Raw genomic sequence first — 41,897 nt, forward strand, 5'->3', positions numbered from 1 at the left:
CTGATAATATAGACAAATTTGCTAACGAATCCCCCAAAACAGCAGTTAAGTAAGTGGATGTAAAATAACCAAAATGTGTAACGATATGTAAATTCACCTCAATGCGTTATTGTGGTTGAGTTTTAGCCATTTCACAAAACGAAATATATTTTGATTCTCCCCCGCCCACCTACTTAAAATTACCTTGGTAACAGCTTATCAGGTTTTACTCTGCGGGTGTATTTGAAAACCCTTACTCTGTCCATAAAATACAGTTTTAAACTGTACCTGATTTGTACCAGGATTGTAGAGAGTATAGGTTGCTTGTCCTGGTATCCGTCCCACATTTCCGACCCCAATCACTTGACGAGGGGTAACTGTGACTGTTTGTGGGGAAAATTGATGATCAAGAGTAATGATTTCACTGGTAATAGATCCTGCTTGTAACTGATACTGAAAAGTTAACCCAGAACGACCGCAAAATAGATTATTTGCTTGCATTCTTGATAATCTATCTAACATTTGAATAGGAGGAGTATCCGGGGTCAGTTCATCATTTACCCCCATTGTCGAACCATGTATTAATAAACAATCTAATTCAAAAAAACCAAAATCGAGCGATCGCAACCATTGTACAGTCTGACGGGAAACACAATCCCACAACATCTGCACCGTATCACCCCCATATTTTGCCAGCAATTCCGGTGCGTCTCCAGTCGGACCCAAACCATGTAAAATCAAACACTGTTCTTCCCACCATCCCTTGCAAATCATTGGTTCTAATTCACCCCGACGAGGTGATTTCACCCTTGCCACTAGCTGTTCACATTCTCGCCTTGGTCCAACTAAATCACCGATGATATACAATGCCTCTACATAACGATTTTTCAGCTTAATATCAGCTATCACAGCCTCATAAGCTGCTAAATTTCCTTCAATTCCACTTAAAATTGCCCACATAATCAATTTTAGATTTTAGATTTTAGATTTTGGATTAGTTATTAGGACTTACGCATTGAGGAAGTTCACCAAATATGAAATGTGGATTTTATCTGTTGTAGGGTGCGTCAGACCCGATAATTTCACAAAAAACAGATTTTCTCTATCTGACGCACCTACTCAATCAGTTATTCCCAAAACTGAAAACGACGCAATTTCGTTTATTCATATCATGGCAGGTTTTACATTGCCTAAATCCTAGTTATTTTATCTAGTACAAACATGAGTTGGATCATCTGCGCGTTCAGCATACTCCAAACCATGCGCTAAACGCCAAGCAAAGATTTCTGGTAATCCCTTCTCTATAATTGCTGCACAGGTTTTTTGATAATCATAGGTCACTTCTCGCAAAGTCACCCCTTGAGTATCAGTTTCATAAATTACATAAGTTGCATTTGGTCGTCCATGTCGAGGTTCTCCAACAGAACCAACATTAACAATCTTCTTCAGCGCAGATGAAAAGCTAATTTTCCGTGATGCTGCTTGATTATCAACCTGAACTTGTAACTCACCAGCATCAAGATTTCTTGTATAAGGAACATGAGTATGTCCGCAAAACAGCACATCTGCACCTGTGGAAAGTACCCGTTCTAAGGCCACAAAAGCATCGAGTTCAGGTAATAAATATTCATGATTACTATGGGGACTACCATGAACAAAAGCTAAATTTTGCCACTGGAGACTATAGGGTAAACTGGCTAAAAATTCGCGGTTTTCTGGATGAATTTCTTTATTAGTCCATTCATGAGCTTGAAAACCTCTTTTTTCTGCTAATAATGAAGGATAACTACAATCGCAAGCATTCAATCCTTCCACAATATCTTCATCCCAACAACCAGCACAGGTAGGAATATCTAAAGAGCGAATTTGGTTAATTACCGCATTAGGATGGGGTCCATATCCTACCAAATCACCAACACAAAATATCTTCTCGGCTTTTTGTTGGTTAATATCTAATAATACAGCATTTAAGGCTTCATAATTACCATGAATACATGACATGACAGCTATTTTCATACTTGTTGACCTTCTAATAAAATTTGTTGTACTTGTTGTTGATATTGAAAAATTAAGGATTCCGATAAACAGCAATCCGATAATGTTGCTTTTAAAGCTGTTTTATCTAAATTCTTGCCTACTATTTCTATGCCACTAAACCGCTGAGGTCTACCTTGTAAATGTCGTGGTAAGTCTAATTCTAAAAAATCTATTTGGGGAACACCAGAGACAAAATCACAGTAAAGAGAACGTCCATCATTAACATCGAAAATTGCCTTAGCACGGGTGACAATACCATAAGCACCGTGAGTTATTTCATACCAAAATTCATCTAAACTATTTTCATCAATTACTTGCCCCGTAGTTTCTACCCGCCATAAATTTTCTACAATTATAGTTGGAACTGGTGCGCCATAGATAATTTCATTTGCCCAACTATCATATTCAGAGTTTTTTAACTCCTCTGGAATAATTGCTATAGCCTGGTAAGTGAGATGATCTAATATTTTTGATATACTATTTAACTCTAGATAAGAACCTAATTCAACATAAACACTATCTGCTGTGGGGCTGTGGGGATGTGATATAGAAATTCAATTTCTTGACCATCACCAAATATTTTCAGATCAGGAAATTCAGTGGCTATTTTAGTTTGATCAATGGGAATATTCCCCGTTCCTGGAGAAAAATAAATTACTTTTTCAATAGATTTAATATCTCGAATTTGTTGACAGATCCAGGTAGTTTTTCCAGATCCAAATAATCCAGCGACAACGGTAATAATTGGTAAAGTCATAATCAATATAAATTATAATTTATGAGATAAAATTCCCACAGAATTAAAAAAACAACTTCTTGCTCCAGTATGACAGGCAATATCACCAACTTGCTCAATTTTGATGAGAATTGTATCACCATCACAATCATAAAAAAGCTCTTTTACCTTTTGAATATGTGTAGATGTTGCCCCCTTATGCCACAACTGAGAACGGGAACGACTCCAATAATAAACTTCACCTGTAGCCAGGGTTTTTTGAATTGATTCTGCATTCATCCAAGCCATCATTAGAACAGTACCATCAAGATAATCTTGAGCTATAGCCGGAATTAACCCCTGCTCATTAAATTTCAAATTTCCAATCATGATAACTTATCCCTTTTTATCTGCGTTTATCTGCGTTCAAATATCAATATAATGTAGAGATAAAAAATCTCTTATCCCTACATCACACAAAGCCTATTTAAAATTAGCACTGTGGCGAATCAAATTCATAAATTCTTCACGAGTCCGTGCGTCTTCAGAAAACACCCCACGCATGGCGCTGGTAACAGTCCAAGAACCTGGTTTTTGGACTCCTCTCATCACCATACACATATGAGTTGCTTCAATTACCACTGCAACTCCTTGAGGCTTGAGTAAACCTTGCAGTGCATTAGCAATTTGTAAAGTCAGCCTTTCTTGCACTTGTAAACGTCGAGCATACATTTCACAAATGCGGGCAATTTTTGATAAACCTATCACCTTACCATTAGGAATATAAGCAACATGAGCGCGACCAATGATTGGTAATATGTGGTGTTCGCAGGAACTAAAAATATCAATATCCCTGACTAACACCATTTCATTTGCATCTTCTGTAAATACTGCTCCATTTAGCAATTCATCTACAGATTGATCATATCCATTGGTCAGAAATTTTAAGGCTTTAACAACTCTTTTAGGAGTATCCTTTAATCCCTCACGGTCTGGATTTTCTCCTAATCCAATCAGTAAAGTGCGTACAGCTTGCATCATCTCTGCTTCTGTTACGGTTGGTTGTTGCTGATGAGATAAAGATGAAATTACATCAGCAGCAGTTAGTTCTGGACGAATGGATAAAGTCATTATTTGAATTTAATAGAATGAGTTATGACGGAAGTTAATAGTTAAATATCTATGAATAACTACTAACTAAAAAAAGAGAATTTATCAACACTTTTAGATTATAACAAACATTTGTTAAGTTTTGTGTAAATCTCATTATTATCTAGTTTTCTGCCAACAAAAACTACCTGGTTTTTAGGTTGATTAGGCCATTCGTCAGCGTTCAATGTGTAACGAGGTCCACTCAGTTGAAAAATATGACGTAAATCACTATCACTAAACCATAAAATACCCTTAGCTCGAAATACATTCTCTGGCATTTCTTCGGTTAAGAAATTCTCGAATTTATGGACATCAAATGGTCTATCGGTTTGGAAAGAAATGGAAACAAACCCATCATTTTCTAAATGATCGGAGTGATGATGGTGATGTTCATGTGCATGATGATGTTCATGTTCATGTTTATGGTGATCTTCATTATCAATGGCAATATACTGATCTTTTGGTGTTAAACCCACATCTAAAATTAGGGGTAAAGCAACTTCACCGTATTGAGTATGTAAAATTCTCGCTCCATGTTTAATATCATGGATGAAATTTTCTACTTCTTGTAGTTTTTCTGCGGTAACAAGGTCTGTTTTATTGAGGAGAATAATATCTCCATAGGTAATCTGTTTTAAAGCTGCTTCACTCTGAAAATGTTCTTCGTTAAAAGCTTCAGCATCTACTACTGTGAGAATTGAATCTATATTGGTTAGATCTCTGAGTTCTGTGCCAAAAAAAGTTAAGATAATCGGTAAGGGATCAGCTACACCTGTGGTTTCAATAACTAGATAATCAATCCGTTCTTCTCGTTCTAAAACTCGATAAACAGCATCAACTAAACCATCATTAATTGTACAACATATACAGCCATTACTAAGTTCTACCATATCTTGGTCTACAGAAATTAGTAATTGACTATCAATGTTAATATCGCCAAACTCATTAACGAGGACAGCGACTTTTAAATCTTGTTTGTTCTGAAGAATTTGATTTAAAAGTGTGGTTTTTCCACTTCCTAAAAATCCGGTAATAATAGTTACGGGCATTCCTTGTTTGGGAATTTCAGGAATGATGTTTGTTGTGTCGAGAGTGATGGTATTCATATCAAAATCTAGTGGTTTTATTTGTTGACTGTTTAAATCAGTGTTCTTAAAAGATTACTGACTTCTTTGATCTTAATGTTTTATCACTTGTAAATGATCTACAAGTTCACTTAAAGTCAAAACTCCTAAATCTCCAGCTTGTCTACTTCTGACACTCAAAGTTTTGCTTTCTACTTCTTTCTTACCAACAACGGCAACAACGGGAATTTTTTCCAATTGTGCTGTCCGAATTTGTTTCCCTAAACGTTCACCACTGCTATCTACTTCTACCCTAAATCCAACTTTTTTAAAATCTGCTGCTACTGATTTTGCATATTCTCGAAAGTCATCACTTACAGGTAACAACCGCAATTGTACAGGTGCTAACCACAAGGGGAAGTCTCCTGCATAATTCTCAATTAAAATCCCGAAAAAGCGTTCCAAAGAACCAAAAATAGCCCGATGAATCATAATTGGTCTTTGCCGACTACCATCAGCAGCAATATATTCCATATCAAACCTTTCTGGCAAATTAAAATCTACCTGAATAGTTGAACATTGCCACAAACGACCAATAGCATCTTTTATTTTAATGTCTATCTTTGGTCCATAGAAAGCTCCACCACCTGCATCAACAACATAATTCCAGCCTTTAGTATTTAAAGCTTGTTCTAGTGCTGTTGTGGCTAATTCCCAAACATCATCAGTTCCGACTGATTTATCAGGACGGGTAGAAAGATTGACCTCATATTGTTTAAAACCAAAATCTGATAAAATTTGCTCAGTGAGATTTAAAACTCCTAGTATTTCATCAGCAATTTGGTCAGGTAAACAAAAGATATGAGCATCATCTTGAGTAAATCCTCTGACTCGCATTAAACCATGTAATGCTCCAGATCGTTCGTAACGATAAACTGTTCCTAATTCTGCCCATCTTAATGGTAATTCTCGATAGGAATGAAGTTGATGTTTATAAGTTAGAACATGAAAAGGGCAATTCATGGGCTTAATTTGATAAGCCTGATTTTCCACATCCATCGAGTCAAACATACTTTCTTGATAAAAGTCAAAATGACCCGATGTTTTCCATAGGTTGAGATTGGCTATATGAGGTGTATACAGTAATTGATAACCAGATTCTAGATGAGCTTCGCGCCAATAATCTTCAATTATGTAGCGAATAATTGCGCCATTGGGATGCCAAAATACTAAACCACCACCGGCTTCTTCTTGAATACTAAATAAGTTAAGTTCTTGACCTAACTTGCGATGATCTCGACGGAGGGCTTCTTCTCTTAGTTGGAGGTAATTTTCTAATTCTGCTTTTGTTTGCCAAGCTGTCCCGTAAATCCTTTGTAGCTGAGGTTTAGTTTCATCACCTTGCCAATAAGCACCAGCAACATTTAATAATTTAAAGGCATGAGGATCAATTTCACCAGTAAAGTTAATGTGAGGACCTGCACACAAATCCCACCAATAGTTATTCGCTGGTTGAATATCTGTGACAAACAATGAAGTTTCTGAATTACCAGTTTCAGGAGTACCAATGAAGTAGCGGGTGATAATTTCTGATTTGGGTATACGTTCTAAGATTTCTAGCTTGTAAGGCTCGTTTAATTCGGCAATTTCGGCGCGAATTTCGGCTCGTTCCACCTCTTCCCGGATAATAGGTAGGTTAACTTTGATTATCCGTTGCATTTCGATTTCAATTTTGCCTAAGTCATCAGGGGTGATGCTGACTGGACAATCAAAATCGTAGTAGAATCCAATTTCTGTGACGGGGCCAATTGCTACCTTAGTCCCTGGAAATAGTCTTTGTACCGCCATTGCCATGATATGGGCGCTGGTGTGCCGAATTCGTGTAAGTTTGTCGTCTTCGTGCAGGTTCAAGGTGTCTTGAGACTGGGTTATTGAACTGACCATATCAAACAAAAATGAGAATCGTTATCATAATAACGCAAAAAGGTGTGAATGTTACTAATTTTGGGGAAAATATTTTGAAGTCTAATTTATTACTTGCCTTGGTGACTAGAAGTCGCGGCTATACAGACAAAACCCACCTGCGTGGGTTTCAAACCTTTGATTTTTCATTAGTCCACGCAGGTGGTCACTGAGCTTGCCGATAGCGTAGTGTGGCGTTAGCTATAGTGTGGACTTGGTTTGTGTAGGAGCTTATCTCTGACGGAAGCCGGAGGCATCTTTAATAATCCCATAATTGCCGGAAACTTTTCAAACATCCTCTTAGCTGGCTTTGACTTCCGTGATACTATGGGAAAAAGATACACTAGGATTAACGATCGCTGGGACAATTTTTTCACAAGCCATTCTTGCACCGGATAAATTTCTGGCGGTGGGTCCAACTTGTAAAGCTGCTAAACCACCCATGATAAATAATTCACAACTAGGCCAACGCAGATAGCTGTCTAAAACTGGCAAACCTTTAACAATTTGGATGGGATAAGCGGTTAAGATATCCTGCAATAATGGTTCAGTGGTGACATCGAATTTAGTACCTGTGGCTAACCAAATATAATCACACTCGAATATATTACCATCGCTACATTCTACCTGCCAATTATGACTTAACCATTCAGCTTTAACTATTTGACAGTTTTCATCAATTCTAATATTACCACGATGATGTTCTTTGCGTAATTGGGTGGCGATCGCTGGTGTCATAGAACCACCGTTTCTAGCTTGCTGGATCATCATCCACCGTTGTTCCCAATCTCCTTCAAAAAATCCTTTGAGATATTTTGGTCCTAACCAACCCGGTTCAGCATCAAATAGTTTTTCTGATAACTGTCTTCGGATCATCAAATTGACTTTTGCACCATGAGCGATCGCACCTACAGCCAAATGTCCACTTGTCAAACCACCACCAACAATTAAGACTCTTTGAGACTTTAACTGTAATTTACGTAAATCTACAGTTTGAGAATGGCAAAGTTTATGTTCTGGATAGGGTGAAGGAATCTGACTTACCCAATCAGGGATATGTATCTTACCACTACCAGTTGCCAACACAACTCGCCGGGCAGTTACCATTTGTCCATCTTCTAACCATAGCTGGAATTGAGGACGAAAATGATCAAATGACGGTTTAACACTACTTACAGCCAAAGGGATAACCTGCTCCTGCAACTGATAGGATGTAATCACATCCTCACAAAAATCTTCAAATAGGCGCGTTCCAGGTAAATCATAGGGGGGAAATAGTTCCTCAGACCGAGATTCAGAAAATTTCCTTAAAGCGAAGGGGTTGGGGTGGGGATGATGAACAGCAGGAGAGCGCAAATGAGGAATTTCCAAAGCCGCAAATTGCTGTTTCCAGTTACTTATCCATGTACCACTGGGATCAAACACTACAATTTTACCCTTCATTGTTTGCCGTTTTTGCAGCAAATGGGCAACTAAGGTAAGAGCATGAGGACCAGCACCAATAATTGCTAAGTCAATTTTTGCAGGAACTGTAGTCATAATAAATAATAGGGAGATAAGGACTGGCAACTATTACATCAACATCAGTGCCACTTCTTTAGCAAAATAAGTCAAGATTAAATCAGCACCAGCCCGCTTCATGCTGGTTAAAGTTTCTAAAATTACCTTTTTCTCATCAATCCAACCATGTTGAGCCGCAGCTTTAATCATTGCGTATTCGCCACTAACATTATAAGCGGCGACTGGTAAATTTGTCGCTGATTTCACTTGACATATTATGTCTAGATATGCTAAGGCTGGTTTCACCATAATGATATCTGCACCTTCCGCAATATCCAATTCAATTTCTTTTAAAGCTTCTTTGGCGTTAGCTGCGTCCATTTGATAGGTTTTTTTGTCGCCAAATTTGGGGGCTGAATCTAAAGCGTCCCGGAATGGTCCATAGTAGGCTGAGGCGTATTTTGCTGAGTATGCCAAAATCCCGACATTGATATAACCTTCAGCGTCTAAAGCTTGACGGATTGCGCCTATTCTACCATCCATCATATCCGAAGGAGCAACAAAATCCGCGCCGGCTTCTGCTTGGGAAAGTGCCATTTTTACTAACACTTCTATGGTTTGATCATTGAGAATTTTGCCATTTTCATCAACTAAACCATCATGTCCATGAGTTGTGAAGGGGTCTAGAGCAACATCAGTAATAATGATGATTTCTGGAACTGCGTTTTTAATGGCTTTGACGGTTTCCTGTACCAATCCCTCTGGGTTGTAGCTTTCTGTAGCTGTGTCGTCTTTTTGTTCTTCGGGAATAACTGGGAATAGTGCGATCGCATTAATACCCAATTGTGACACTGCGGCTATTTCTTCCAGGAGTAAATCTAAAGAATAACGATAACATCCTGGCATGGAAACAATTTCTATTTTTGTGCTTTCACCTTCCATGACAAACATCGGATAGATCAGATCATCTACAGTTAAAATCGTTTCCCGCACCATTTTTCGGAGGGTTGCAGTGCGACGGAGACGACGGGGACGTTGAGTCAGATGTAAGGCTTGATTGGTAGACGAGTTCTCAGACGACATAATAGCTCTGTAAAAATGATAATCATTATTATAGTCGTATTACATAAGTCCTAACAACAATACCTTCTCCATTTTTTGTAGGTTGGATTAAGCGACAGCGCAACCCAAGGTATTTGTTGGGTGAGCCTCCCGTCAGGGATACGTCCCTCAACCTCAATCCAACCTACAAATCAAGACTTTTTTCAATTGGAACGAGAATCTTGAGGTAAAATCATTTCCCGAATGGCTGTGGCTGTGGCTGGGGCGAGTAAAACCCCATTGCGGTAGTGTCCCGTAGCCAGGAGTATATTTGTAAAACCCGGTAGTTTATCAATTACTGGCGCTGGTCTGCCTTCGGGACGGGGGCGCAACCCTGACCAAGTGCGGAGAACCTTGGCTGCGGCTAACTCTGGGGCGAAGGCGATCGCCTGTTGTCTGACAATATCCAATAATTCCTGACTTGCAGATATTTGATTTTCATGATTGGGAAATTCTACGGTTGCTCCCACCCAATAATCACCATTTCCCATTGGTACAATATGCACATCATTACCAGTAATTACAGGTTGAAAATCGGGATTTCCTAAACTGCGTCCTAAGCTCAAATATAAAGCTTGTCCCAGCACTGGACGGATATTTACCATTTGATCTAATTGTGCAGTTAAGGCTGTTGAACCCAAACCCGCAGACATAATAAACCAATCAGCGGTAACTTTGCCCTCTGTAGTTTCAATAAAATTACATTTACGCGCTTCTCCCAATCCTTTTTTGATGTGTAAAGGTGTTGGGGGAGGAGGAGGAGGCGTTTCTGTGCCGGTCACAGACACACCAAACTTGAAATTTACGCCATTACGTTGGGCTGCATCTACTAAAGCTAAAGTTAAAGCTGTGGCATTTAGTTGTAAGTCTTGGGGAGAATAGACAGCACCAATAATTTGCGGATGACTGATTTGGGGACAATATTTTTGCAGTTGTTCTTGATCCCAAACTTGTAATTCCCAACCTTGGGATTGGCGAATTTCTCGCAGTTGTTCCCATTCGGAAAGGACTTCAACGCCACTTTCCAAGGGACGCTCTAAGTTTTCTGATAATAGCATCACGATTCCTTGCCGATTACAAGGGATTTTCCGCCCTGTAATTCCTTCCAATTCAGGAATCAATGTTCCATAGCGTTGGATGCTACTTTGTCGCATTCGCCAAGCAATACCCTTGGTTTTACTGCTAATTATGCCCATTAAAACACCGAGAGCAGCGCTGGTAGAACCTTGTGCGGGTTGTTTTTGCTCGAAAACGGTGATGTTTAAACCTTTAACTTGGCTGAGTTCATAGGCGATCGCCGCCCCAACCACGCCACAGCCGATAATTACTACATTCATGGTTTTTGCGCTTGAGTTAGGGGTGAAGCATGAAAAGTCTTCCTCTCCACCCTATCACTCCATTACCCTAGCATTTTGTGATTCAAGACTCGAAAGGAGGCAGAGGGGCAGGGGGCAGGGGAGCAGGGGAGCAGGGGGCAGGGGGCAGGGGAGAAATTTCATTCTCTATTCTTCAATTTCTTTCTTCTGAACTCCTGACTCCTGACTCGGTGACTCCTGACTCCTGACTCCTCTTTTAGCTACTCTTTTCGGGAACTAGTTCTAAGAATTTGTCAATATCCGCAAACACTTCTTGGTATTTACTCGCAGCTAGGCTAGTATTACCCGCAGCGGCAGCTTGATCAATTCTTACTAGGTCATTCAACAAATCTTTGCTAATTTGTCGAGCTTTAGCTTGGTTTTGCTTGGCTAGGTTGGGAATGATATAAGTCATATTTAATCTAGCTTCTGTCATCGGTCCGTGAATAAAATTACCCACTTTCACCCATTCACCTGCTTTAATCAGGTTTTGGAGTTCGGAAGAGCGATCGCGCACCATCTGAATTCCGGGAACATATTCCTGAATTTTCGCAACTTCCGCCGCCGTATAAGATGGTGGTACAGTAGCAACAGTAGGACTACCACAACTAATCAAAAATGTGGCTAATAGTACAAAAATCAGTGAAAAAATAGAACGTTGACGCACCATAAATGGAAATTAATTTTTTGTTTGTTTACAGATTAACAGTGTTATTTTAGATCGCTATGTAATGAACCGTTACAATTAACTCAGGTTTTTCTGTCTTGATCTTCCCCGCAGACCAACCGCATAGAGGAGTATTATTGAGTGAACGCAGCCGAACAAGCCACAAACCTAGAATTTGCCAGCAAAATTGCTACGGTAGTAAATTTATTTAAATATGAATTTCCTGATGTCAAATCCGATCTTAAACCCTGGCACAATGACCCAGAAACCAGAGAACTAGTAGATCCAGATTCTATAGACATTGGTTTTCACTTTCCTGGCATTAGCAAATCTTGGCGCTGTCGCAGTATTTTAATTCAAATCCGATTTTATCAAGATCCGATTAATAATCACCGTCGCGCCATTGGTGTCGAAGCCGCTGGATTTGATCACAGTGGGGAAGTTTGGCGACTTTCCACTATTGAAACCTGGAGTTTTGTCGGTGACTCCACACCCTCTGCTGAAGTTCGGGAAAAACTGAAACAGGTTTGTCGGCAAATTTTAGAGGTGTTTAATCAGCCGAGTCTGTAAAAATGAGAGTATTGAAAAAATAGTAGAAAAAGCTCTTGAAGATGGTCACTTATACTCCGCAAGGGAATAAATTGAGCTTTTGCTTCAAGGTAATATATGGATGTAAAAACCCAAGTTAAGTAGTGAGACAGAATTAATTACACAGTGTTATTGCGTAAGCGTTGCGTGGCGTTAGCCATATGGAACGAAGTGAAATGAAGCAATTCCAAGGGTTGTGATTGCTTCCCTTCCCTCGCAATGACTGGTATAACACCGACAATGGAGGCAGGAGTTGGGCATACAGTAAGAGACTTCCAAATAAAAAAATGTCCCAAAACTGATGCAGAAATTCTCTCTCTGTGTACTCTGTGCCTCTGTGGTTCGTTTCTTAGGATAATTTATTTCTTGGAAGTCTCTAAAAGACTTTTATTCCTTAATTCTTACTGCTTTCATATTTTTATTCACGTACTAATACTTGTGTACCTATACTTACTTGGCTATACAACATTCTGACATCAGAATTACGCATTCTTAGACAACCGTGAGAAACAGCCGCCCCTAGTAAATCAACATCTGGTGTGCCATGAAAGCCGAGTTGATTCCGACCATCAGACCAAAAACCAATCCATCTATCCCCTAAAGGACTGTCAGAACCGCCCTCGAAAACAGCATTTGTAATGGGATGTCGCCAAATGGGGTCGTGTTCCTTGTGGATGATTTTAAAATTGCCTGTTGGTGTTTCCCAGCCTTTTTTACCGATAGCAATGGGATAACTAGCTATTATTTCATTATATTGAGAAACATAGACACGGCGATCGCTCAAATCCACCACTACTTGAGTTGTATTTGATACTGGCATTGATCCCTGAGAACTCTTGACCGGATCTGTAACTTGATCCTGACTTGACCTTTGTGTTCTCCAAACAGCAGCTTTTTGGGGAGAGTTAGGCACAGAAGCCGCAATTGCACTGTTGCCAATTTCCACTGATGAACCCTGTGGATAAATCTCTGTGGATATAGACTGATTTAATTGTCCTTTTGTTGTCATATTGTGCCAATGGACAGCCAGAGATAAAATTGCTGTACCAAAACAGAGAAACATGACCATACTCGCTACAGATTCATTTCTTGCCATTGCCATCGCCTATTCATCGCCTATTATTTATCCCTGACACATCTGGCTAAAGGTGACTGATCATTGATCATTAAGTAAGTACCAGTCAAGTATTTAGTGGACATCTGCCAATTTGATCACCATCCCTAACTCTAACAAAAAGTTAATCCGTAGTCTTCTTTACCTTCTTCTTTCATACTTACTTGACGATGGAATAAAATGCTGAAAACTCCTTTCTATATATATTTCCGTGTTCCGATTATAAATCCGTCACCTTACCGAGGAACTTTTGATCTATAATCTAGTCTAATGGAAGGGAGTGATTTAACGCCAATCTGATCCATGAGTCAATCCATTAGTGTATCCTGGTCAACAGTGGATGCCACCTATCCAATAGCATCGGTGCAAGTTGACAAACTCTCAAACAACGATCTTATTTTGCGCTGTCAAGTCGGATTGCGTCCAGAACGTGCTGCCTTTTCAGAACTGTTACGTCGCTACCAGACTCAAGTTGATCGAGTTTTATATCATTTAGCCCCCGATTGGTCTGATAGAGCCGATTTAGCCCAGGAAGTTTGGATTCGTGTCTATAGGAATATTAACCGACTACAAGAACCTGCCAAGTTCCGGGGATGGTTAAGCCGCATTGCCACAAATTTGTTCTATGATGAATTACGTAAACGCAAACGGGTCGCTAGTCCCTTATCATTAGATGCTCCCCGCACCTTAGATGATGGGGAAATGGATTGGGAAATTGCCGGTGATACCCCAAGTCCAGATGAGCAACTAACTACTAGAGAATTTTATGAACAGTTGCGAGAAGCGATCGCCGACTTACCAGAAGTTTTTCGGACTACAATTGTTTTAAGAGAAATTGAAGGCATGGCCTATGAAGAAATTGCCGAAATTACCGGAGTTTCCCTGGGAACGGTGAAATCTAGAATAGCTAGAGCCAGATCAAGATTACAAACTCAGTTACAAAGCTATCTAGATACATAATCTACACCATGTTTCCTCAATTCTATGGCAGATTTTAAGAAATATTAAGGACTGTCAACGAAAATATATATTTTCTGCCATTGAGAAGCAAAAATGAATCAACGGGTACTATAAATATGGAGAAGCGCGATTGTTTCGAGTTATTAAGTGCTTACCTGGATGGCGAAGTTACAGCTACTGAACGCAGGCAAGTTGAAGAGTGGCTATTAACTGATGCCTCAATTAAATGCCTATACAAGAGACTATTAAATCTTAGAAAAGGCTTGCATAACATCCCTGTTCCCGCCAACTCTCAGTCATCAGAAGCAACGATTAACCAAGTTTTAGTCCGTGTTAATCGCCGTTATCGCTTGAACTGGATGTTAGGTAGTGCAGCCGCAGTGGCTTGTATTTTGGGAACAATATCTGGTTTATTGCCAAGTAATTCCAGAATGCTAGAAATAGCCACAACACAACCAACAGAATTAACACCAACAGCCGCAGATTCGCCCTTAATGGTGGCTTTAAATAACCCAGTTATTGAAATTCCCAAAACAGCAGTAGCTCCTAGCGAGAAGCCAGTTAACAACCTCAATTAATTAATAGCTAAACTGTCACCACTCCAGCAAGCATCAGTGAGTATACCTCCTAGCTGGTCAACTTTTTATGATGTCATAAAATACACCCAAACCAAATCTAAAAATGAGCCGTTTAGCTTACAAACCTCTATTTACTGGCGATTATAGAGGTTTTTTGATGTCGGTTGATTTCTAAACGAAACGTAAAAAGCAAGTTTGGCAAGAATTTTAGGTTGTAAGTGGAAGAATATCGAAAAAATTAAATGAATCGGATTTCTTATAATGTCTGATCAAAAATTTGATTCATCAATACTTTTAGTAATTGTAGATAAGTAGGTTGGCGTTGAAAATTGTCCTTATGGCAAGGCAAAAGGCAAGAGGCAAGAGGCAAGAGTGAAGAGGGTTTGGGCGATTTTACGTTTCTTTACACAGTTTGGTTTTATTGTGTTCACCTACTTACATCTGTTTTCATCTCGGCTTTGTTGAGTAAAAATAATTCTCTATTTCTTGGCTAATATGACATAATCATCTAATACATAGTGTGATTCATACTTTTGACTGAAATACTTTTTAAGTAACCGAGTCATATATAGTTGCTTAGGTAATTCATCTTGAGCAAATTTGGCAAACTCAGAAATAGCTAAAGGTTTTCTTAAACCCGTTGCATTTATATATTTATACCAAACTAATTCTAATCCAAGTTCTTCTACAAACTTATATACTATATTTTTTTCCTGTTCTTTATCTTCAACTTGATAAATATTGTAAGCCTTGAATAGCTTCTTGTCTTGGATAATTAAGAGTACATACCCCTGATTATTTAAGCTTTCAGAAAATATTTCTTTATATATATTATTAGCTTGAATTCTTTTGGTATTATCTGCGAAAAAACAATGAGAAATAACGATGAAATCAAAAAAGTTTTTGGGAATATTCCTAGATTTCGCATCCCATAAAAAGATGTCAGAACTAACAAAACGAAAGTAATTATTTAGAGGATTTAGTTGCGACTCGATATATTTACGCCAAAATTGAAGTCCTCGATACTGGAAAGCGGCTTGTTTTTCTAAAGAATAGTAAGATATGTGCATTTGGGGAATATCAAAAAAGCTGCTACAACTTTGGAGAAATAAAGCCAAACCATAAGCTGTTGTTCCCGGTCCAGCAGCGATATCAAGAATATTCAATTTAGTTGGTAACAACCCATCTTGGTAAATTAAAAACCAGGCTAAATAGAGACAATAGACATTTTCTAAAAAATATTTCATAAAATAGACATGAGGAGTCAGACTAAAACGGTAGTCTGGATCTTGTCCCATTTTTAAGCTAGTAATATCCTCAACAGCGTCTTCTAATTTAATTGCTAATTGTTTATCAGAAATTTTACTAAATTCTTCTTGAAGATATTCTACTAGTTTAACTTCAAAATTATCAAATATACTCTCATCAATTCCTGTTGCTTGGAGTTTATATTCATCATGATCCACTAATTTAAAAGCTTGATATATAAACTTAATAAATTCTGCATTTGGATTTAATAACAGATGAGATTTTGATTCTTTTGCTGCTGTTATTTGGTTTCTTAAATTTGCAGTTTCGTGTTTATTTTCCTGTAAATTTCGTTCAAGTTGCAGTTTATCCCTAAATAGTTTCTCTAACCATGAAAAACTTGCTCCCGATTTTTGAATCTCTTGCAAAATTTGTACAGCACTTCGGGTATCACCACGCTGTAATGCTGATTTAAATTGCTGACTTCTCCACCAATTAATAATAAAATTACTCATAACCAAACCCGTCTTTTCCTTCTTTTATTTCTACACCCGGAAGCTGAGAGACTAACTTTTCTTTAAATCTCTGATAACTAAATCTCTCAGAATTATACCACCAAGCATACTTTTGTTTAATTTCTTCAGCTTCTTGACGAGTTCCGGCGACAAGAGAACGATTATTGTGAGGATGAAAATCTTGAATTACTACTCTATCTGCAATAGCTAATTTTTCAATAAAAGCATCTTCATCTATTACTAATGTTGGTAATAAAGGTGTAATTGTAATAGAAATTTTAGGAATAAAACCTTTAAAAATATCAATACTTTGTCTAATTTTAGTAATAGCATTTAATCTGGCTTTAATACTAGGAGAACGGGGTTCAAAGTCTCTTCTTACAGCTTCGCTACCTGTGGGAATGCTCATATTAATTCGCAATCGTTGAAACCTTTGTAAATAATCAATATCTCTAGTAATAATGGGACTGCGAGTTTGAATTACTAAATTTGGCCGATAATCAAGCATTACTTCTAATAAACTGCGAGTTAATTGATGTTTAGACTCCAAAGGTTGATAAGGATCTGTGACACTACTCATGTAAATTCTGGGAGGTTGCTTGGGATTTTTCCGATACCAAGTTTCTAATTCTTTTGCTAAAATTTCCGCAGCATTTTCTTTATAAATTACCCATTTACCCCAGTCTTGACGCATTTGAGAATTAGGACTAAATGCAGCAGCATAGCAATAACTACAACCATATTGACAACCCCGATAAGGATTGAGGGTAAAGTCATAAGCAGCAATAAACCCAGTGGCTTTTGTTAGCAGTGATTTAGCATTTTGAGCGTAAACTGTAGTATCTCCAAATTTTTCGCGCACGCATTTTGTAGGAGTTTCGTCGCTATAACCTTCATACCTTGGTTTCGCCATATTTTAATATGTTATTTACTTGATAGATCCTAAAAATGCTATTGAATACATTTAAATATAAGCACTGCTGATACACAAACGTATATTCACGTATTTTTCCGTTTTTTTCTAAACATAGAGAAAACGAAAGTTAGTATTTTGTGAAAAGATAAAATATCTCTATGAATATACTAATTAACTTTAGAGACTTCCCAATAAAAAAATGTCCCAAAACTGATGCAAAAATTCTCTCTCTGTGTACTCTGTGCCTCTGTGGTTCGTTTCTTGGGATAATTTATTTCTTGGAAGTCTCTTAATCTTTTTCAAATCGTAAACGTGCGAAAACTTCTACACAACTAGGGATATAAAGTCAAAAATATTTTCATACAGCACCTTTACGAATCATCTCAAATCCATATACATAGATATCCGCAAATTTATAGCGTTGATCTTTCTCGCGCAATTGAATAATACCGATTTCAGTTAAAAAAGAAGCAAATTCTTCAAAGTCTGCTATATCATGTGCTGATTCTTGCCATATGCTATGTAATTCGTCTTTAGGTAAAAGGGCTGATTTCTGCTTGAGAGAGTCAAAAAATTTAGTCAAATGACGATATTCTTCTTTGATTTCATCACAACGTTTTTCTGATGCTTTTTTCAATCCCATTTCTAAAGATTTACTGCGTAATAAACGATCTGTTGGTGTTTGAATTGATGATTTTCCTTGATAGCTTAATTCTTGTTCTTTTGCACCTGTTAATAATATACTTAAACTACGAGGAAAAGTAGTACCACTAGAATCAGTTAATCTTTCATAAACCCATCTGGATAAATATTTAGCTTTGTCTCCTCTTCTGCGACGACTTCCCCAAAGCAATTCTAAAGCTTTATCAATTGCATCTTCAGTAGTTTGATCAATTGCATCTTCAGCAATAGGAGAAAATCTATTTACCAAATCCTTAAAATCTGGAGATTGTATTGATTGACGCAAAGCTAATCTTAAAAAGTCAACCCTAGTCCATTGTAAAATAATATCGCGTCCAGTAAAATGACTTTTATTGTCAAAAATTAAACGATTCCATATATCTTCTCTCAAGAAAATCTTAAATCTAATTTCTGTTAGGCGATTTGCATCACAAGATTGAACTAATTGAAATAATCCAGATAATGCTGATTGTCTTACTTCTCCTGCTTCAGGAAAATCTTCATCTAAATCATCATAAAGAAACCAGATTTTCTGAGATTTATTTTTGGCTTCTTCATGAATGATAATGTTAATGGTATCATTGACTATTTCACTTAGTATAGAGTTAGTAGATAATTCTAACAAAACTTGATTGTACTCAAATTGCCATTTTCCTTTAGGTAAATTATTGATAATATTTTTCAGTTCACTAAATTTTTCACCTTTCCTATTTTTAGGAAAATTACATAAATTTTCCTGATGACATCTAAGGAGTAAATAGGCTCTCCAGAAAGCCTCCCATGTGCCACCCTGCTGCTGTAAATTTTCATGAATAAATTGGAATTGTCCACGAGTCGGACGACTTTCCTGATATCTACCATGTGCAGACAAAAATACAGTATTATCTAATCTACCACGAGCTAGTTTTTGAGCATCACTTTTATATTTGAGAAAAAGCCAATATAGAGCAGTTTTACCTGTTCCTTTTCTACCTCTAATTAAACAAGTTGCATGATCTAAAAATTTCTCAAAATCATTGGTACGCTGGAATAGGAGGGTGAAATCCTGTTTTTGATCTGTATCCGCAGCATTTACTTCAGGAAATTGCAAGCTTTTGATAATTTTCCAGCGTGTTTCTGAATTAGTTAAAATATTTGTTCTGTCAATTTCATCAGTTTCTTCATCAATTAAATTGACAATTTTATTATAGTAATCTAGTAAGGCTCTTACAGGGTAATTATCAGCTAAAGCAATGGGTTGAAGATAGGGAATTACTAAAGGTTCTGGTAGTTCTAATGGATCATTATCATCTATTTCAAATTCTTCATCTGTGGCTATTTTTATTTCATCTAGAAAATATTTATAAATCTCGTTTACTTTTTCAAGTTTGCTAACATCAGGAACAGGAGAAAAAATAAAATTGATAGATAAATTTTTTAGAGTGTTTAGCGAACGCAATAGTAATTCTATTCCTTGTTTATTTTGTTCATTAGGAAAAAGAAAAATAATTGCTTCATCAGCAGCTTGAATTAATGATAAAGCTCCCCATTGATTAATTCCCGTTCTCGAATCAATTAATATAACATCAGGTTTTAATTGTTCGTAAATTTCCCGCTTGAAAACAGTCCAAAGACTTTGATCTCCATCAATAACAGTATTAGCATGAAGATCATCAACTTTAGAAATATAATCAAGACTAAGACAACCAGCAGGAACAACAAATAATCTTCCTTTAGCGTTTGGTATTCTTACTTCACCAAATATTTCAGTAATGGAAATATTCGGCTTTATTCCTTCTGGTAAATAGGAACGTTCATAAAAATAGTCAACAATTCCATATTTTGGTTGTGGTTGTAGGTTAAATGCTGTACTTAAACCAGGTGCTTCTAAATCTAAATCTACAGCTACAACTTTACGTCCTCGCATTGCTAAAATCCAAGCAACATGAGTTAATGCCGTAGTGCGTCCTACTCCTCCTTTAAAGGAATAAAATGTCACTGTTCTGGGTAAACTGAGTTCGCGCTGAGGTGCTATTGATTGATTTTGTGGGTTTGCTGCTTGGATAGCTAAATCTTGCCAAGTATGTATTGATGCTGGATCAAAAATCTGTGGTGGTGAAATATTAAGTAATTCAGCTTCTTGAAGTGTATATAGGGAGAGAAAACCAGGAGATAAATGAGGAACTTGTGATTGAAGTAAGTTAGAAATTTGTTCTTTACGTTGAGGAATAGATAAACTTATAAAGCGATCGCTTACAATAGTCAAATTCAATAAACCAGATGTAGAAATATTTACATCAACCCATTCCTGTGACTTCTGTACATACTGGTTTGTAATTTTCTGTTTTAGTAAAACCTGCCAATTTTCCTGCATTTGATCACCTTTTTAAAGTGTAGCGATTTGCTCTTGTAACCAACGAATAAGGTTATGATATGCGTGGAACCAAAGTTGATAACTTTCATCATTAGGCTCAAGTCCAGAATAGCGCAAATCTATGAAATGTTGGCTCATTGGGTTCTCAACTGTGTTGAGCCATTCCATAACATCTGGAAACCTTTCAATTCTAGATCGAAGTCGATTATGTCGTCTCAACGCCTCATCGTATTTGTGTCCCGGATTTTTGATTGTATGTCCAGGATTATTAGAACTTGTTTTCCATTCTCGACTCGCGCCATTTGGTAAAGTAGCAAAAATCATCGCTTTTAATAAACATTCGATGGTTACACCACCAAAGTGCATAGCCCCAACTTTCCTTACAGGATGCAGTGTTTCAGTATCAGTATGGCGCTCCATAAAAGCTGCCTGGTAATCTTCCATACTTGTTAGACTTAAAATTCAAGCTTTATCAGTATATTATTAAATTAGGATTTTTAAGCTAAAAATTAAGCATTAACAACAAAAAACAGCCAACCCTTTCCAGAAACAGCGATTATTCAAACTCGAATGGCAAACACCCAAGATTATTGGGAAAGAATTGATTAGAACTAAATAGGAGGCAGGTATGGCGTGGATATTTAGTTTATCAGCAGAGTGTGGCTCTGATGAAAACAGTGCTAAGAAATTTGCTCAATATTTTGGGGAAATAAGAGGGTATCAATGGTTACTTTTGAAGTCTACTATATATGTGTGTCGCACAGACATTTTTCAAGATATAGAAGACAATTGGTGGTGTCGGGTTTACCCTGAACGGGTTTACTCAGATAATGTTAGCGAAGTGGGAATATATAGTCCTGAAAGTGCTTATTTAATGACGGAGTTAGGTTTGTTATTCTATGAAGCTCTAAAGTTTGATTCTAGCTTTCGTTATGCTTTAGTTGGTGTAGAAGTTGATGAATTTAGAACCTACCACCGGGAACAATACCTTCTTCTACAGCAGCCTTGGTAGCGTTGATAGCATCTTCCAAGCGCAGCTTCTTGTCCTTCATTTCGGTTTCGGTAGCTGCACCAACTTTAACTACAGCGACACCACCGGACAATTTAGCCAAACGTTCTTGCAGTTTTTCTTTGTCGTAGGAAGATTCGGTTTCTTCCATCTGAGGACGGATTTGTTCGCAACGAGCCTTCACAGCAGCTTCATTACCTTCAGCAACAATTGTGATGCTGTCTTTGGTAATGGTGATGCGACGAGCTTTACCTAAGCATCATAAGGAAATTATGAGCAATTTTGAGGCAAGCTAGGATTAAAGCGGATGACTTTCTTGAAAATTAAATTCTTTCCAATGAACCGCAATATTCATTATTCATGTATGTTTTAAATAACGAATTTAACTGAAATTTTACTTCTTCTTCTCCTAACACTTTTTCTACTAAACACCGTCGTGTTAAAGATTGTATAATTTGCAAAAATCTAGCATTTGATAATTCAATATCAGCAGGTTTTTGGGAAATATCTATAGGTTCATTTTGTGTGGATAACCAGTTGATAACCTTATTTTCTAATTCTGATAAACGTTCTAAATGATTTTCTAAAAGTGCTTCTATATCTCCTAAAAATAGATCATCATTATCTGTTAGAAATAGGGATACTTTACCATTAAAAAATTATATTATAGTCAATATAATGATATTTAACCAACCAGGATGACCTTGATAAAGTGTTATTAATTCATCCCATTTATCCTCATCTTTTAAGCCTTTATCTCTGAATATTGCTTTAGCATCTTCTTCTAATCCTTGAAGATATAATGTTTTTGTGTATTTGTTTTGAATTTCTAAAGTTTCTATATCTGGGGGTTTTGCTGAACTAATCAAAATTAAACAACTTTGATGAGATGAGGTGGCAATTTGTTGAAAAAATTTACTATAATCTTTATATTCTGTTAAATATTGACCTGCTAAGTTACCAAATTGAAAAATATTATCCACGTCATCAATGATTACTAAACAACGAGATGAACTAAAATAATCTATGATTTCAGGTAATGGGTTTTGTGATTGAGAAAGAAATTGTTTCAGTTCATCTTTAAGAGTTATCAGTTGAGGAAGATTATCAAGACTGCGATAAATAATATAATCAAATTCTGTTTTAATTTCTGAGATTAGTTTCAGAGTTAAAGCAGTTTTACCAATTCCATTTAATCCATAAATTGTGATTAGTCTGGTTTTATTTTCTAATATCCATTGTTTTAGGGTAGAAATTTCTGAAGTGCGTCCATAATTATAGTTTAGTTCTGGTGCTTTTGTTAAGTCAATTATTGAGGTTTGATGTTTGGGTTGAGGAGGTTTAAAATGCTCTTGTCTATAGTTATTAGTTTGTATAAATTGACCACCAATATTAATATTATCAAGTAATAAACAATCCCCGAAATGAGAAACTTGAGAAACACGATATTTCTTTTCTACTCTAGAACGAAAATTATCTTTATTCAGGTCTTCTCCTAATGATTGTCCTAGTTTTTTCCATAATTTAGCTGCTTCTTTTTTAATGTGAGATTCACTACAATTATTAAATCCTACAGCTATTTGCCAATATTTTTGACCTTGCCAAACACCTTTGAGAATTGCTTCCTCTACAGGAGTAAGATTTTCGTGTGTTTTATCAAACAATAAATTATCAGTGTATTGTAAAACATCCTCGATATTATTCATTTGTATTTACACTAAAGGTATTTAAAATAATATATTATACCAAATCCTACTAAATTACTGCCGGATTCTGCAAAAATTGTGTACTAAATCCTACTCTGTGCTAACAAAGAAGAAAATACAATACTGCATATAAAGTAAATTAGCTTAAGTCATTATAATACACCATTCACGTGGAGTGATGGCTTCTAACACAAAATAATTAGTAAGGGTGATCAGCTTGAGCAAAGCAAGAAAACAGAGCCGACTACAGAGGAAAATAACTGGAATAAATTTGATAATAGGTGGAATAAATTATTGAAATCTGTCTCATCTGTCTGGAGTAACTTTGTCAAGTGGTTTAATTAGAGACGAAAATTGTATAAAACGGCTAAAAAAAGCTTAAAAAGTAATTAATAAGCATAAAAGCATATTTACCCAAATATTTGCTATTATAAAAACAACTTTTCCTATAAAAAATCTTATGCCATCACCTAAGATTATTGAACTTGAACAAATATTACAAACTTACTCCATTGAAGATATAAACAATGGTTATTACAACAGTTAATTCAACAACTGGGATTAGATAATCAAGAAAAACCACCAGTAAATTATAAACAACAAGCAAAAGGGATTATTGCAGAAACTATCAGTGAAGTTTTAGCTTTATCCAATGACTGTGAAGAGCAAGTTTGGCAAAAATTTTATGCAGCTAGTGGAAGAATATCGGAAAAATTAAATGAATCGGATTTCTTATAATGTCTGATCAAAAATTTGATTCACCAATACTTTTAGTTATCATTAAAATTTAAATAAGATCAGATTCGGTTAAATCTGCTTGTTTCATCAAACTTTTTAGAAGTCCGATTTTCAAATCTTCATTACCATGAATTGGTATAGAAATACTGATGTTAAGTAGGTGAACAGAAAAATTTAAAGGTATATAACGGTATGTAAAGTTGTCTCAATGCGAGATTCTGATTGAGTTTCAGCCATTTTACAAAACGCAATACCCCTCATTTTTATTTTGTTCACCTACTTATCTTTTTTAAAACGATGATGACTGCCTTTCACTCTGATTAATTGCCATCCGTTCTTTACCAGTATTTCTGATAATTTTTTACCTGATATTGCTTTCATACAGTTAATTCCACTACTCTGTCAGAAGAGCTAAGATTTTCTGGTTCATCCTCTGCATATAAACTGATTACTTCTTTAAGATTCTCTAATACTTCTTCAATGGTTTCTCCTTGAGTGTAACATCCATGAAAAATTGGTACTTCAGCCCAATAACCGCCTTCTTCGGCTGTATGAATTATTGCTTTAATTTTCATAGTTGAACCTCTTCAAAATAATATCGTTGTTGGACAATGTATTATATTTTGGGTAAAATAGCAAATTGTGGTCTTAATTCCGTTTTACCCAAATAATACTCTAATAGAAAAGTTAGAATTTACGCTACTAAAGAAATACGCTCTTCTCCTTTTTCAAGAATAAGACGATAACCACAAGATTGAACTATCTGTAAAAAATTACTAATGTTCATATCTTTTTGCTGACCAGAACAAATATCTTGAATAATAGCAGGAGGAATATTAACTTCTTCAGCTAATTGAGCAATGGATATATGGTCATTCTCCATAATAGAGATTAACAATTCAGATAGCAAAAACTCCTGATATCCTGCTGCAAATTTAGCTTTAAAATCGGGGCTTTGCATCATTCTATCAAAAGTTGATAGTTCTTCAATTTTCTTCATAATATGCTCCTTCTTGGTTACGTTTAATATAATCATTCATATAGTTGATAAGTAGGTGAACAGAAAAATTTAAAGGTATATAACGGTATGTAAAGTTGTCTCAATGCGAGATTCTGATTGAGTTTCAGCCATTTTACAAAACGCAATACCCCTCATTTTTATTTTGTTCACCTACTTAGCTTTTTCTTTCTGGTTTTTTGGTAATTTTTGTTGTTTTTTCTCAAAAGCATTGGTAACAATAATTTTTTGACCAGTAAGAGGATGTTTGAAAAGTGGTATTCCGTAATTTTCATCACATTGCTACCCCCCTTAGTCCCCCCTTGTAAAGGGGGGAAACAATAAAAATCCAGTTCCCTCCCCTTTACAAGGGGAGGGTTAGGGTGGGGTAAAAAATATTTGATACATCAACCATAACTTTTCAAACACCCTCTAAAGAAGAAGCATAAAAATCGATCTGGTTGTGGTTTAAAAGCGTAGATTTTATCTCCTTCATTACGAAATTGCTCTTTATTACTTATTTGACCAAAATCACCAATTCGTTTGACTAAAAATCAAAATTTTAATTGTTGTTTCTCATCTAGTCTATTAAAATACTTTTGAGCCTTGCTTTCACCATTTTCATCAAAATACCACTCCAACTGAAACACTGAACCAACATAAATTAAATATTCTTTAGTCATATAAGTCCCATTATAGCAAACACGCCTGGGAATAAATTCCCTGTCTCATAGCTCAAGTCCGTTAAAACGGACTAATAAATTTTCCCAGTATTTAGTCATCAAAAGATGACTTTCGCTATTAGCAAAGGACTTGAGTTCCTTCCGGGATAGAGGTTTTACCTTAAGTTGAATTGAAACTCAATATTCTCTCCGCGCCTCTGCGTGCAAAAAAACAGCCACCTCCGTAAAGGAAGCAGCCGTTTTCAAATTAGTGGATTACAGAGAATTAGTAGTCGTAATCTCCACCCATACCAGCGCCAGCAGCAGGAGCGCCATCTTTAGGTTCTGGCTTGTCAACAATGATACATTCAGTTGTCAACACCATACCAGCGATAGAAGCAGCGTTTTGCAAAGCAGAACGAGTTACCTTAGCGGGGTCAACAATACCAGCTTCCAACATATCAACGAATTCGTTGGTAGAAGCATTGAAACCAATGTTGAAATCCTTCTCTTTCACTCTTTCCGCAATTACAGCGCCGTTTTGACCAGCGTTTTCGGCAATTCTCTTCAGAGGAGCAGGTAAAGCCCGAACAACGATTAAAGCACCAGTCAACTCTTCATCCTTGAGGTTGATGTGCGCCCAAGCTTCCAATACAGGAGCTAGGTGAGCTAAGGTTGTACCACCACCGGGAACAATACCTTCTTCTACAGCAGCCTTGGTAGCGTTAATAGCATCTTCCAAGCGCAGCTTCTTGTCCTTCATTTCGGTTTCGGTAGCTGCACCAACTTTAACAACAGCTACACCACCGGACAATTTAGCCAAACGCTCTTGCAGTTTTTCTTTGTCGTAGGAAGATTCGGTTTCATCCATCTGACGACGGATTTGTTCGCAACGAGCCTTCACAGCAGCTTCATTACCTTCAGCAACAATTGTGGTGCTGTCTTTGGTAATGGTGATGCGACGAGCTTTACCTAAGCTTTCTAGTTTGGTTGTATCTAGTTTCAAACCAGCGTCTTCGGTTACGAGTTGACCACCGGTGAGAACTGCGATATCTTCTAGCATAGCCTTACGGCGATCGCCAAAACCAGGAGCTTTCACAGCAGCCACGTTAAGGACACCGCGTAAACGGTTAACTACCAAAGTCGCCAAAGCTTCTTTTTCAATGTCTTCAGCAATAATTACCAAAGGACGACCGGAACGAGCTACTTGTTCGAGTACAGGAACTAAATCTTGTACCAAAGCAATTTTCTTGTCAGTTAACAAGATATAAGGCTCATCAAAAACGGTTTCCATCCGTTCTGCATCGGTAGCGAAGTAAGGGGAAATATAACCCTTATCAAAGCGCATACCTTCGGTGATTTCCAATTCGGTGGTCATAGACTTCCCTTCTTCTAGGGAAATTACACCTTCTTTACCCACCTTGTCCATAGCTTGAGCAATCATGCTACCGACTTCTTCGTCGTTACCAGCAGAAATTGCCGCAACTTGAGCGATCGCCTTAGAATCTTCTACAGGGCGAGCGTGTTCAGCAATTTTTTCGACTAAAAACGCAGATGCTTTATCAATACCGCGCTTCAATAAAATTGCATTAGCACCAGCCGCAACGTTCCGCAAGCCTTCTTTAACGATAGCGTGAGCCAAAACGGTAGCTGTGGTTGTACCATCACCAGCAGCGTCATTGGTTTTAGAAGCAGCTTGACGAATTAGAGCTACACCAGTATTTTCGATGTGGTCTTCTAATTCAATTTCTTTAGCGATGGTGACACCATCATTCACGATTTGTGGTGCGCCGAATTTCTTCTCTAGAACCACGTTACGACCCTTTGGACCAAGGGTAACAGCTACAGCTTCAGCGAGAATATCAATACCACGCTCTAGAGCGCGACGGGCGTTTTCGTTGTAAATAATGCGCTTTGCCATAATAAGTCTAAATCCCGGTGGTAAATTAATTAAATTTTGCGAAGAATTGGTGAATGGTGAGCAGGTAATTAGGAAAACTCCTTACCCATCACCCAGTCCCAATTAGTTAACGATCGCTAAAATGTCTTTTTCTGAAAGGAGTACATACTCATCTGTACCCAGCTTGATATCAGTGCCAGCGTACTTGGAGTACAACACTTTATCGCCAACATTAATATCCATTGTTTGACGAGTACCGTCGTCATTGCGCTTGCCAGGACCAACAGCGGCGATTTCGCCTACTTGGGGTTTTTCCTGGGCATTATCGGGCAAATACAAACCGCCTGCGGTTTTTTCTTGGGGGGCGCTCACTTTGATGAAAACGCGATCGCCCAGGGGCTTAACGGTGGAAACGCTTAGAGATACAGCTGCCATACAAAATTTCTTGCTAAATTAGCACTCTCGACTCATGAGTGCTAATCTAGCTTTATCTATGACCCAATAGCAATCATGGCTTGTGTACGGGTTTCCGAACTAAGATTAGGGTGGCGATACTTAAGTGCAAATATCCAATTATTTTAGTTGTCAGGGTTTGTTGCGTAAGTAATGAATATTTTGATATGGACAACTTTATTTGCAAACTTGGAAAATTGTTATAGAACTGTAATCAGGGATCTACTCAATGAGTAACATCACAATGATCCACAAACAGTTTTTTCATCCCTAAAACTACTAGGGATAAGGGAACAGGTAACAGGTAACAGGTAACAGGGAACAGGGAACATTACCAATTACCCATTACCAATTACCTATTGCCCAAAACAGATAAATGCTCAATTCTGTTATAAATCGGCTAGTCTAGAACTTGGTAATGTTGTTAACAAGGACTGGGAGAGCGATCAACCCATCAGTTAACACATAGTTATTCCATAGGCATCTTCACAGCCCAAGTCAAAAACTTGCGTGTTTGTTGTTCTAGAACGATAATAGTAGTTTACCTAGATGGGGTCTGGTATCGCCAATTAAATCCAGAAGTCATTAGAGCAGGTCATCCAAGACCAGTAGATTGGCAACGAGTATGGTGAAGAAATCTATATTTTTAACCCATGCTTGTCCAAAAGATTCCCCGGTTGATTTTGAACCTCTAAATAGAGGCTTCACATCCGAAGGATAAGTAAAGCAGCAGTATACCAATGAAAGCGCGGGCGAGTTTTGAGCTAGGGTCATCTTGAAAAAATACTGACCTGTGATTATTCACAAGGACAATAATTTTATCAGGGTTTTCAGCCTGCAACTTTCAAATGGATCTATAATAGCGCATTATAAAGACTACTGCTATACGTATCCTTACTAGACTTTTTCCATTCACTTGCAAGTCTGTTGAAAGTAACTAACACTTTTAAGACTTCGGGGAGTTAAAGTAAGTTAAGTGGGAAAAAAGACAACATCCGAAGTCATCCAACATACGGGATAACTATATCAATACCTTAATGGATCGAAGCGCGAGAAGTGCCACTGTTATGAAAGAACCCAGCATGAAAGACCACAAACGACTTCTACTTATTGATGATGACCCTAACCTCATCTTGCTGGTGAAGGATTACTTAGAGTTTCGGGGCTACGAAGTCATCACGGCTGCAAATGGCAGAGAAGCCCTGGATCTTCTAGAAACCGAAGTTCCAGATATGATCATCTGTGACGTGATGATGCCGGAAATGGACGGATACACTTTTGTCGAAGAAGTCCGCAAGACTGAACGAACTAGTTGGATTCCCGTTCTTTTCCTCTCAGCTAAAGGTCAAAGTGCAGACCGAGTTAAGGGGTTAAATAAAGGTGCTGACGTATATATGATCAAGCCCTTTGAACCTGAAGAACTCGTAGCACAAGTAGAATCCTCACTCAAGCAAACTGTGCGTTGGAAAGAACATCAAACCAAGGGTGGGGACAGCGGTTCTCGCATCCAAGTTCCTTTCGATGTCCAGTTAACCCCAACGGAACTGAAAGTAGTCCAGTTTGTCGCTAGGGGTTTAGCAAACCGCGAAATCGCTGAAGAATTAAATGTCAGTCAGCGAACTGTTGAAAGCCATGTGTCCAATATGTTGGGCAAAACCAATCTCCACAACCGTACTGAATTAGCACGTTGGGCGATTGAAAATCAAATGGCTTAAACAATTTTAGATTTTGGATTTTGGATTTTGGATGATTTATCTAAGGTCTAAAGTCCAAAATTTCTGATTTTGGATTGGGGAAAATTACGCTGGAGGCGGAAAATCTACATCTTCATAAAGTTGCCTCATTGTTCCTGCAAAGTTAATGCTGTGTAATTGAAATGAAGTTTCTTGTCCCACATAAAACTGTAATACCCAAAATCCATCTTCATTGCGGCGGAAACATTCAACTCTCGGTTTTTTCGTATTAATTAAAATATATTCTTGTAAAGTTTCTATAGTTTGATAATCAGCGAATTTGTCACCTCGATCAAATCTTTCGGTAGAATCAGATAAAACTTCGATTATTAAACAAGGAAATCTTTTATATCCTAGTGTTTCTTGATCACGGTTATCGCAAGTTACCATAATATCAGGATAAAAAAATCTATTTAAAGATTCAATTCTGGCTTTCATATCAGAAATATATACTCGACAACCAGAACCACGCACATGATTACGCAGTAGTGCAAACAAGTTTCCAGCAATGGTAACATGAGCATCTAATGCGCCAGCCATTGCGTAAATATATCCATCAATATATTCATGCTTGACGGGGCTGTTTTCTTCTAATTCTAAATATTCTTCTGGAGTGATGTAGATTTGGGGAGAAGCAACCATATTTAAAACCTCACAAATTAAGATGTAGGCTTAACACTTGCTATAGCAGTTATTGATTGGATGAAATACAATCGAGGGCGCAGTCCCTGCGCCCCTACAGGGTTTTCGATTTACTGACTGTATCTCATTCGAGTGCATACCGCCATATTGATACTAAGTTATGCATCTACAATAAATTATAGAACTAAAAAATTAGTTTAATCAAATCAAGTTGCAAAATTAAATTGAAAGTGGTTTTACCAAAAAACTAATAGTTCTCGTTGCTGCCATAAAATCAGCATTCCACTGAACAAAACAAAGGAGATAACCAGTCGCCGGAATTGTTTTTCACTGATTTTTTGCAAAACTAAATGTCCCAACCAGTTTCCAGGTATAGCAGCCAAACCAAGGACAATTCCATAACCAATATATGGCAATTTGAAAGCACCCAAAAAACTATAGACAAAAATCTTGACAATATGAACAATCACTCGATTTGTTGCCTGAGTTGCTAGTAATTCTTCTTTTTGTAAGCCATAGTTAATATAAAGTGGAGCTAATACAGGACCCATACTCCCTATTAATCCAGAGAAAAAAGCATAGGCGAAACCTGCTGGTAAAAAGTACCAAGCTTTGACTGAAAAAGATTTTTCTTCATTTTTAAAAAAGTAACTAGCAGCCGAAAAAATCAGAAATATAGCAACTAAAATACTTAACCAATCTAATTTAAGTTTTGTCAGTGTAAAAGCTCCCAAAATTCCGCCAAAAATTGCTCCGGGTAACTCCCATTTAACAACATCCCAATTAATTTTTTGCCAATACACAAATACTCTTTCACTGTTTCCAAATAGCCCACTAATAGTAATTACGGGAGCAATAGCTACAGCCCCTAGAAATATACCTACAATGGGCATAAGGATTAATGCACTTCCACCACCTGCTAGTAAACTGACAAACCATCCTACAATTCCAGCTAATGCTAACCAAAATATTGTCATAAATATTGAATAATATGTTAAACCGAATAAATCAGGCGCTTGATTTTTACTCTACCCTATAAATGATTGATAACTCTCAGACAATACAGGGTTGGCATGGTCAACTTAACTTAGTTTACGGTCATCGCCGAGATTCCACTCAGTTAATTTATAACCACCATCAAGCCCCATTAAAGGTACAACGCCCGTTTTACCCGGAAGGACAAGGAATTTGCCATAGTGTGATTTTACACACTGCTGGGGGCATTGTGGGGGGCGATCGCCTATCCTCTCATATTCACCTCCAACCCTATACAAACGCCTTGATTACTACAGCCGCTGCTGGTAAAATATATCGCAGTAATGGCTTACAAGCAAGACAAACCGTAAATATCCAAGTTGATGCTCATGCTTGTTTAGAATATTTGCCCCAAGAAACAATTTTATTTAATGGAGCAATTTACCGCCAAGATTTGCGGGTAGAATTAGCTCTAGGTGCGAGTTATTTAGGCTGGGAAATTACGAGATTTGGTAGAAGTGCTAGGGGCGAAAAGTTTTTAGAGGGAGAGATGCGATCGCACACGGAAATCTGGCAAAATGATATTCCCTTATGGATTGATAGACAAATCGTTCCCGGTAACGAAAAAGTATTTCACAGTCCTCATGGTTTAAGAGAACATCCCGTTGTTGGTAGTTTTATTTGTGTTGGTTTTCCTCTATCTCCAGAAATCATCAACCAAGCACGTTCTTTAATTATTCAAAACTCTGATGCTGGGGTAACTCGCTTACAACATGGATTTTTGTGCCGATATCGTGGTAATTCTACATCAGAAGTCAGGAGTTGGTTTACAAATATTTGGCAAATGTTACGAGTATCTTGTCTAAATCGTGGTAATTGTATTCCTAGAGTCTGGCAAATTTAAACGAACCACAGAGACGCAGAGAACGCAGAGGAGAGAACAATGCAGCTTACACCCCAAGAAAAAGATAAATTATTAATTTTTACTGCTGCTTTAGTAGCGGAGAGAAGGAAAAATAGAGGTTTAAAATTGAATTATCCTGAAGCAGTCGCTTTTATTTCTGCTGCTATTTTGGAAGGTGCAAGAGATGGTCAAACTGTGGCAGATTTAATGAGTTATGGCACGACTTTATTAACTCGTGATGATGTCATGGAAGGTGTACCAGAAATGATTCATGATGTTCAAGTAGAAGCCACATTTCCTGATGGGACAAAGTTAGTTACTGTACATAATCCAATTCGGTAGAAATGATTAAGATAGGAGAAAGTGCAAATCAAGGAAAAACAACATGAGATTAACATCAGTTAATATTCAAGGTTATCGGCCTTTCAGAAATTTTGAAGCCCAGTTACAACCACTAGAAATTATTGTTGGTGCTAATGGTGCGGGGAAATCAAGTTTGTTTGAATTTCTCAAATTTTTGCGAGATAGTCTTTATCAAGATATCCCTCCAGAAATTATTTCTGGTTCTATTGGTCAGCAGATTTTTCATATTCCAGGACTAGCTAAGTTCCAATGGGACATTGAAATTGATACAGGTCTTCCAACTGGTATTAGATATCTAGGAGAACTTATGGGTCCGGTTGGTCGAACTCAAGTTTCCTATGAAAGAGTAGAATCATCTCAACCTTTTAGTGATAGATACAGTAGTCCATACATATATATGGATATTCAAGGTAATAAAGGTGTAATTAGAGAACCTGGAGAAAAAGGATTTACAACATTAACATCAGATAAATTAACACAGGATATTGCTTTAAAGCGTTCTAATCAACTGACGCTAAATGCAATGACAAATCCATCACTGGAAGTATTATATAACTTACGTGAATATATTCGTGATTGGAGATTTTATAGTTCCTTCAATATAGCAAGTCAGAAAATTCGTCAATCAGTTCCCATTGAACAAGAACCGATTTTACATGAAAATGCAGGTAATTTAAGTTCAGTTCTTTTTTCCTTAATGACTGAACATCGTCCAGCATTTGATGAATTACAACAACATTTACGTTCTGTAATTCCTGGTTTTAAAGGTTTAACAGTAAAAGCACGTGGTGGACCAGGAGAAGTGATCGCTTTTTGGCGAGAATCAGGTGTTGATGATGAGTTAAGTCTTGCTGATTTATCAGATGGAATTTTGCGTTTGATTTGCTGGATTTGTTTATGTGTACACCCAAATCCACCATCTTTAATTTGTATTGATGAACCGGACCAAGGTGTTCATCCTCGGACATTACCTGTTTTGGCTGCTTTATTTGAAAAAGCCTCTGAACGCACTCAAATTTTATTAGCAACGCATTCGTCTTATTTTCTCACACAATTTGATATTTCGCAAATTGCTGTACTCAGAAAAGAAAAAGGGGAAGCAAAATTTATTAAACCTGGAAATTCTCCGGTATTAATTGATATGCTTGATGATTTTGGTGCAGATGAATTAGAACAATTACACCGTAGCGATGAATTAGAGAGACTTCCATGAGAGTTGAAATTTATGTAGAAGGTACATCTGATAAATATGCAATGGAGGCACTATTAGAACCTTTAATTGAGCAGAAATTACAGCAGGGTATTAGTATCAAATTTTTTGCAGTTAAGGGAAATGATAATGATAAAGGAGGAGATGCTAAAAAAGATTTACTGACAAAGATACCAATTAAAGCAGTCAATATTATCTACAATCAGCCAGATTCAATTGTGGTAGTTATGCCAGACCTATATCCCAAAAATAAAGGGTTTGAACATGAAACAATTCAAGAACTAGAAAATGGTGTTTTAAATAATTTTAATCAGGTATTACAGTCGAAAGGAATTAATGATAATCGCTTAAAAGAGCGTTTTCGAGTCTTTTGCTTTAAACATGATTTAGAAGCCTTAATTTTGGCTGCTGAATCCCAACTAATAAATGTACTTGGTGTTAATTCTCTTTCTGTAACCTGGACAATACCAGTTGAAGAACAAAATCATAATATTCCACCTAAAGATATTGTAGAAAAAATCTTTCGAGAATGTGGTAATAAATATAAAGGTTCTGTAGATGCACGAAGAATATTAGAAAGTGCAAGATATCAAGATATAGCCGAACTATGCCCTCAAGCATTCAAACCATTTGTACAATTCTTAGAAAATTTGTCAATATAAATTAAAAGAGGAAAAACTCAATTATGATACCAGGCGAAATCATTACCCCATCTGGAGAAATCGAATTAAATGCAGGTCGTCCCACGACTAAAATAATAGTGGCAAATACAGGAGACAGACCAATTCAAATAGGATCACATTTTCACTTTTATGAAGTCAATACCGCTTTAAACTTCGACAGAGAAAAAACACGAGGAATGAGATTAGATATTCCCGCCGGCACAGCCGTCAGATTTGAACCAGGAGACGAAAAAGAAATAACATTAATTCCCCTAGTTGGTAGTCGTCAAATCTACGGATTCAACAATAAAATTGACGGAAACCTCTAAAACTCTCTCTGCGCCTCTGCGCCTCTGCGTGATAAAAAAAAGGATAAACTATGACATACAAAATGAACCGCCAAGCCTACGCCGAAACCTACGGACCAACAGTAGGCGATAAAATTAGATTAGCAGATACCGAACTATTTATAGAAGTAGAAAGAGACTTCACAACCTACGGTGATGAAGTAAAATTTGGTGGCGGAAAAGTCATTAGAGATGGGATGGGACAATCTCCTATTTCTAATCAGGATGGGGCTGTAGATTTAGTGATTACAAATGCTTTAATCCTCGATTGGTGGGGAATTGTCAAAGCAGATATTGGCATTAAAGAGGGGAAAATTCACAAAATTGGTAAAGCCGGTAATCCCTATATTCAAGACAATATAGATATTATTATTGGACCGGGAACAGAAGCTTTAGCTGGTGAGGGAATGATTCTGACGGCGGGGGGAATTGATACCCACATCCATTTTATCTGTCCCCAACAAATTGAAGTCGCTATTGCTTCCGGTATTACTACCATGATTGGTGGTGGTACAGGACCAGCTACGGGAACAAATGCCACGACTTGCACTCCTGGACCCTGGAATATGTACCGAATGTTGCAAGCTGCTGACGCATTCCCTGTTAACTTAGGATTTTTAGGAAAAGGTAATACCAGCCAACCTCAAGGGCTAATAGAACAAATTGAAGCCGGGGCGATGGGATTGAAACTCCATGAAGATTGGGGAACAAATCCAGCCACAATTGATACTTGTTTAACCGTTGCTGATGAATATGATGTGCAAGTAGCAATTCATACTGACACTTTGAATGAAGCCGGCTTTGTGGAAGATACAATTGCCGCTTTTAAGCATCGTGCTATTCACACCTACCATACAGAAGGGGCTGGGGGAGGACACGCACCAGATATTATTAAGGTTTGTGGACAAAGTAACGTTTTGCCATCTTCTACTAATCCTACCCGTCCTTATACTGTTAACACTCTAGATGAACATTTAGATATGTTGATGGTATGTCATCACTTGGATGCGGCTATTCCTGAAGATGTATCTTTTGCTGAATCCCGTATCCGTCGAGAAACGATCGCTGCGGAAGACATTCTTCACGATTTAGGCGCGTTTAGTATGATTGCTTCCGACTCCCAAGCAATGGGGCGTGTCGGTGAGGTAATCATTCGGACTTGGCAAACGGCACATAAAATGAAGGTGCAAAGGGGAAGCCTTGCTGGTGATAGTCATGCCGATAATTTACGAGCCAAACGTTATGTTGCTAAATATACAATTAATCCGGCAATCACTCATGGTATTTCTGAATATGTGGGGTCAGTAGAAGCGGGAAAATTAGCCGATTTGTGTTTGTGGAAACCTGCTTTTTTTGGTGTCAAACCGGAAATTGTGATTAAAGGTGGCATGATTGCTTGGTCACAGATGGGTGACGCTAATGCTAGTATTCCCACACCCCAGCCTGTATATATGCGACCGATGTTTGGCAGTTTTGCGGGTGCTAGAAATGCGACATCATTAACTTTTGTGTCTCAAGCTGCTTTGTCCAGAGAAATTCCTCAACAATTAAAATTAGGGAAGTTAGCGATCGCAGTTTCAGGAACTCGTCAAATCACTAAGCGAGATATGAAATTAAATGATGCTTTACCCGAAATTGAAGTAGATCCAGAAACCTACGAAGTTCGCGCAGATGGTGAATTATTAACTTGTGAACCAGCAACCATTTTACCAATGGCACAAAGATACTTTCTGTTTTAGAAACCCTCCAGATTGAGAATTATTTTATTTCCCAAATTTTGAGTTCCTAATCAACATTTAAGATATCACCGCTGATAATCTAAGTAGGTGAACACAATAAAACCAAACTGTGTAAAGAAACTTCAGAGGGAACAGGAAAAACTCATGTTTAAAAACATGAAATTGAAATAATGACACTGTTTTTTTCGTGCTACGCATCTTTTAAAAACATCCTTTTTTTGACTGAGCTTTAAACTGGTGCAAATGAGTGTTTCTTATTTGCTCCCAGTTAAGAGTTCCCTGTTCCCTTCTTTTGTAAAATCGCTGAAAACTTCTTTATTCTTGCCTCTTGCCTTGCTATAACGACAATTTTTAACGCCAACCTACTTAGCAAGAGGGTTTGTATTAAAAAAACCGAGGAATTAAAAGTTCACTCTTTACCTGCTGGATTTAGCATTATGTTAGTAGCAGGAGTGCTTTCTGGTTTAAGTAGGTAAACAAAATAAAAATGAGGGGTATTGCGTTTTGTAAAATGGCTGAAACTCAATCAGAATCTCGCATTGAGACAACTTTACATACCGTTATATACCTTTAAATTTTTCTGTTCACCTACTTACTAGGGATTGGTTCGGGAGCATTCAAGGTATTGGCAATGGATCAGGCTATGCGCCTCCCCTTTAAAGTTTCCACTACTACCAGCAATTTCATGATTGGTGTTACAGCCGCAGCCTCAACAGGTGTCTATTTAACAAGAGGATATATAGATCCAGGTTTATCTATGCCAGTCATGTTAGGAGTGTTACCAGGTGCTTTTTTGGGAGCGAGAATCTTAATCGGCGCAAAAACCCAAATTTTGAGAATTATTTTCAGCCTTGTACTAGTAGTAATGGCGTTAAAAATGATCTATAACAGTCTAATGGGAGGACTGTAATTATGTATAAATTAAATTCTGGTTTTCGTTGGACTTGCACAACACAGATAGAAACAGAAGTTGGAACTTTCACTTTTGAATTGGCAGAACAGGATTCTCATATTCAAGAGTTAGAAGAACAGCGACTTAATCATGGAGTACAAATAAATTATCAGGGTGAAATTGTTAGTCATCTAATACTGACGAAAGCAGCCAATGAAAAACAATTAGAATCTTTACTCAGTAATTTGCTTAAATATGGAGTTTTAAGCGCTAGTTCTATAGTGTTATTCGGTGGAATTTTATACTTAATTAATCATGGTTTTGAGCCTGCTAAATATCAAGTATTTATAGGTACACCATCTCAGTTTCGCTCTCCTATTGGTATAGTTAATGCGGTTTTAGTCGGTAGTCGGCAGGGAATTATTCAACTAGGACTGTTATTACTAATTGCTATCCCTATTTTACGGGTGATAATTTCTTGTTTAACTTTTCTTTTACAACGCAATTTTATCTATGTCATCATTACATTATTAGTGCTTACTAGTTTGACGTATAGTCTGGTGGGAGCCATTGGTGTCAACTTAAGCTACAGATAGCTTATTTGTTTGGCTGAGATCCCCGCACAGAAACGCCATGCTATCATTCCCAGGCGGGTTTTACAGGAATATTCGGTAAGCATAAAGCTCAGTGGCTAAAGCCGCTGAGAGTGTCCTTATTTGAGAATAGGGCGATCGCCAAACTCTCTAATCTCAAAATAACGTAGTATACTAACGCTGCTGACAACGTTCTAGCAAGAATGAGTGACGTTGAAATCACTCGTTATATGAAACATTCCGATGTAAAAGTAATCTTGCTAGAACGAACTCAGAAGTTTCACCGATTCCCTAATAGTGGAAACTGAAGCGGAAACGGGCATGGATAAGCCCCAGACTCTAGAACCTAAAAGCAAACTTACGAGTAAGGTCAATCAGAGAGCGAATTATCAGCAATTGACGTTGTTTGACCTTGTTTAACTACGTTATTTGTGTATCCCTCATCAGTGGCTTGTTTAAGATTCCGAAAACAGACAATATTTCCCTGAGAGTGTCAATAGGTATTTTGGGTTGAGAAAGTCATCAGGTCTGCAACTTAATCAATTGTCCGAGATTTCCACGGTAATGGATCAACAGATTGTCCGTTCACATACAAACCCCAGTGTAAGTGCGGTCCAGTAGATGCACCAGTTGAACCGACTGCACCAATTTTTTGCCCTGCTTGCACAAAATCACCTTCCTTGACATCTATACGACTTAGGTGCATGAAAATGCTGATAACTCCCTGACCGTGATCAATGCCTACTACATTACCATGAACCCGGAATCCTTGGGATACTTTACCCACTAAAGCAACTCGTCCAGCCGCTGGGGTAATTACGGTTGAACCCACTGCACCTGCGTAGTCTTGTCCACGATGGTAGTAGTCTTTGGCAAATTCACCATTGTAGTAACGACGGACTCCATATTTAGTGGATGTTCTCCCAGCATTGGGGGTAAGAAAAGCACCATTCCAATATTTTTCTGGTGTCTGTAGGGCTTTTAATTCTTTTACGCGCTTGAGTTCGTACTCGGTAGCATTAACTCCAGCTTTTCCAGGTGGTAGGGTAATCCGTTGAACGGGAAATTGGCGATCGCGCACCTTTACTGATAAATTTTGTTCTTGTCCATTTTCGGAAACTTTAATGGTTCTCACTCCAGCCTTTTCTAAGGGAGTTGTAGGCACAAAAGAACGATATTTACGAGGTGCAATTTCAAAGGCTGGATATATTTTTTCCCCCACTGTTACAGTAGGATTGCTGGTTTTTTCTGGGGTATTTGCCTCAATGACAACGGAAATTGTATCTCCCAATTGAGGATTTTTAGGTAATACTTGTACTTCTAAAGCCTTTGCTGATGAGCTTAAAGCAATGGGAAAAGCAGCAATTATGCCTATAAACATTTTGGCAGGGTTGATAATACTAAAACCTGACAATTTATTCTCTGGATTAATAGGGTTACGGATGATAGTCATAGGCTGATCAACAAATTTTTTGCGGCTGTTAATTAACAGACTAATTTATTTTAGTTAATGTTTCCCCTCAAGGTTAATAAATAAGTAAGTAGGTTGGCGTTGAAAATTGTCGTTATGGCAAGGCAAAAGGCAATACTTCGACTTCGCTCAGTAACCAGAGGCAAGAGGCAAGAGTGAAGAGGGTTTGGGCGATTTTACGTTTCTTTACACAGTTTGGTTTTATTGTGTTCACCTACTTATAGTCTGGCAAAATAAATTGTATATTTGGAGAGGAAATAGGTGACAGATCAGGAATATAGAGATTTTTGTGTCCTCAGTGAGTTATAATTACCGTATAAGCTGGAAATTAAATTACGAATTATTAAGCTCCCATACCTGAATATTTTTTCAGTCCTCTGCGCCATAAAAAACGATTGGCACCAAAAAATATAAGAAACCAACCTGAGATTGATAGAAATCCTCTGGTTAAATCTACAGGTAGTCCTACTAAAATACTAGCCGGAAAATTAATCATATAAGGAAAAGGTGTGAACATAACTATGTTTCTAATGTTTTCTGGAAAAACATCTAAAGGTGCTATCAAACCTGATAAAAATACAAAAAACAACAACCATAAACTTTCCAAAGCTGCGGCTTTTTCTGTCCAAAATGCAAACATAGCAAAGGTATATTGAATGATAAATCTTAAAGCAAAAACCATAATTGCTGCTAAGATAAATAGAAATAAGTTAGTTATACTTGGCAACCAAAAGGCTTGAGGATAGAGAATAAAAAAGAGTGCTGCTAAAAGCAATACAAAAGGCATTCTAGCGACTCTTTCAGCCAGATGGTTGGCAACATGGTGCCAAACTGGATCTAAAGGCTGTAATAATTTTGGCGAAAGTTTACCTTCTAATACTTCTTTTTCAAAATCATAAATTACCCAGACAACGGTGATTTGCCTAGCCAGAAAAACTGCGAAAAAATATCGAGCGAAGTCTACAGATTTAAAAGCAAATTTACCACTATCAGCAGCTTGCATCCAAATACCCATCATGATAATTGGTAAAGAACCAGCTAAAACCCAGAAGATTAATTCGGATCTATATTCCAGCAGATTAGCATAATATACTGATAGCAAAGTTAAGGATTTTTTAACAATTTTTTTCATAGGTATCAATGGTTAAATCCTCTTTGAAAAACCCTACCAATTACCTCTTCTATTGGTGGTTCTGTAACTGTTAAATCTATTACTTCTAAATCGGCTAAAATCTGAGAAACAGTGCGAGTCATGGTTTCTTGTTGGACAATAAATCTCACGGCTCTTCCTTCTAGCATTTGCACATCACCATAGGACATAAGTTTTTCTAGTGGTAATTCTTGAGCTAATTCGACATAAATTTCTCGATAAGGAGCAAAATTTTCTAATAATCCATCTAATCTACCATCGTACATGAGTTTTCCTTGATGAATTAATAACACCCGTTCACACAAAGCTGTAATATCAGCCATGTAATGACTTGTTAATAATATTGTGGCTCGATATAGCTGATTATATTCTTTTAAAAAGTTACGCACTCCTACTTGAGCATTAACATCTAATCCTAAAGTTGGTTCATCTAGAAATAAAACTTGGGGACGGTGTAAAAGTGCTGCTAACAGTTCAGCTTTCATCCGTTCACCTAATGATAATTTGCGGACGGGTTGGGTTAATTTACCTTCTAAAGCCAGCATTTCTGTTAGTTCTCCAACTCGACGTTGAAATTCTTTATCAGAAATATTATAAACTGCGGCGTTAATTCTGAGAGAATCTAATGCCGGTAAATCCCAAATTAATTGCTGTTTTTGTCCCATCACTAAGGTGATTTTTTGCAAAAATGCTTCTTGACGATTAAAGGGAATAAATCCACCGACTTTAACCGTACCTTCAGAAGGATGAATTAATCCTGTTAGCATTTTTAGGGTGGTAGTTTTGCCAGCACCATTAGGACCTAAAAATCCCACTATTTCTCCGGTTTCAATAGTGAAAGTGATATCCTGAACGGCAGGAATTGAGCGATAGGTGCGGCGGAAAAAATGGTTAATCGTTCCCTGAATACCTGGTTGTTTTGTGGATACAGGATAGAATTTATTGAGTTTTTCTGCTATAATCATTGACATGAAAAATTTATTTCCTTCTGCCTGATAACGTTGAGTTTCTTCCCTCTAAATAATAATCACACAAATTGCGAGAAAAAGTCGGTCTTGAGGAGGAGGATCATTTTTTTCTAAATTTTCTAATTCCTGATTATTTTCTAGTTAATCTATTCTTACTTCTTTTTAATTCTTCGTCCTGACTCCTGGACTCCTGACTCCTATTTCCATAAGAGAAATCCACAAAAAAGATGATCCTAGTGCTTACGCATTGACAAAGTTTTCTAAATATGTAATGTAGATTTTATCTCTTGTAGGGTGC

43 protein-coding genes and 3 pseudogenes are annotated in these 41,897 nt (G+C 37.4%); 14 read left to right on the plus strand and 32 right to left on the minus strand.

Annotated elements, in window-relative coordinates; genetic code table 11:
• Positions 1-198: 198 nt before the first annotated feature.
• From FJR37_RS05375 to thrS, 7 genes and pseudogenes are all read right to left on the minus strand, one after another.
• Entirely contained in the window at positions 199-945 is a 747-nt protein-coding gene (locus tag FJR37_RS05375; RefSeq protein WP_168465504.1) for a metallophosphatase, read from the minus strand.
• A 240-nt stretch (positions 946-1,185) separates the two neighbouring features.
• Positions 1,186-1,995 carry a metallophosphoesterase gene (locus tag FJR37_RS05380; protein WP_168465505.1) on the minus strand — a complete coding sequence of 270 codons (810 nt, stop codon included), beginning with the start codon at positions 1,993-1,995 and terminating at the stop codon, positions 1,186-1,188.
• A pseudogene (locus tag FJR37_RS05385) lies at positions 1,992-2,773 on the minus strand (GTP-binding protein). Before FJR37_RS05385 ends, FJR37_RS05380 begins: the two are co-directional and overlap by 4 nt.
• A 12-nt stretch (positions 2,774-2,785) precedes the next feature.
• A complete protein-coding gene (gene hisI / locus FJR37_RS05390; protein ID WP_168465506.1) occupies positions 2,786-3,121 on the minus strand; it encodes a phosphoribosyl-AMP cyclohydrolase in 336 nt (111 codons plus the stop codon).
• A 93-nt stretch (positions 3,122-3,214) separates the two neighbouring features.
• The gene (gene folE / locus FJR37_RS05395; protein ID WP_039202293.1) at positions 3,215-3,862 is read right to left on the minus strand and encodes a GTP cyclohydrolase I FolE; all 648 of its coding nucleotides are present in this window, start codon (positions 3,860-3,862) and stop codon (positions 3,215-3,217) included.
• Positions 3,863-3,960: 98 nt separating this feature from the next.
• Positions 3,961-4,989 carry a GTP-binding protein gene (locus FJR37_RS05400; protein ID WP_027403143.1) on the minus strand — a complete coding sequence of 343 codons (1,029 nt, stop codon included), beginning with the start codon at positions 4,987-4,989 and terminating at the stop codon, positions 3,961-3,963.
• A 72-nt stretch (positions 4,990-5,061) separates the two neighbouring features.
• The gene (gene thrS / locus FJR37_RS05405; RefSeq protein WP_039202295.1) at positions 5,062-6,891 is read right to left on the minus strand and encodes a threonine--tRNA ligase; all 1,830 of its coding nucleotides are present in this window, start codon (positions 6,889-6,891) and stop codon (positions 5,062-5,064) included.
• An 11-nt stretch (positions 6,892-6,902) separates the two neighbouring features.
• Here thrS and FJR37_RS05410 point away from each other — a divergent pair, with 11 nt between their 5' ends.
• Positions 6,903-7,082 (plus strand): hypothetical protein, encoded by a 180-nt coding sequence (locus FJR37_RS05410; protein ID WP_035082542.1) that lies wholly within the window; start codon positions 6,903-6,905, stop codon positions 7,080-7,082.
• 127 nt (positions 7,083-7,209) lie between these two features.
• On the opposite strand, the gene FJR37_RS05415 is transcribed toward FJR37_RS05410, so the two are convergent.
• From FJR37_RS05415 to psbQ, 4 genes are all read right to left on the minus strand, one after another.
• On the minus strand, positions 7,210-8,448 hold the full coding sequence (locus FJR37_RS05415) for an FAD/NAD(P)-binding protein (RefSeq protein ID WP_039202297.1): 1,239 nt from the start codon (positions 8,446-8,448) through the stop codon (positions 7,210-7,212).
• A gap of 33 nt (positions 8,449-8,481) precedes the next feature.
• Positions 8,482-9,492 carry a porphobilinogen synthase gene (hemB, locus tag FJR37_RS05420; protein WP_039202298.1) on the minus strand — a complete coding sequence of 337 codons (1,011 nt, stop codon included), beginning with the start codon at positions 9,490-9,492 and terminating at the stop codon, positions 8,482-8,484.
• 182 nt (positions 9,493-9,674) lie between these two features.
• Positions 9,675-10,847, minus strand: a complete 1,173-nt coding sequence (locus tag FJR37_RS05425) for an FAD-binding oxidoreductase (protein WP_168465507.1) — start codon at positions 10,845-10,847, stop codon at positions 9,675-9,677.
• Between the two features lie 235 nt (positions 10,848-11,082).
• Entirely contained in the window at positions 11,083-11,535 is a 453-nt protein-coding gene (gene psbQ, locus FJR37_RS05430; RefSeq protein ID WP_039202300.1) for a photosystem II protein PsbQ, read from the minus strand.
• A gap of 138 nt (positions 11,536-11,673) precedes the next feature.
• On the opposite strand from psbQ, the gene FJR37_RS05435 reads away from it, so the two are divergent.
• Positions 11,674-12,102: a hypothetical protein gene (locus tag FJR37_RS05435; protein WP_027403137.1), complete on the plus strand. Its 429-nt coding sequence runs from the start codon at positions 11,674-11,676 to the stop codon at positions 12,100-12,102.
• A 436-nt stretch (positions 12,103-12,538) separates the two neighbouring features.
• Here FJR37_RS05435 and FJR37_RS05440 read toward each other — a convergent pair whose 3' ends face one another.
• The gene (locus FJR37_RS05440) at positions 12,539-13,222 is read right to left on the minus strand and encodes a L,D-transpeptidase (RefSeq protein ID WP_039202301.1); all 684 of its coding nucleotides are present in this window, start codon (positions 13,220-13,222) and stop codon (positions 12,539-12,541) included.
• Positions 13,223-13,537: 315 nt separating this feature from the next.
• Between FJR37_RS05440 and FJR37_RS05445 the strand changes: the two genes are divergently transcribed.
• Complete coding sequence (locus FJR37_RS05445; RefSeq protein WP_027403135.1) at positions 13,538-14,194, plus strand: sigma-70 family RNA polymerase sigma factor; 657 nt, start codon at positions 13,538-13,540, stop codon at positions 14,192-14,194.
• Between the two features lie 116 nt (positions 14,195-14,310).
• Entirely contained in the window at positions 14,311-14,772 is a 462-nt protein-coding gene (locus FJR37_RS05450; protein ID WP_168465508.1) for an anti-sigma factor, read from the plus strand.
• A 479-nt stretch (positions 14,773-15,251) separates the two neighbouring features.
• Here the strand turns inward: FJR37_RS05450 and FJR37_RS05455 are convergent, their stop codons facing one another.
• From FJR37_RS05455 to FJR37_RS05470, 4 genes are all read right to left on the minus strand, one after another.
• Positions 15,252-16,535 carry a photosystem II assembly protein gene (locus FJR37_RS05455; protein WP_168465509.1) on the minus strand — a complete coding sequence of 428 codons (1,284 nt, stop codon included), beginning with the start codon at positions 16,533-16,535 and terminating at the stop codon, positions 15,252-15,254.
• Positions 16,528-17,448, minus strand: a complete 921-nt coding sequence (locus FJR37_RS05460; protein ID WP_039202308.1) for a radical SAM protein — start codon at positions 17,446-17,448, stop codon at positions 16,528-16,530. Before FJR37_RS05460 ends, FJR37_RS05455 begins: the two co-directional genes overlap by 8 nt.
• A 361-nt stretch (positions 17,449-17,809) precedes the next feature.
• The gene (locus tag FJR37_RS05465) at positions 17,810-20,485 is read right to left on the minus strand and encodes a ParA family protein (protein ID WP_168465510.1); all 2,676 of its coding nucleotides are present in this window, start codon (positions 20,483-20,485) and stop codon (positions 17,810-17,812) included.
• A gap of 12 nt (positions 20,486-20,497) precedes the next feature.
• Complete coding sequence (locus FJR37_RS05470) at positions 20,498-20,929, minus strand: hypothetical protein (protein WP_168465511.1); 432 nt, start codon at positions 20,927-20,929, stop codon at positions 20,498-20,500.
• A gap of 184 nt (positions 20,930-21,113) precedes the next feature.
• Between FJR37_RS05470 and FJR37_RS05475 the strand changes: the two genes are divergently transcribed.
• A complete protein-coding gene (locus FJR37_RS05475; protein WP_199308401.1) occupies positions 21,114-21,497 on the plus strand; it encodes a hypothetical protein in 384 nt (127 codons plus the stop codon).
• On the opposite strand, the pseudogene groEL reads toward FJR37_RS05475, so the two are convergent.
• The 11 genes and pseudogenes from groEL to groES all read right to left on the minus strand — a co-directional run.
• A pseudogene (groEL, locus tag FJR37_RS05480) lies at positions 21,457-21,750 on the minus strand (chaperonin GroEL); the annotation flags it as partial. The gene FJR37_RS05475 and the pseudogene groEL sit on opposite strands and share 41 nt — an antisense overlap.
• Positions 21,751-21,817: 67 nt before the next feature.
• Positions 21,818-21,955, minus strand: coding sequence for a hypothetical protein (locus tag FJR37_RS26380; protein ID WP_217355195.1), 138 nt, complete (start codon positions 21,953-21,955; stop codon positions 21,818-21,820).
• Positions 21,956-22,153: 198 nt separating this feature from the next.
• Positions 22,154-23,200, minus strand: a complete 1,047-nt coding sequence (locus FJR37_RS05485; protein WP_217355196.1) for an NACHT domain-containing protein — start codon at positions 23,198-23,200, stop codon at positions 22,154-22,156.
• A gap of 787 nt (positions 23,201-23,987) precedes the next feature.
• The gene (locus tag FJR37_RS27630; protein ID WP_371416100.1) at positions 23,988-24,122 is read right to left on the minus strand and encodes a type II toxin-antitoxin system HicA family toxin; all 135 of its coding nucleotides are present in this window, start codon (positions 24,120-24,122) and stop codon (positions 23,988-23,990) included.
• A 92-nt stretch (positions 24,123-24,214) separates the two neighbouring features.
• Positions 24,215-24,319: a type II toxin-antitoxin system HicA family toxin gene (locus FJR37_RS27370; RefSeq protein ID WP_168465512.1), complete on the minus strand. Its 105-nt coding sequence runs from the start codon at positions 24,317-24,319 to the stop codon at positions 24,215-24,217.
• Positions 24,316-24,513, minus strand: coding sequence for a type II toxin-antitoxin system HicB family antitoxin (locus FJR37_RS05495; protein WP_039202316.1), 198 nt, complete (start codon positions 24,511-24,513; stop codon positions 24,316-24,318). The genes FJR37_RS27370 and FJR37_RS05495 overlap by 4 nt, the downstream gene beginning before the upstream one ends.
• A 119-nt stretch (positions 24,514-24,632) precedes the next feature.
• Complete coding sequence (locus FJR37_RS05500) at positions 24,633-24,938, minus strand: hypothetical protein (protein ID WP_168465513.1); 306 nt, start codon at positions 24,936-24,938, stop codon at positions 24,633-24,635.
• A 171-nt stretch (positions 24,939-25,109) separates the two neighbouring features.
• Positions 25,110-25,217: a type II toxin-antitoxin system RelE/ParE family toxin gene (locus tag FJR37_RS27635; protein ID WP_168465556.1), complete on the minus strand. Its 108-nt coding sequence runs from the start codon at positions 25,215-25,217 to the stop codon at positions 25,110-25,112.
• 272 nt (positions 25,218-25,489) lie between these two features.
• Entirely contained in the window at positions 25,490-25,618 is a 129-nt protein-coding gene (locus FJR37_RS27375; protein ID WP_256366862.1) for a hypothetical protein, read from the minus strand.
• A 265-nt stretch (positions 25,619-25,883) separates the two neighbouring features.
• Positions 25,884-27,518: a chaperonin GroEL gene (gene groL / locus FJR37_RS05510; RefSeq protein WP_168465514.1), complete on the minus strand. Its 1,635-nt coding sequence runs from the start codon at positions 27,516-27,518 to the stop codon at positions 25,884-25,886.
• A gap of 102 nt (positions 27,519-27,620) precedes the next feature.
• Positions 27,621-27,932 carry a co-chaperone GroES gene (gene groES, locus FJR37_RS05515; protein ID WP_027403125.1) on the minus strand — a complete coding sequence of 104 codons (312 nt, stop codon included), beginning with the start codon at positions 27,930-27,932 and terminating at the stop codon, positions 27,621-27,623.
• A gap of 1,055 nt (positions 27,933-28,987) precedes the next feature.
• On the opposite strand from groES, the gene FJR37_RS05525 reads away from it, so the two are divergent.
• A complete protein-coding gene (locus tag FJR37_RS05525) occupies positions 28,988-29,665 on the plus strand; it encodes a response regulator transcription factor (protein WP_027403124.1) in 678 nt (225 codons plus the stop codon).
• A gap of 84 nt (positions 29,666-29,749) precedes the next feature.
• Here the strand turns inward: FJR37_RS05525 and FJR37_RS05530 are convergent, their stop codons facing one another.
• A complete protein-coding gene (locus tag FJR37_RS05530; protein WP_053540841.1) occupies positions 29,750-30,325 on the minus strand; it encodes a Uma2 family endonuclease in 576 nt (191 codons plus the stop codon).
• Between the two features lie 236 nt (positions 30,326-30,561).
• A complete protein-coding gene (locus FJR37_RS05535; protein ID WP_168465515.1) occupies positions 30,562-31,302 on the minus strand; it encodes a sulfite exporter TauE/SafE family protein in 741 nt (246 codons plus the stop codon).
• 62 nt (positions 31,303-31,364) lie between these two features.
• Here FJR37_RS05535 and FJR37_RS05540 point away from each other — a divergent pair, with 62 nt between their 5' ends.
• The 8 genes and pseudogenes from FJR37_RS05540 (at position 31,365) to FJR37_RS05575 (ending at position 38,013) form a co-directional block, all read left to right on the plus strand.
• Complete coding sequence (locus tag FJR37_RS05540) at positions 31,365-32,204, plus strand: urease accessory protein UreD (protein ID WP_168465516.1); 840 nt, start codon at positions 31,365-31,367, stop codon at positions 32,202-32,204.
• A gap of 39 nt (positions 32,205-32,243) precedes the next feature.
• A complete protein-coding gene (gene ureA, locus FJR37_RS05545; protein WP_027403120.1) occupies positions 32,244-32,546 on the plus strand; it encodes an urease subunit gamma in 303 nt (100 codons plus the stop codon).
• A gap of 43 nt (positions 32,547-32,589) precedes the next feature.
• Positions 32,590-33,780, plus strand: coding sequence for an AAA family ATPase (locus tag FJR37_RS05550; protein WP_039202046.1), 1,191 nt, complete (start codon positions 32,590-32,592; stop codon positions 33,778-33,780).
• Complete coding sequence (locus FJR37_RS05555) at positions 33,777-34,439, plus strand: DUF4276 family protein (RefSeq protein WP_168465517.1); 663 nt, start codon at positions 33,777-33,779, stop codon at positions 34,437-34,439. The genes FJR37_RS05550 and FJR37_RS05555 overlap by 4 nt, the downstream gene beginning before the upstream one ends.
• Positions 34,440-34,462: 23 nt before the next feature.
• A complete protein-coding gene (locus tag FJR37_RS05560; protein ID WP_039202051.1) occupies positions 34,463-34,768 on the plus strand; it encodes an urease subunit beta in 306 nt (101 codons plus the stop codon).
• A 50-nt stretch (positions 34,769-34,818) separates the two neighbouring features.
• On the plus strand, positions 34,819-36,525 hold the full coding sequence (gene ureC, locus FJR37_RS05565; protein ID WP_039202053.1) for an urease subunit alpha: 1,707 nt from the start codon (positions 34,819-34,821) through the stop codon (positions 36,523-36,525).
• Between the two features lie 592 nt (positions 36,526-37,117).
• Positions 37,118-37,435, plus strand: a pseudogene (locus tag FJR37_RS05570) (sulfite exporter TauE/SafE family protein); the annotation flags it as partial.
• A gap of 2 nt (positions 37,436-37,437) precedes the next feature.
• Positions 37,438-38,013 (plus strand): DUF1634 domain-containing protein, encoded by a 576-nt coding sequence (locus FJR37_RS05575; RefSeq protein WP_039202055.1) that lies wholly within the window; start codon positions 37,438-37,440, stop codon positions 38,011-38,013.
• 532 nt (positions 38,014-38,545) lie between these two features.
• Here the strand turns inward: FJR37_RS05575 and FJR37_RS05580 are convergent.
• The 3 genes from FJR37_RS05580 to FJR37_RS05590 form a co-directional block, all read right to left on the minus strand.
• On the minus strand, positions 38,546-39,463 hold the full coding sequence (locus tag FJR37_RS05580) for a M23 family metallopeptidase (protein WP_039202057.1): 918 nt from the start codon (positions 39,461-39,463) through the stop codon (positions 38,546-38,548).
• Between the two features lie 361 nt (positions 39,464-39,824).
• Positions 39,825-40,613 carry an ABC-2 family transporter protein gene (locus tag FJR37_RS05585; RefSeq protein ID WP_168465518.1) on the minus strand — a complete coding sequence of 263 codons (789 nt, stop codon included), beginning with the start codon at positions 40,611-40,613 and terminating at the stop codon, positions 39,825-39,827.
• Positions 40,614-40,618: 5 nt separating this feature from the next.
• Positions 40,619-41,602: an ATP-binding cassette domain-containing protein gene (locus FJR37_RS05590; protein ID WP_039202059.1), complete on the minus strand. Its 984-nt coding sequence runs from the start codon at positions 41,600-41,602 to the stop codon at positions 40,619-40,621.
• Positions 41,603-41,897 lie beyond the last annotated feature (295 nt).

This window comes from Aphanizomenon sp. UHCC 0183 (assembly GCF_009712065.1).
GTDB classification, from domain to species: Bacteria; Cyanobacteriota; Cyanobacteriia; order Cyanobacteriales; family Nostocaceae; genus Dolichospermum; species Dolichospermum heterosporum.

What these genes read in the sequence shown, in the direction of transcription:
- folE (WP_039202293.1), bottom strand. Translation starts at nt 3,862, where the DNA reads ATGACTTTATCCATTCGTCCAGAACTAACTGCTGCTGATGTAATTTCA.
- FJR37_RS05470 (WP_168465511.1), bottom strand. Translation starts at nt 20,929, where the DNA reads ATGGAAGATTACCAGGCAGCTTTTATGGAGCGCCATACTGATACTGAA.
- FJR37_RS05495 (WP_039202316.1), bottom strand. Translation starts at nt 24,513, where the DNA reads ATGAAAATTAAAGCAATAATTCATACAGCCGAAGAAGGCGGTTATTGG.
- FJR37_RS05445 (WP_027403135.1), top strand. Translation starts at nt 13,538, where the DNA reads ATGAGTCAATCCATTAGTGTATCCTGGTCAACAGTGGATGCCACCTAT.
- FJR37_RS27370 (WP_168465512.1), bottom strand. Translation starts at nt 24,319, where the DNA reads ATGAAAGCAATATCAGGTAAAAAATTATCAGAAATACTGGTAAAGAAC.
- FJR37_RS05575 (WP_039202055.1), top strand. Translation starts at nt 37,438, where the DNA reads ATGTATAAATTAAATTCTGGTTTTCGTTGGACTTGCACAACACAGATA.
- FJR37_RS05540 (WP_168465516.1), top strand. Translation starts at nt 31,365, where the DNA reads ATGATTGATAACTCTCAGACAATACAGGGTTGGCATGGTCAACTTAAC.
- FJR37_RS05580 (WP_039202057.1), bottom strand. Translation starts at nt 39,463, where the DNA reads ATGACTATCATCCGTAACCCTATTAATCCAGAGAATAAATTGTCAGGT.
- FJR37_RS05590 (WP_039202059.1), bottom strand. Translation starts at nt 41,602, where the DNA reads ATGTCAATGATTATAGCAGAAAAACTCAATAAATTCTATCCTGTATCC.
- FJR37_RS05500 (WP_168465513.1), bottom strand. Translation starts at nt 24,938, where the DNA reads ATGAAGAAAATTGAAGAACTATCAACTTTTGATAGAATGATGCAAAGC.
- FJR37_RS05485 (WP_217355196.1), bottom strand. Translation starts at nt 23,200, where the DNA reads ATGAATAATATCGAGGATGTTTTACAATACACTGATAATTTATTGTTT.
- ureA (WP_027403120.1), top strand. Translation starts at nt 32,244, where the DNA reads ATGCAGCTTACACCCCAAGAAAAAGATAAATTATTAATTTTTACTGCT.
- psbQ (WP_039202300.1), bottom strand. Translation starts at nt 11,535, where the DNA reads ATGGTGCGTCAACGTTCTATTTTTTCACTGATTTTTGTACTATTAGCC.
- FJR37_RS05465 (WP_168465510.1), bottom strand. Translation starts at nt 20,485, where the DNA reads ATGCAGGAAAATTGGCAGGTTTTACTAAAACAGAAAATTACAAACCAG.
- groES (WP_027403125.1), bottom strand. Translation starts at nt 27,932, where the DNA reads ATGGCAGCTGTATCTCTAAGCGTTTCCACCGTTAAGCCCCTGGGCGAT.
- ureC (WP_039202053.1), top strand. Translation starts at nt 34,819, where the DNA reads ATGACATACAAAATGAACCGCCAAGCCTACGCCGAAACCTACGGACCA.
- thrS (WP_039202295.1), bottom strand. Translation starts at nt 6,891, where the DNA reads ATGGTCAGTTCAATAACCCAGTCTCAAGACACCTTGAACCTGCACGAA.
- FJR37_RS05460 (WP_039202308.1), bottom strand. Translation starts at nt 17,448, where the DNA reads ATGGCGAAACCAAGGTATGAAGGTTATAGCGACGAAACTCCTACAAAA.
- FJR37_RS05525 (WP_027403124.1), top strand. Translation starts at nt 28,988, where the DNA reads ATGGATCGAAGCGCGAGAAGTGCCACTGTTATGAAAGAACCCAGCATG.
- FJR37_RS05440 (WP_039202301.1), bottom strand. Translation starts at nt 13,222, where the DNA reads ATGGCAATGGCAAGAAATGAATCTGTAGCGAGTATGGTCATGTTTCTC.
- FJR37_RS05455 (WP_168465509.1), bottom strand. Translation starts at nt 16,535, where the DNA reads ATGAGTAATTTTATTATTAATTGGTGGAGAAGTCAGCAATTTAAATCA.
- FJR37_RS05400 (WP_027403143.1), bottom strand. Translation starts at nt 4,989, where the DNA reads ATGAATACCATCACTCTCGACACAACAAACATCATTCCTGAAATTCCC.
- FJR37_RS05530 (WP_053540841.1), bottom strand. Translation starts at nt 30,325, where the DNA reads ATGGTTGCTTCTCCCCAAATCTACATCACTCCAGAAGAATATTTAGAA.
- FJR37_RS05475 (WP_199308401.1), top strand. Translation starts at nt 21,114, where the DNA reads ATGGCGTGGATATTTAGTTTATCAGCAGAGTGTGGCTCTGATGAAAAC.
- FJR37_RS05550 (WP_039202046.1), top strand. Translation starts at nt 32,590, where the DNA reads ATGAGATTAACATCAGTTAATATTCAAGGTTATCGGCCTTTCAGAAAT.
- FJR37_RS05425 (WP_168465507.1), bottom strand. Translation starts at nt 10,847, where the DNA reads ATGAATGTAGTAATTATCGGCTGTGGCGTGGTTGGGGCGGCGATCGCC.
- FJR37_RS27375 (WP_256366862.1), bottom strand. Translation starts at nt 25,618, where the DNA reads ATGACTAAAGAATATTTAATTTATGTTGGTTCAGTGTTTCAGTTGGAG.
- FJR37_RS05415 (WP_039202297.1), bottom strand. Translation starts at nt 8,448, where the DNA reads ATGACTACAGTTCCTGCAAAAATTGACTTAGCAATTATTGGTGCTGGT.
- FJR37_RS05555 (WP_168465517.1), top strand. Translation starts at nt 33,777, where the DNA reads ATGAGAGTTGAAATTTATGTAGAAGGTACATCTGATAAATATGCAATG.
- hemB (WP_039202298.1), bottom strand. Translation starts at nt 9,492, where the DNA reads ATGTCGTCTGAGAACTCGTCTACCAATCAAGCCTTACATCTGACTCAA.
- hisI (WP_168465506.1), bottom strand. Translation starts at nt 3,121, where the DNA reads ATGATTGGAAATTTGAAATTTAATGAGCAGGGGTTAATTCCGGCTATA.
- FJR37_RS05380 (WP_168465505.1), bottom strand. Translation starts at nt 1,995, where the DNA reads ATGAAAATAGCTGTCATGTCATGTATTCATGGTAATTATGAAGCCTTA.
- FJR37_RS05560 (WP_039202051.1), top strand. Translation starts at nt 34,463, where the DNA reads ATGATACCAGGCGAAATCATTACCCCATCTGGAGAAATCGAATTAAAT.
- FJR37_RS05585 (WP_168465518.1), bottom strand. Translation starts at nt 40,613, where the DNA reads ATGAAAAAAATTGTTAAAAAATCCTTAACTTTGCTATCAGTATATTAT.
- FJR37_RS05450 (WP_168465508.1), top strand. Translation starts at nt 14,311, where the DNA reads ATGGAGAAGCGCGATTGTTTCGAGTTATTAAGTGCTTACCTGGATGGC.
- FJR37_RS05535 (WP_168465515.1), bottom strand. Translation starts at nt 31,302, where the DNA reads ATGACAATATTTTGGTTAGCATTAGCTGGAATTGTAGGATGGTTTGTC.
- FJR37_RS05410 (WP_035082542.1), top strand. Translation starts at nt 6,903, where the DNA reads ATGAGAATCGTTATCATAATAACGCAAAAAGGTGTGAATGTTACTAAT.
- groL (WP_168465514.1), bottom strand. Translation starts at nt 27,518, where the DNA reads ATGGCAAAGCGCATTATTTACAACGAAAACGCCCGTCGCGCTCTAGAG.